Source organism: Mesorhizobium sp. M0833 (assembly GCF_040319905.1).
Classification (GTDB): domain Bacteria; phylum Pseudomonadota; class Alphaproteobacteria; order Rhizobiales; family Rhizobiaceae; genus Mesorhizobium.
Genome location: NZ_JAMYOQ010000039.1, coordinates 1 through 54,079, shown reverse-complemented (window position 1 = coordinate 54,079; position 54,079 = coordinate 1). Strand labels below are relative to the sequence as shown.

Annotated in this window: 52 protein-coding genes and 3 pseudogenes; 22 read left to right on the top strand and 33 right to left on the bottom strand. The window is 61.4% G+C overall.

Annotation, left to right across the window (positions count from 1 at the left end; genetic code table 11):
• Positions 1 to 195 precede the first annotated feature (195 nt).
• From NKH98_RS28985 to NKH98_RS28950, 8 genes are all read right to left on the bottom strand, one after another.
• On the bottom strand, positions 196 to 1,824 hold the full coding sequence (locus tag NKH98_RS28985) for an alpha-D-glucose phosphate-specific phosphoglucomutase (RefSeq protein ID WP_352903633.1): 1,629 nt from the start codon (positions 1,822 to 1,824) through the stop codon (positions 196 to 198).
• A gap of 3 nt (positions 1,825 to 1,827) precedes the next feature.
• A complete protein-coding gene (glgA, locus tag NKH98_RS28980) occupies positions 1,828 to 3,273 on the bottom strand; it encodes a glycogen synthase GlgA (RefSeq protein WP_352903631.1) in 1,446 nt (481 codons plus the stop codon).
• A gap of 3 nt (positions 3,274 to 3,276) precedes the next feature.
• Positions 3,277 to 4,542, bottom strand: a complete 1,266-nt coding sequence (gene glgC, locus NKH98_RS28975; RefSeq protein WP_352903629.1) for a glucose-1-phosphate adenylyltransferase — start codon at positions 4,540 to 4,542, stop codon at positions 3,277 to 3,279.
• A 35-nt stretch (positions 4,543 to 4,577) separates the two neighbouring features.
• Positions 4,578 to 6,794, bottom strand: coding sequence for a 1,4-alpha-glucan branching protein GlgB (gene glgB, locus NKH98_RS28970; RefSeq protein WP_352903627.1), 2,217 nt, complete (start codon positions 6,792 to 6,794; stop codon positions 4,578 to 4,580).
• A gap of 146 nt (positions 6,795 to 6,940) precedes the next feature.
• A complete protein-coding gene (locus NKH98_RS28965; protein ID WP_352903625.1) occupies positions 6,941 to 9,409 on the bottom strand; it encodes a glycogen/starch/alpha-glucan phosphorylase in 2,469 nt (822 codons plus the stop codon).
• 175 nt (positions 9,410 to 9,584) lie between these two features.
• Positions 9,585 to 10,367, bottom strand: coding sequence for an ATP-binding cassette domain-containing protein (locus NKH98_RS28960; RefSeq protein ID WP_254819893.1), 783 nt, complete (start codon positions 10,365 to 10,367; stop codon positions 9,585 to 9,587).
• A gap of 2 nt (positions 10,368 to 10,369) precedes the next feature.
• On the bottom strand, positions 10,370 to 11,431 hold the full coding sequence (locus tag NKH98_RS28955; protein ID WP_352903623.1) for an ABC transporter permease: 1,062 nt from the start codon (positions 11,429 to 11,431) through the stop codon (positions 10,370 to 10,372).
• A gap of 154 nt (positions 11,432 to 11,585) precedes the next feature.
• Complete coding sequence (locus tag NKH98_RS28950) at positions 11,586 to 12,563, bottom strand: sugar ABC transporter substrate-binding protein (protein ID WP_502894341.1); 978 nt, start codon at positions 12,561 to 12,563, stop codon at positions 11,586 to 11,588.
• Between the two features lie 266 nt (positions 12,564 to 12,829).
• Here NKH98_RS28950 and NKH98_RS28945 point away from each other — a divergent pair, with 266 nt between their 5' ends.
• The 6 genes from NKH98_RS28945 (at position 12,830) to NKH98_RS28920 (ending at position 18,223) form a co-directional block, all read left to right on the top strand.
• The gene (locus tag NKH98_RS28945) at positions 12,830 to 14,059 is read left to right on the top strand and encodes an ROK family transcriptional regulator (RefSeq protein WP_352479481.1); all 1,230 of its coding nucleotides are present in this window, start codon (positions 12,830 to 12,832) and stop codon (positions 14,057 to 14,059) included.
• A 2-nt stretch (positions 14,060 to 14,061) separates the two neighbouring features.
• Complete coding sequence (locus NKH98_RS28940) at positions 14,062 to 14,508, top strand: RbsD/FucU family protein (RefSeq protein ID WP_352647146.1); 447 nt, start codon at positions 14,062 to 14,064, stop codon at positions 14,506 to 14,508.
• Complete coding sequence (locus tag NKH98_RS28935; protein WP_352903620.1) at positions 14,505 to 15,428, top strand: carbohydrate kinase family protein; 924 nt, start codon at positions 14,505 to 14,507, stop codon at positions 15,426 to 15,428. Before NKH98_RS28940 ends, NKH98_RS28935 begins: the two co-directional genes overlap by 4 nt.
• Positions 15,429 to 15,681: 253 nt before the next feature.
• Positions 15,682 to 16,824, top strand: a complete 1,143-nt coding sequence (locus tag NKH98_RS28930; RefSeq protein ID WP_352802280.1) for a DegT/DnrJ/EryC1/StrS family aminotransferase — start codon at positions 15,682 to 15,684, stop codon at positions 16,822 to 16,824.
• Positions 16,825 to 16,841: 17 nt separating this feature from the next.
• Positions 16,842 to 17,048, top strand: coding sequence for a hypothetical protein (locus NKH98_RS28925; protein ID WP_352903618.1), 207 nt, complete (start codon positions 16,842 to 16,844; stop codon positions 17,046 to 17,048).
• A gap of 155 nt (positions 17,049 to 17,203) precedes the next feature.
• The gene (locus tag NKH98_RS28920) at positions 17,204 to 18,223 is read left to right on the top strand and encodes an LLM class flavin-dependent oxidoreductase (protein ID WP_352903616.1); all 1,020 of its coding nucleotides are present in this window, start codon (positions 17,204 to 17,206) and stop codon (positions 18,221 to 18,223) included.
• 52 nt (positions 18,224 to 18,275) lie between these two features.
• Here the strand turns inward: NKH98_RS28920 and NKH98_RS28915 are convergent, their stop codons facing one another.
• The 3 genes from NKH98_RS28915 to NKH98_RS28905 form a co-directional block, all read right to left on the bottom strand.
• Positions 18,276 to 18,758, bottom strand: a complete 483-nt coding sequence (locus NKH98_RS28915) for an RES family NAD+ phosphorylase (RefSeq protein WP_352507567.1) — start codon at positions 18,756 to 18,758, stop codon at positions 18,276 to 18,278.
• The gene (locus tag NKH98_RS28910; RefSeq protein ID WP_254819913.1) at positions 18,755 to 19,189 is read right to left on the bottom strand and encodes an Xre family toxin-antitoxin system antitoxin; all 435 of its coding nucleotides are present in this window, start codon (positions 19,187 to 19,189) and stop codon (positions 18,755 to 18,757) included. Before NKH98_RS28910 ends, NKH98_RS28915 begins: the two co-directional genes overlap by 4 nt.
• Positions 19,190 to 19,257: 68 nt before the next feature.
• Positions 19,258 to 19,884 (bottom strand): CDP-alcohol phosphatidyltransferase family protein, encoded by a 627-nt coding sequence (locus NKH98_RS28905; protein ID WP_352647135.1) that lies wholly within the window; start codon positions 19,882 to 19,884, stop codon positions 19,258 to 19,260.
• A gap of 272 nt (positions 19,885 to 20,156) precedes the next feature.
• Here NKH98_RS28905 and NKH98_RS28900 point away from each other — a divergent pair, with 272 nt between their 5' ends.
• The gene (locus tag NKH98_RS28900; protein ID WP_352903615.1) at positions 20,157 to 20,630 is read left to right on the top strand and encodes a phosphatidylglycerophosphatase A family protein; all 474 of its coding nucleotides are present in this window, start codon (positions 20,157 to 20,159) and stop codon (positions 20,628 to 20,630) included.
• Between the two features lie 43 nt (positions 20,631 to 20,673).
• Here the strand turns inward: NKH98_RS28900 and NKH98_RS28895 are convergent, their stop codons facing one another.
• Both NKH98_RS28895 and NKH98_RS28890 read right to left on the bottom strand, forming a co-directional pair.
• The gene (locus tag NKH98_RS28895; protein WP_352903614.1) at positions 20,674 to 20,901 is read right to left on the bottom strand and encodes a hypothetical protein; all 228 of its coding nucleotides are present in this window, start codon (positions 20,899 to 20,901) and stop codon (positions 20,674 to 20,676) included.
• Between the two features lie 9 nt (positions 20,902 to 20,910).
• On the bottom strand, positions 20,911 to 21,018 hold the full coding sequence (locus NKH98_RS28890; protein ID WP_352805276.1) for an aromatic-ring hydroxylase C-terminal domain-containing protein: 108 nt from the start codon (positions 21,016 to 21,018) through the stop codon (positions 20,911 to 20,913).
• 2 nt (positions 21,019 to 21,020) lie between these two features.
• On the opposite strand from NKH98_RS28890, the gene NKH98_RS28885 reads away from it, so the two are divergent.
• Positions 21,021 to 21,209 carry a hypothetical protein gene (locus NKH98_RS28885; RefSeq protein ID WP_352903637.1) on the top strand — a complete coding sequence of 63 codons (189 nt, stop codon included), beginning with the start codon at positions 21,021 to 21,023 and terminating at the stop codon, positions 21,207 to 21,209.
• A 200-nt stretch (positions 21,210 to 21,409) separates the two neighbouring features.
• Here NKH98_RS28885 and NKH98_RS28880 read toward each other — a convergent pair.
• Both NKH98_RS28880 and NKH98_RS28875 read right to left on the bottom strand, forming a co-directional pair.
• Positions 21,410 to 21,625, bottom strand: a pseudogene (locus NKH98_RS28880) (FAD-dependent monooxygenase); the annotation flags it as partial.
• 36 nt (positions 21,626 to 21,661) lie between these two features.
• Positions 21,662 to 23,056, bottom strand: coding sequence for a Do family serine endopeptidase (locus NKH98_RS28875; RefSeq protein ID WP_352805273.1), 1,395 nt, complete (start codon positions 23,054 to 23,056; stop codon positions 21,662 to 21,664).
• A 246-nt stretch (positions 23,057 to 23,302) separates the two neighbouring features.
• Here NKH98_RS28875 and NKH98_RS28870 point away from each other — a divergent pair, with 246 nt between their 5' ends.
• From NKH98_RS28870 to NKH98_RS28845, 6 genes are all read left to right on the top strand, one after another.
• Entirely contained in the window at positions 23,303 to 23,665 is a 363-nt protein-coding gene (locus tag NKH98_RS28870; protein WP_352903613.1) for a hypothetical protein, read from the top strand.
• A gap of 250 nt (positions 23,666 to 23,915) precedes the next feature.
• Positions 23,916 to 24,386, top strand: coding sequence for an Hsp20 family protein (locus NKH98_RS28865; RefSeq protein WP_352903612.1), 471 nt, complete (start codon positions 23,916 to 23,918; stop codon positions 24,384 to 24,386).
• Between the two features lie 75 nt (positions 24,387 to 24,461).
• Positions 24,462 to 24,956: an Hsp20/alpha crystallin family protein gene (locus tag NKH98_RS28860; RefSeq protein WP_254819880.1), complete on the top strand. Its 495-nt coding sequence runs from the start codon at positions 24,462 to 24,464 to the stop codon at positions 24,954 to 24,956.
• Between the two features lie 74 nt (positions 24,957 to 25,030).
• A complete protein-coding gene (locus NKH98_RS28855; protein ID WP_352903610.1) occupies positions 25,031 to 25,777 on the top strand; it encodes an NADH dehydrogenase ubiquinone Fe-S protein 4 in 747 nt (248 codons plus the stop codon).
• 9 nt (positions 25,778 to 25,786) lie between these two features.
• Entirely contained in the window at positions 25,787 to 26,128 is a 342-nt protein-coding gene (gene rpoZ, locus NKH98_RS28850) for a DNA-directed RNA polymerase subunit omega (RefSeq protein WP_352903608.1), read from the top strand.
• A 3-nt stretch (positions 26,129 to 26,131) separates the two neighbouring features.
• Positions 26,132 to 26,497: an SPW repeat protein gene (locus tag NKH98_RS28845; protein ID WP_352903606.1), complete on the top strand. Its 366-nt coding sequence runs from the start codon at positions 26,132 to 26,134 to the stop codon at positions 26,495 to 26,497.
• Positions 26,498 to 26,614: 117 nt separating this feature from the next.
• Here NKH98_RS28845 and NKH98_RS28840 read toward each other — a convergent pair whose 3' ends face one another.
• From NKH98_RS28840 to NKH98_RS28830, 3 genes and pseudogenes are all read right to left on the bottom strand, one after another.
• Positions 26,615 to 27,757: a two-component system sensor histidine kinase NtrB gene (locus NKH98_RS28840; protein WP_352903604.1), complete on the bottom strand. Its 1,143-nt coding sequence runs from the start codon at positions 27,755 to 27,757 to the stop codon at positions 26,615 to 26,617.
• Positions 27,758 to 27,768: 11 nt separating this feature from the next.
• A pseudogene (gene kaiC / locus NKH98_RS28835) lies at positions 27,769 to 29,174 on the bottom strand (circadian clock protein KaiC).
• Positions 29,175 to 29,241: 67 nt separating this feature from the next.
• Positions 29,242 to 29,562 (bottom strand): circadian clock KaiB family protein, encoded by a 321-nt coding sequence (locus NKH98_RS28830; RefSeq protein WP_352903603.1) that lies wholly within the window; start codon positions 29,560 to 29,562, stop codon positions 29,242 to 29,244.
• Positions 29,563 to 29,820: 258 nt separating this feature from the next.
• Here NKH98_RS28830 and NKH98_RS28825 point away from each other — a divergent pair, with 258 nt between their 5' ends.
• Entirely contained in the window at positions 29,821 to 30,603 is a 783-nt protein-coding gene (locus NKH98_RS28825) for a Crp/Fnr family transcriptional regulator (protein ID WP_352479464.1), read from the top strand.
• 116 nt (positions 30,604 to 30,719) lie between these two features.
• Complete coding sequence (ftsH, locus tag NKH98_RS28820) at positions 30,720 to 32,651, top strand: ATP-dependent zinc metalloprotease FtsH (protein WP_352903600.1); 1,932 nt, start codon at positions 30,720 to 30,722, stop codon at positions 32,649 to 32,651.
• 90 nt (positions 32,652 to 32,741) lie between these two features.
• Here the strand turns inward: ftsH and NKH98_RS28815 are convergent, their stop codons facing one another.
• From NKH98_RS28815 to NKH98_RS28785, 7 genes are all read right to left on the bottom strand, one after another.
• Positions 32,742 to 33,599: a protein-L-isoaspartate O-methyltransferase family protein gene (locus NKH98_RS28815; protein ID WP_352903598.1), complete on the bottom strand. Its 858-nt coding sequence runs from the start codon at positions 33,597 to 33,599 to the stop codon at positions 32,742 to 32,744.
• Between the two features lie 185 nt (positions 33,600 to 33,784).
• Positions 33,785 to 35,416, bottom strand: coding sequence for an ABC transporter ATP-binding protein (locus tag NKH98_RS28810; RefSeq protein ID WP_352903596.1), 1,632 nt, complete (start codon positions 35,414 to 35,416; stop codon positions 33,785 to 33,787).
• On the bottom strand, positions 35,406 to 36,290 hold the full coding sequence (locus tag NKH98_RS28805; protein ID WP_352903595.1) for an ABC transporter permease: 885 nt from the start codon (positions 36,288 to 36,290) through the stop codon (positions 35,406 to 35,408). Before NKH98_RS28805 ends, NKH98_RS28810 begins: the two co-directional genes overlap by 11 nt.
• Complete coding sequence (locus NKH98_RS28800; protein WP_352507561.1) at positions 36,287 to 37,333, bottom strand: ABC transporter permease; 1,047 nt, start codon at positions 37,331 to 37,333, stop codon at positions 36,287 to 36,289. Before NKH98_RS28800 ends, NKH98_RS28805 begins: the two co-directional genes overlap by 4 nt.
• Before the next feature lie 100 nt (positions 37,334 to 37,433).
• Positions 37,434 to 39,041, bottom strand: coding sequence for an ABC transporter substrate-binding protein (locus NKH98_RS28795; RefSeq protein WP_352903592.1), 1,608 nt, complete (start codon positions 39,039 to 39,041; stop codon positions 37,434 to 37,436).
• A 113-nt stretch (positions 39,042 to 39,154) separates the two neighbouring features.
• Complete coding sequence (locus NKH98_RS28790) at positions 39,155 to 39,508, bottom strand: Rieske (2Fe-2S) protein (protein WP_292653661.1); 354 nt, start codon at positions 39,506 to 39,508, stop codon at positions 39,155 to 39,157.
• 11 nt (positions 39,509 to 39,519) lie between these two features.
• Positions 39,520 to 40,602, bottom strand: a complete 1,083-nt coding sequence (locus NKH98_RS28785; RefSeq protein ID WP_352903590.1) for an amidohydrolase family protein — start codon at positions 40,600 to 40,602, stop codon at positions 39,520 to 39,522.
• A 133-nt stretch (positions 40,603 to 40,735) separates the two neighbouring features.
• Here NKH98_RS28785 and NKH98_RS28780 point away from each other — a divergent pair, with 133 nt between their 5' ends.
• The gene (locus NKH98_RS28780) at positions 40,736 to 41,593 is read left to right on the top strand and encodes a LysR family transcriptional regulator (RefSeq protein ID WP_352647118.1); all 858 of its coding nucleotides are present in this window, start codon (positions 40,736 to 40,738) and stop codon (positions 41,591 to 41,593) included.
• 211 nt (positions 41,594 to 41,804) lie between these two features.
• On the top strand, positions 41,805 to 42,761 hold the full coding sequence (locus NKH98_RS28775; RefSeq protein ID WP_352903587.1) for an FAD-binding oxidoreductase: 957 nt from the start codon (positions 41,805 to 41,807) through the stop codon (positions 42,759 to 42,761).
• Positions 42,762 to 42,994: 233 nt separating this feature from the next.
• Here NKH98_RS28775 and NKH98_RS28770 read toward each other — a convergent pair whose 3' ends face one another.
• From NKH98_RS28770 to NKH98_RS28755, 4 genes are all read right to left on the bottom strand, one after another.
• Positions 42,995 to 44,119, bottom strand: coding sequence for a LacI family DNA-binding transcriptional regulator (locus NKH98_RS28770; protein WP_352903585.1), 1,125 nt, complete (start codon positions 44,117 to 44,119; stop codon positions 42,995 to 42,997).
• Between the two features lie 110 nt (positions 44,120 to 44,229).
• Entirely contained in the window at positions 44,230 to 45,759 is a 1,530-nt protein-coding gene (locus NKH98_RS28765; protein WP_352479454.1) for an amino acid ABC transporter permease/ATP-binding protein, read from the bottom strand.
• Between the two features lie 77 nt (positions 45,760 to 45,836).
• Entirely contained in the window at positions 45,837 to 46,643 is an 807-nt protein-coding gene (locus NKH98_RS28760) for an ABC transporter substrate-binding protein (protein ID WP_352903583.1), read from the bottom strand.
• A gap of 187 nt (positions 46,644 to 46,830) precedes the next feature.
• Positions 46,831 to 47,697, bottom strand: coding sequence for a PfkB family carbohydrate kinase (locus NKH98_RS28755; RefSeq protein WP_352903581.1), 867 nt, complete (start codon positions 47,695 to 47,697; stop codon positions 46,831 to 46,833).
• Positions 47,698 to 47,796: 99 nt separating this feature from the next.
• Here NKH98_RS28755 and NKH98_RS28750 point away from each other — a divergent pair, with 99 nt between their 5' ends.
• From NKH98_RS28750 to NKH98_RS28735, 4 genes are all read left to right on the top strand, one after another.
• Complete coding sequence (locus NKH98_RS28750) at positions 47,797 to 48,798, top strand: SIS domain-containing protein (RefSeq protein ID WP_352479451.1); 1,002 nt, start codon at positions 47,797 to 47,799, stop codon at positions 48,796 to 48,798.
• Positions 48,799 to 48,862: 64 nt separating this feature from the next.
• A complete protein-coding gene (locus NKH98_RS28745) occupies positions 48,863 to 49,990 on the top strand; it encodes an NAD(P)/FAD-dependent oxidoreductase (protein ID WP_352903579.1) in 1,128 nt (375 codons plus the stop codon).
• A gap of 508 nt (positions 49,991 to 50,498) precedes the next feature.
• On the top strand, positions 50,499 to 50,741 hold the full coding sequence (locus tag NKH98_RS28740; RefSeq protein WP_292653697.1) for a type II toxin-antitoxin system Phd/YefM family antitoxin: 243 nt from the start codon (positions 50,499 to 50,501) through the stop codon (positions 50,739 to 50,741).
• Positions 50,722 to 51,177, top strand: a complete 456-nt coding sequence (locus NKH98_RS28735; protein ID WP_352903577.1) for a type II toxin-antitoxin system VapC family toxin — start codon at positions 50,722 to 50,724, stop codon at positions 51,175 to 51,177. Before NKH98_RS28740 ends, NKH98_RS28735 begins: the two co-directional genes overlap by 20 nt.
• A gap of 703 nt (positions 51,178 to 51,880) precedes the next feature.
• Here NKH98_RS28735 and NKH98_RS28730 read toward each other — a convergent pair.
• The 4 genes and pseudogenes from NKH98_RS28730 to NKH98_RS28715 form a co-directional block, all read right to left on the bottom strand.
• The gene (locus NKH98_RS28730) at positions 51,881 to 52,318 is read right to left on the bottom strand and encodes a TA system VapC family ribonuclease toxin (RefSeq protein WP_352805236.1); all 438 of its coding nucleotides are present in this window, start codon (positions 52,316 to 52,318) and stop codon (positions 51,881 to 51,883) included.
• The gene (locus NKH98_RS28725) at positions 52,315 to 52,542 is read right to left on the bottom strand and encodes a CopG family transcriptional regulator (RefSeq protein ID WP_352479447.1); all 228 of its coding nucleotides are present in this window, start codon (positions 52,540 to 52,542) and stop codon (positions 52,315 to 52,317) included. The genes NKH98_RS28730 and NKH98_RS28725 overlap by 4 nt, the downstream gene beginning before the upstream one ends.
• Before the next feature lie 133 nt (positions 52,543 to 52,675).
• Positions 52,676 to 52,801: pseudogene (locus NKH98_RS28720) on the bottom strand (EamA family transporter); the annotation flags it as partial.
• Positions 52,802 to 52,876: 75 nt separating this feature from the next.
• Positions 52,877 to 53,902, bottom strand: a complete 1,026-nt coding sequence (locus NKH98_RS28715) for a zinc-binding alcohol dehydrogenase family protein (RefSeq protein ID WP_352903635.1) — start codon at positions 53,900 to 53,902, stop codon at positions 52,877 to 52,879.
• Positions 53,903 to 54,079: the final 177 nt, after the last annotated feature.

Sequence of the window (54,079 nt, the reverse complement as noted above, 5' to 3'; positions counted from 1 at the left end):
GAACCGCCAGCCAACTTGCCGCCCAGAAAAGCCTCCGCCAAGCTCAACTGGCCCATCTGCTTCACTGCCATCGCGATTCCCTCCGACCTTCGTCTAAGAGAATCACAATCAGCGAATTACGCAACAGGCCCACAAGGGGAGAAGGGGGAGCCTCGCAACGCAGGCCGAACTCAGACGGCCGGCTGTCAACCAAAGTCACGTAATCACGCTCGGCTTGGCGCGGCCGGTATGGCTGCGAATCCCGGCGATATCGTCGGCCGCCGCAATCAGGTCGGCAAGCGCCTCCTGGGTGTCGAGATCGTGGCGGCTGTTGTCCGGCTCGTAGCGCTCGACATAAAGCCGCAGTGTCGCGCCCGAGGTGCCGGTGCCGGACAGGCGGAAGACGACGCGCGAGCCACCTTCGAACAACACCCTGATGCCCTGGTTCTTGCTGACCGAGCCGTCGACCGGATCGTGATAGGCGAAATCATCGGCGCTGGCGATCGTCATGCCGCGCACGCTGGTGCCAGGCAGCGAGCCGAGCTTGGCGCGCAGTTCGTCGACGAGCGCATTGGCACGGTCGGTCTCGACCTCCTCGTAATCGTGCCGCGAATAGTAGTTACGGCCGTAGGCTGCCCAATGCTGGGTGACGATCTGCTTGGCGCTTTCGCCGCGCACGGCAAGGATGTTGAGCCACAAAAGCACCGCCCACAGGCCGTCCTTTTCGCGTACATGGTTGGAGCCGGTCCCCGCACTCTCCTCGCCGCAGATCGTCGCCATGCCGGCGTCGAGCAGATTGCCGAAAAACTTCCAGCCGGTCGGCGTTTCATAGATGCCGATGCCGAGCTTTTCGGCGACGCGGTCGGCAGCACCGCTGGTCGGCATCGAACGGGCTATGCCTTTCAGCCCGGCCTTGTAGCCCGGCGCCAGATGGGCGTTGGCAGCCAGCATGGCCAGCGAATCCGACGGGGTGATGAAAATGCCCTTGCCGATGATCAGGTTGCGGTCGCCATCGCCATCAGAGGCAGCGCCAAAGTCGGGCGCATTCGGGCCCATCATCTCGTCGTAGAGGTGTTTTGCATGCACCAGATTGGGATCGGGATGGTGGCCGCCGAAATCCGGCAGCGGAATGAAATTGCGGGCGGTGCCGTTCGGCGCGCCGAGCCGGTTTTCGAGGATCTCCTTGGCGTAGGGGCCTGTCACCGCATGCATGGCGTCGAAGCGCATGCGGAAGCCCGATTTGAACAGCGCCCGCAAGGCCTTGAAATCGAACAGGCTTTCCATCAGATCGGCATAGTCGGCAACCGGATCGATGATTTCGACGGTCATGTCAGCCGCCTTGACCGTGCCGATCGTGTCGATGTCGACCGGCCCGATATCGGCGATCTTGAAGCTTGAAATCGCCTTGGTTTTTTCGAAGATTGCGTCGGTCAGCTTTTCCGGCGCCGGGCCGCCGTTGCCGGCATTGTACTTGATCCCGAAATCCTCATGTGGGCCACCCGGATTGTGGCTGGCCGACAGGATGATGCCGCCGAAGGTCTTGTATTTGCGGATTACATGCGAAGCGGCCGGCGTCGACAAGATGCCGCCCTGCCCGACCATCACCTTACCGAAGCCGTTTGCCGCGGCCATGGCGATGGCCTTCTGGATGACCTCGCGGTTATAAAAGCGGCCGTCGCCGCCGATCACCAGGGTTTTGCCATCGAATCCATCCAGCGCGTCGAAGATCGACTGGATGAAGTTCTCGGCATAGTGCTCCTGCTGGAACACCGGGACTTTCTTGCGCAGCCCGGAGGTGCCGGGTTTCTGGTCGGGATAGGGTTTGGTGGCGACGGTGCGGATCATCAGTCAGGCAGCCCTTTTCGAAAGCAGCAAGCGATAGAGTTGAACATATTTTTCGGCGCTTTTGTCCCACGAAACGTCGGCCTTCATGCCTTGCCGCTGCATCGACGTCCACACCGCGGGATTGGCATGCGCCTCGACAAGGCGGCGGACGGCGTGCAGCAAGGCGCCGGCATTGGCGGGCGCGAATTGGAAGCCGGTCGCCACGCCGGCAGAGATGGCGGCTTCGTTGGCATCGATGACCGTGTCGGCAAGGCCGCCGGTGCGCGCGACGACCGGCACGCACCCATAGCGCAGGCCGTAAAGTTGCGTCAGCCCGCAAGGTTCGAAGCGCGACGGGATGATGATGGCGTCGCAGCCGCCCTGCATGGTGTGGGAGAGCCCCTCGTCATAGCCGACGACGACGCCGATGCGGCCACGATGGCGGGCTGCGGCGGCAAGCAACGTGCCTTCCAGCCCAGCGTCGCCAGACCCAAGGATTGCCAGCCGTGCCCCTGCCGCGACGATGCCGTCGACGGCCGCAGCCAATATGTCCATGCCCTTTTGCCAGGTCAGCCGGCTGACGACGCAGACGATCGGGCTGTCATCGCGATCGAGGCTGAACCGGTCCTCGACCGCGGCCTTGTTGGGCATTCGCGCCTTAAGCGTCTTTGCCGTGTAGTTGGAGACCAGATGCTTGTCGGTTTCCGGGTTCCATATCTCGGTATCGATGCCGTTGACGATGCCATGGAGATCGACGGAGCGCATGTTGATCAGGCCGTCGAGGCCCATGCCGAATTCGGGCAAACGGATTTCCTGCGCATAGGTCGGGCTGACCGTGGTGATCGCCCAGGCGGCCTGCAGGCCGGCCTTGAGGAAGCCGACGCCGCCGTAATATTCGACGCCGTCGAGCGCCATCGCCGCCGCCGGCAGGCCAAGCTCGCCAAAGATGCTGGCGCCGAACTGGCCCTGGAAGGCGAGGTTGTGCACGGTGATCATCGACGGCGTGCCGACCGCCTTGCCGTAGCGCATGTAGGCGAGCGTCATTGCCGACTGCCAGTCATGGGCATGGACGATATCGGGCAGGTAGCCCGAGATGGAGCCCCCAGCGATGTCGCCGCCTACCTGGCTCAAGGCAGCGAACCGCCGCCAATTGTCCGGCCAGTCGGCGCCGGTCGCGTTGCCGTATGGACCGCCGGGGCGGTCGAAAAGATGCGGCGCGTCGAGCACGAACAGGTCGAGGCCGGCGATCTGGACGGCGTGCACCGACGCCTTGCCGCCCTGCAGCAACGGATATTGCTGAACCGCCTTCTTTTTCTTGAAGGCGCCCATCACCTGCGGGTAGCCGGGGACGAGCGTGCGCATGGTGACGCCCTTGCCGGCCAATGCCATGGGCAAGGCGCCGGTTACGTCGGCGAGCCCTCCGGTCTTGACCAGCGGAAAGATCTCGGGCGCCACCGACAGAACCTGCATGCACTACGATCCCAGCCTGTTGATCATGTCCTGCGTGACCAGGCAGATGCCTTTTTCCGAAACGCGGAAACGCTTGGCGTCGAGGACGGGATCCTCGCCGACCACCAGCCCCTCCGGAATCCTGACGCCGTGATCGATGACTACGCGCTTCAGCCTGGCGTTGCGGCCGACATGGACGTCGGGCAGCATGACGACCTCCTCCAGTGTCGAATAGGAATTGATGCGCGCGCCGGTGAAGATCAGGCTTCGCTTCAGCGAAGCGCCCGAAACGATGCAATCGCCCGACACGAGAGACGACACGGCCGACCCGCGGCGGCCATCCTCGTCATGCACGAACTTTGCCGGCGGCTTCAACTCGGCGTAAGTCCAGATCGGCCAGTCGCGGTCGTAGAGGTCGAGTTCCGGCGTGATGTCGGTCAGGTCGATATTGGCCTCCCAATAGGCGTCGACCGTGCCGACGTCGCGCCAATAGGCCTCGTTCTCGGCGGTCGAGCGCACGCAGGATTTGGCGAAGCGATGGGCGATCGCCTTTCCGTGCTCGACGATGTAGGGGATGATGTCCTTGCCGAAGTCGCGGCTCGAGCCGGGCTCTGCCGCATCGCGACGCAACTGCTCCATCAGGAACTTGGTCTTGAACACATAGATGCCCATCGAGGCCAGCGCAAAATCCGGTTTGTCGGGAATGCCCGGCGGATCGGCTGGCTTTTCGATGAAGGAGATGATGGTGTCCTTGGGGTCGACATGCATGACGCCGAAGCCGGTGGCTTCCATGCGCGGCACTTCGAGGCAGCCGACGGTGACGTCGGCGCCGGCGTCGACATGCTGGCGCAGCATCATTTCGTAGTCCATCTTGTAGACATGGTCGCCGGCCAGGATGACCATGTATTCCGGCCCATAGGCCTCGATGATATCGATGTTCTGGTAAACGGCGTCGGCGGTGCCCTCGTACCATTGCGTTTCCGACACACGCTGGCTGGCCGGCAGGATGTCGAAACTCTCGTTGCGCTCGGGCCGCAGGAAGTTCCACCCGCGCTGCAGGTGGCGGATCAGCGAATGCGCCTTGTACTGGGTGGCGACGCCGAGGCGGCGGATACCGGAATTGAGCGCATTGGAGAGCGCGAAATCGATGATGCGGGTCTTGCCGCCGAAATAGACCGCCGGCTTGGCACGGCGGTCGGTCAGTTCCTTGAGCCGGCTGCCACGGCCGCCGGCCAGCACGTAAGCCATGGCGTCGCGTGCCAGCGGCTGGGCTCGTTTTATTTCAGCCATTCCTATCCTCCCAGGTTAGATGCTCCAGACATAGCTCAGTCCGGGACGAATTCGAGCATGATCGTCGACAATGGCGGCAAAAGCATCGTCGCCGAGATGCCTCCTCCCGCTTCCGCTCGAGCCTCGACCGCGCCGCTGTTGCCCTTGCCGGAACCGCCATAGTCCGTGGCGTCGGTGTTGATGATCTCGCGCCATTTTCCGGCCTGCGGCAACGGCACGCGGTAATTGTCGCGCGGCACCGGCGTGAAGTTGGAAATGACGGCGACCGGGTTGCCGCCCGGCGCGCTGCGCAGCCAGGCAAAGACCGAGTTCGCGCTGTCGTCGACGATCAGCCAGGAAAAGCCCTCCGGCTCGCAGTCGCGGGCATGCAGCGCCGGGCGCGAGCGGTAGAGATAGTTGAGGTCGCGCACCGTCTGCCAGACGCCACGGTGGAGCCGGAAATCGAGCAGGTTCCAGTCGAGCGCGCGCGCCTCGCTCCACTCGCGGCGCTGCGCGAACTCCTGGCCCATGAACAACAGCTTCTTGCCGGGATAACCCCACATGAAGGCGTAATAGGCGCGCAGCGTCGCGAATTTCTGCCAGTCGTCGCCGGCCATCTTGTTGAGCAGCGTGCCCTTGCCGTGCACCACCTCGTCATGGGACAGCGGCAGCACGAAATTCTCGCTGAAGGCGTAGACCAGGCCGAAGGTGATGTCGTTGTGGTGATGCTTGCGGAAGATCGGCTCCTTGGAAAAATACTCCAGAGTGTCGTGCATGAAGCCCATGTTCCACTTGAAGCCGAAGCCCAGCCCGCCTTCATGCACCGGCTGCGAGACTTTCGGCCACGAGGTCGATTCCTCGGCGATGGTCATCACGCCCGGATGGTGGCCGTAGACCTCCTTGTTCATACGCTGCAGGAAGCTGACCGCCTCGAGGTTTTCGCGCCCGCCCTTCTCGTTGGGGATCCATTCGCCGGCCTTGCGCGAATAATCGAGATAAAGCATCGAGGCGACCGCATCGACGCGCAGTCCGTCGACGTGATATTTCTCGGCCCAGAACAGCGCATTGTTGACCAGAAACGAAATCACTTCGCGGCGCCCAAAATTATAGATCGCTGTGTTCCAGTCGGGATGGAAGCCCTTGCGCGGATCGGCATGTTCGTAGAGCGCGGTACCGTCGAACTTTGCCAGACCGTGTTCGTCAACAGGGAAATGCGCCGGCACCCAGTCGAGGATGACGCCGATGCCTGCACGGTGGGCGCCGTCGACGAAGCGGGCAAAACCGTCCGGATCGCCAAAGCGGGCGCTCGGCGCATAAAGACCCGTCGTCTGGTAGCCCCAGGACGGGTCATAAGGGTGTTCGGAGATCGGCATGAATTCGATGTGGGTAAAACCGGTCTCGACCACGTACGGGATCAGCCTGTCGGCGAGCTCATCCCAAGACAGGAAGCTGCCGTCGTCGTGAAGCCGCCATGACCCGGCATGGACCTCGTAGATCGATACGGCTTCGCGCCTGTGGTCGGCATTGCGCCAGTAGTTCCGGTGCGCCTCGTCACCCCATTCATGCGCCGGCGGTAAAGCCGTCACCGAGGCGGTGGCCGGGCGCAGTTCGGACTTGAAGGCGAACGGATCGGCTTTGAGCGGCAATCTCACGCCATCCGGCCCGATGATTTCATACTTATAAGGGCGGCCAGCGCCGATGTCGGGAATGAACAGCTCCCAGATGCCGGTGTCGCGGCGGACGCGCATGGTATGCCTGCGGCCGTCCCACTCGTTGAAGTCGCCGACCACCGAGACGCGCCTTGCATTGGGCGCCCACACCGCAAAATGTACGCCCGATGCACCTTCATGGTCTATGAGATGGGCGCCGAGCTTGTCGAACAGCCTGAGATGCGATCCTTCGGCGATGTAATAATCGTCTAGCGGACCGAGCACGGGGCCGAAGGAATATGGATCGGTCAGCCACCAGTCACCGCCGGCGTTCCTGGCGTGGTAGCGCAGCGGCTGGCGTTTGCGCAGCGACAGTTTGCCTTCAAAGAAGCCGCGATCGTCACGCCTCGACAGCTCGCCGGCCTTCTTGCCGGTCAGCGTGTAGGCAGTGACGGACTCGGCATGAGGAACAAAGCAACGGGCGACAAATCCCTTCCCTGCCTCATGCACGCCGAGCACGGCAAACGGGTCGCCGTGCGTGCCCGCGACAATCGCCGCGACATCGCTGGTTTGCGCCAGTCCGTCCGGCCCGCTTGTCGCAACGGTCTCGCGCGGCTTGCTCATCAGGCAGTGATCCTCCCCGGGCACCAAGTGTATGTTTCTAGTGGAGTTTTGAATTCGACATTCGCATGCCGCCTGACCCTCCAAAGGATGCGAGGGTCAAATCCACTCCACCAGGGCCACATTGTCCGTGGTCTCATGCAATCATATCAGGCGGGCACGTGCCATATGTCTTTCGCATATTGGCGGATCGTGCGGTCGGACGAGAACCAGCCGACGCGGGCCACATTGCGGATGGCTCTGGCGTACCAGTCCGGGCTGTTGCGCCAGACGGCATCGACGTCGCGCTGGGTTGCGGCGTAGGCATCGAAATCCGCGGCGACCATGAACCAGTCGCTCTGGTAAAGACCGTTGATCAGGTCGCGATAACGGTCCGGGTCGTCAGGTGAGAAGACGCCCGATGAAATCGCCGACAGGGCCTGCGCCAATTCGGGCGAGCCCTCGATCACGGCGCGCGGATCGTAACCATTGTTGCGCCGCTCGGCGACTTCCTCTGTGGTCAGGCCGAAGATGAAGAGGTTGTCGTCGCCGACGCATTCCTTGATCTCGACATTGGCGCCGTCGAGCGTGCCAATGGTCAGCGCGCCGTTCAGCGCGAACTTCATGTTGCCGGTGCCGGAGGCTTCCATGCCGGCGGTCGATATCTGCTCCGAAAGATCGGCGGCCGGCATCATGATCTCGGCCAGGCTGACATTGTAGTTCGGCACGAACACCACTTTCAGCAAGCCGCGCACCGCGGGGTCGCGGTTGATGACACGGGCGACGTCGTTGGCAAGTTTGATGATCAGCTTGGCATTGTGATAGCTGGGCGCCGCCTTGCCGCCGAAGAATTTGACGCGGGGCATCCAGTCGCGCTCTGGATGTGAGCGGATCTGGTCGTAAAGCGCGACCGCTTCGAGAATGTTCAAGAGCTGGCGCTTGTATTCGTGGATGCGCTTGACCTGGATGTCGAACAGCGCCGAGGGGTCCACCTTGATGCCGAGCCGGTCGGCAACAAGATTGGCAAGCCTCGTCTTGTTCGCCCGTTTGACGGCGGCGAACTTGTCTCGGAACGCGGCGTCCCCGGCGAAAGGATCAAGCCGCTTTATCTCGTCGATGTCGTCGAGGAAGCCGTCGCCAATCGCCTCTCGGGTGAGTGTCGTGAGGCCGGGATTGCACTGGATCAGCCAGCGCCGCGGCGTGATCCCGTTGGTCTTGTTGTTGATGCGGTCCGGGTAGAGCCTGTGGAGATCGGCAAACACCGTCTCCTTCATCAATTCCGTGTGCAAGGCCGAGACGCCGTTGATCGAGTGCGAGCCGACAAAGGCCAGATTGCCCATGCGCACGCGGCGATCGCCATTTTCCTGGATCAGCGAAATGCGGCTGATCTGCTCGTCCGAGAACTGGTCGGAGGCGCGCGCCTCGAGCAGCACTTCGGCGTTGATCGCATAGACGATCTGCATGTGGCGCGGCAACAGCCGCTCGAACAGCGGCACCGGCCAGCTTTCCAGCGCTTCGGGAAGCAGCGTGTGGTTGGTGTAGCCGAAGGTGCGCTTGGTGATGCTCCAGGCCTGGTCGAAATCCATGCCGTGGACATCCATCAACAGGCGCATCAGCTCAGCTACGGCGATCGCCGGATGGGTGTCGTTGAGATGGATCGCCGCCTTGTCGGGCAGCGATTGCAAGTCGCCATACTGGCTGAGATGACGCTGGACGATGTCCTGCAGCGAGGCGGTGGAGAAGAAATACTCCTGCCTCAGTCGCAGCTCCTGGCCGGCCTTGTGGGAATCGGCCGGGTAAAGGACGCGCGACAATGCATCGGCCTTGTTGCTTTCGGCGAGCGCGCCGATGTGATCGCCGGCGTTGAACTTGTCGAGCAGGATCGGGTCGACCGGCATGCCGGACCACAGACGCAGCGTATTGACGCGATTGGCCCGCCAGCCGACCACTGGCGTATCGTAAGCAACGGCCAGAACATGTTCGGTCGGCTTCCAGACGTGGCGCTCGAGCCTGCCGTCCTTCGAGGTGATCGATTCCACCGAGCCGCCGAAGCCGACCTCGAAAGAGCGCTCGCGGCGTTCGAACTCCCAGGGATTGCCGTGATCGAGCCATGTCTCGGGCAGTTCCACCTGCCAGCCGTCATGAATCTCCTGCCGAAACATGCCGTTGGCATAGCGAATGCCGTAGCCATGCGCGGGGATATCGACGGTAGCCATGCTTTCCATGAAACAGGCGGCGAGCCGGCCAAGACCGCCATTGCCAAGGGCAGCGTCCGGTTCGAGCGCTGCAATGATGTCGAGGTCGACGCCAAGCGACGACAGCGCCTCGCGCATATTGTCCATCAGGCCGAGATTGGAGAAGGCATCGCGCATCAGGCGGCCGATGAGGAATTCCAGCGACAGGTAATAGACGCGCTTTTCCTGCTGGGCGTAGGCCTCTTGGGTCGCCTGCATCCAGTGATCGACGATGCGGTCGCGCACAACCTTGATCGAGGCGGTGAGCCAGTCGTACTGGGTTGCAACGTTGGTGCCCTTGCCGACCCTGTATTTGAGGGCCTGCAAGACTTCGTCGGCGAGCGTCTTGGGATCCGGGTTTTCGAGTGTGGGCGGAGGAGCTTCGGTTGTCATCGCGCGCGTCATGCTGCCTCTCGTGACGTTGCCAGGATCATGCGGCTTTCACCATCTCTACCAATGCTAGTGTATCCCACCGGATGTTCAATCGATTCAGTCGACCGAAAGCCGGGTTGCCCTGCGGCAATTTGGCATTTGGAAACAGCGCGTTCGGGTTCCTCGGCGATGGGCCTCAAGCTCTTGCTCAAGCTGCCAGCGCCGCTTCCGGCGGCACCTTGGCGCCGGTCATGAAGGCGACGGCGTCGGACATCGTATGCTGCTTGGGATCGATGACACACAGGCGACGGCCAAGCCGGTGAATGTGGATGCGGTCCGCCACCTCGAAGACATGCGGCATGTTGTGTGAAATCAGCACGATCGGCAGGCCTCGCTTCTTCACGTCGAGGATCAGTTCGAGGACGCGGCGGCTCTCCTTGACGCCAAGTGCGGCCGTCGGCTCATCCATGATCACCACCCGGCTGCCAAAGGCGGCGGCGCGCGCCACCGCCACACCCTGACGCTGGCCGCCGGAAAGCGTTTCCACGGCCTGGCTGATGTTCTGGATGGTCATCAGGCCAAGCTCCGTGAGCTTGTCGCGGGCGCGCTTTTCCATCGCCGGGCGATCGAGCATGCGCAGCCATTCGCCGAGGAACCCCGGCTTGCGGATCTCCCGGCCGAGGAACATGTTGTCGGCGATGGACAGCGCCGGCGACAGAGCCAGGTTCTGGTAGACGGTCTCGATGCCGGCCTCGCGGGCCTCCATCGGCGACTTGAAGGCAACGGGCTTGCCTTCAAGCCGGATCTCACCTTCATCGGGCACGACCGCGCCGGAAATCGCCTTGATGAGCGACGATTTGCCGGCGCCATTGTCGCCGATGACGGCAAGGATTTCGCCCGGATAGAGATCGAAATCGGCATTGTCGAGTGCGGTGACGCGACCGTAGCGCTTGACCAGGCTGCGCGCGGTGAGGATGGGTTCCTGGGTCATGGCTATGCCGAAACCTTTCTGATCCATTGATCGATCGCCACGGCGCCGATGATCAGCACGCCGGTGAGCAGCACCTTCCACTGCGGATCGGCGCCCAGCATGTTGAGGCCCATCGAGACGACGCCGACGATCATGGCGCCGAACAGCGTGCCGAGGATCGAGCCGCGGCCGCCGAACAGCGAAATACCGCCGATCACCGTCGCGGTGATGGCCTGAAGATTGTAGTCGGTCACGGCGGCGGAAGGCGAGATCGAGCCATTGCGGCCGATGGAGACCCAGGCTGCGAAGGCGGCAATCAGCCCGGCAAGGGCATAGACAGTCATCAGCACCTTCTTCGTCTGGATGCCCGACAGTTTCGCGGCCTCCTGATCGTCGCCAACCGCGTAGACATGGCGGCCCCACGCGGTGTGGTTGAGCACGTACCAGAGGACCAATACGAGAACGACCATGGCAATGACGCCAAGCGTCAGCACGGCCGTGCCGACCTTGAAGCTCAAGGCAAACAGGTGCAGCAGAGGCGCCTGAACGTCGACGTCGGTGTCGCGGATCGTCTCATTGGCCGAATAGATGAAGTTGGTGGCCATGACGATGTTCCAGGTGCCTAGCGTCACGATGAAGGGCGGCAGCTTCATGTAGGCGACCAGCACCCCGTTGAGCAGGCCGCATGCGCCACCAGCGATAAGCCCGATTGCCACCGCGAGCACGGCCGGCATACCGTAGCTGACCGCGCAATTGCCCATGATCACAGCCGAAATCACCATGATCACGCCAATCGACAGGTCGATGCCGGCGGTCAGGATCACCAGCGTCTGCGCGGCGCCCAGAATGCCGACAATGGCGATCTGCTGAAGGATCAGCGTCAGCGTATAGGATGAAAAAAAACGCCCGCCGATGGTGATGCCAAAGATAATTATCGCGAGAACCAGCACGATCAGCGGCACCGCTGCCGGCGTGGAATGCAGGAAATGCTGGGCGCGCTTGACGGCCGATTTATGCTCGTCGAACGCGGCGACGCTTGTGTCGCTGCTCGATAGAACTTTTTCGAATTCTTGTGCTTGAGACATGTTTCCTCCCCTGGGCTTCAGCCAAGAGCCAACGCCGTCCACGCCTTCCGGTCTGCCGCCGGGACTCTTTGCGTTTAGACCGGCACATCGTCCACCCTGAGCGGCCGGGGATCAAGCCCCGGCCGATCGCGATCTGTTGCCGGTCAGGCCAGCCTCAGCCCCAGCACTTGGCGAGGCCTTCCTTGGTGTCGATGGACTTCACACCGTTGGCGGGCTTGTCGGTGACAAGGTTGACGCCGGTGTCGAAGAAGTTCTTGCCTTCGGTCGGCTTCGGCTTCGTCCCGTCCTTGGCGAAAGTGGCGATCGCCTCGATGCCGAGCGCCGCCATTTGCAGCGGATATTGCTGCGAGGTAGCGCCGATCACGCCTTCGGTGACCGACTTCACCCCGGGGCAACCACCGTCGACCGAGACGATCAGCACCTGGCTTTCGAGACCGACGGCCTTGAGCGCCTGGTAGGCGCCGACAGCTGCCGGCTCGTTGATGGTGTGGATGACGTTGATGGTGTTGTCCTTCTGCAGAAGGTTCTCCATCGCCTTGCGGCCGCCCTCTTCATTGCCGTTCGTCACGTCATGGCCAACGATGCGCGGGTCGTCCTCGTCGCCAATCTTGTTGGGGTCCTTCACGTCGATGCCGAAGCCCATCATGAAGCCCTGGTCGCGCAGCACGTCGACCGTCGGCTGCGACGGCGTCAGGTCGAGGAAGCCGATCTTGGCATCCTTGGCCTTATCGCCGAGCGTCGCAGCGGCCCATGCGCCGATCAGCTTGCCGGCTTCCAGATTGTCCGTCGCGAAGGTCGCGTCAGCCGCATCGATCGGATCAAGCGGCGTGTCGAGCGCGATCACCAACAGCCCGGCGTCCCGCGCTTTCTTCACCGTCGGCACGATGCCCTTGGTATCGGACGCGGTGATGAGGATACCCTTGGCGCCGTCGGCGATACAGCTCTCGATTGCAGCCACCTGGCTCTCGCTGTCGCCGTCGATCTTGCCGGCGTAAGTCTTGAGATCAACGCCAAGCTCCTTGGCCTTGGCCGTCGCACCTTCCTTCATCTTGACGAAGAAGGGATTGGTGTCGGTCTTGGTGATCAAGCAGGCGCCGACCCCGGCGGCCGATGCCGTCGACGCAAAGGCCATCAGGCTCAGTCCGGCCGCGGCGAACACGGTGGATTTCAACAGTTTTGACGTGGTCACGATTTTCCTCCCATGGAACCATTTAGGATGCCGGCCAACCGACATCTGCAGCGCGTCCGACGAAATCTCCCAGCATCGGCGCCGATCCCAAGAGACACCAGTCCGCCAGCACTGTCAATAATTAAATCACTCTTATTTATTATTGACAACGCAGGATTGTTCACCCACTCTAGACCAAAAGCATTGAGGGGAAACGACGGAGGAACAGGGTGGAGACCGGCGTTACGAGGCACGGTTCGCCCAATGCGGCCGAAAGCCGTCTGCACCGCGGCACCAATCAAAGCGGCATGCGGGACCACAATGAGCGGCTGGTGCTGTCGCTGGTGCGCCAGCATGGCAGCCTGGCCAAATCCGACATTGCACGCATGACCGGCCTTTCGGCGCAGACGGTCTCAGTGATCATGCGCGAGCTGGAGGAGGACGACCTGCTCGTCCGCCAGGCGCCGTTGCGCGGCAAGATCGGCCAGCCCTCGATACCCATGGCGCTCAATCCCGATGGTGCCTATTTCATCGGCCTGAAGATCGGCCGCCGCAGCGCCGAATTGGTGCTGATCGATTTCCTCGGCAACGTACGCTCGATGCTGCAGCATTCCTACCGCTACCCTGCCCCGCGCGAGACGGTGGAATTCGTCACAGGCGGCATGAACAAGATGCGCGGCGAGCTCACCCCGGCGCAGGACAAGCGCATTGCCGGGCTTGGCATCGCCATGCCGTTCGAATTGTGGAACTGGGCCGATACCGCCGGCGCACCGCGCGAAATCATGGACGAATGGCGCCATCGCGACATCCGCGCCGACATCCAGGCGCAATGCGAATTTCCAGTCTATCTGCAGAACGACGCCACCTCGGCCTGCGGTGCCGAGCTCGTGTTCGGCCACGCGGCGGGTGCGGCACGCGATTTCGTCTATTTCTACATCGGCGCCTTTGCCGGCGGCGGCATCGTGCTGAACGGCCGGTTGTTTGGCGGCCCAACCGGCAATGCCGGCGCGCTGGGCTCGATGCCGGTGCCCGGGCCGGACGGCAAGCCGACGCAGTTGATCGACGTGGCGTCGATCGCCATGCTGGAAAAGGCGCTCAACGCGCGTGGCATCGAGGCCTCGCATCTGTGGACATCACCGGGGGACTGGGGCGAGATCGGCGCCGAGCTCGACGACTGGATCGCCAGCGCCTCGCAGGCGCTGGCCTATGCCATCGTTTCGGCGTCCTCCGTCATTGATTTCGAAGCCGCAGTGATCGACGGGTGGATGCCGATTGCCGTGCGCAGGCGGCTTGTCGATGCCGTCATCCAGGCCATCGGCCGGATCGACGGCGAGGGCCTGAGGCTGCCGGCCATTCGCGAGGGAACCGTCGGCATCCATGCGCGGGCGCTGGGTGGCGCCAGCCTGCCGCTGTCGGAGCGCTTCCTTATCGGCTCGACCACGATTTCCCGGAGCTTCTGAGCATGCTGATCGGCATCCCGGCGCTGCTCGGCCCGGAGTTTCTGGCGATATTGCGCGCCATGGGCCATGGCGACGAGATCGCCTTGGTCGACGGCAACTACCCGGCCGAGCAGCAGGCACAGCGGCTGATCCGCGCCGACGGTCATCATCTCGTTCCGGTGCTCGATGCGGTATTGAGCGTATTGCCGGTCGACGACGCCGTGCCGCAGGCGCTGTTTCGCGCTTCGGCCAAAGGCGATCCCCTGCTCGCCGATCCGGTTCACCATGAGATGGAAGCGATCTGCGCCAGCCGTGCGCCGGGCCGCAAGGTGGTTGCGCTTGCCGGCGCCGACTTTTATGCACGGGTCAAGGCCGCACACGCGATCGTCGCGACGAGCGAGCCGCGGCTTTATGCCAACATCATCATTCGCAAGGGCGTGATCTATCCGCCGGAAAGCAAGACTTCATGATCCTCTGCTGTGGCGAAGCCCTGATCGATATGCTGCCGCGGACCACGACGGAGGGCGAGTCGGCCTTCGCGCCCTATGTCGGCGGTGCCGTCTTCAACTCGGCAATTGCGCTTGGCCGGCTCGGCGCGCCCGCTGCCTTCTTCTCCGGCCTGTCGTCGGATCTGTTCGGGGGCCAGCTCAGGGAGGCACTGGGAGCCAGCAAGGTCAGTTCCACCTATGCACACACCTCGCCGCGCCCGACTACGCTCGCCTTCGTGCGGCTCAACAACGGCCAGGCGACCTACACCTTCTATGACGAAAACACCGCCGGGCGCATGCTGACCATCGAGGACCTGCCGGAACTCGGCAGCGAGATCGAGGCCATGCTGTTCGGCGCCATCAGCCTGATCTCGGAGCCGGCCGGGTCGGCCTATGAAGAGTTCATGCGACGCGAGCATGAGCGCCGAGTGATGATGCTCGACCCCAACATCCGGCCAAACTTCATTCCCGACAAGGCCAAGCACCTCAGGCGCATCCGCGGCATGATGGCGATGGCCGACATCGTCAAATTGTCGGACGAGGATCTGAACTGGTTCGGCGAAGCCGGCTCGCATGAGGACGTCGTGCGCAACTGGCTGGAGCGCGGCCCGAAGCTGATCGTGGTCACCCACGGCAGCGAGGGCGCAGTCGGCTACAGCAGCCGGCACCGGGTCACGGTCGTGCCGGACAAGGTCGAGGTGGTCGATACGGTCGGCGCCGGCGACACATTCAATGCCGGCATCCTTGCCTCCTTGCACGAACAGGGCCTGTTGTCGAAGACGGCAATCGCCAGCCTGCCGGAAGAAGCCATCCATAAGGCGCTGACGCTCGGCGCGAAAGCCGCGGCTGTGACGGTCTCGCGGGCCGGCGCCAACCCGCCATGGCGGCATGAAATCGCCTGACCGGCTGGCAACACGCTCAAGCACCTGTCTGCCGCGATCACTTTATGTTTCGTCGACCCGGCGGGACGGGCTGTGAAGGTCCATATCGAGCCGGCCGAAGCCCGGATTTCCCCGCGTTTAAGAGGGCAGGTCGGAAGTCAGCGGTAACAGGCTGCGACATTTGAGCAATTCAGGGTTTTGCCCTGCGGCTTTCTCGGCCGTGCCAAGTCTGCTACCAGCGGCCGGTTATCTGACTAAACCGTTTGAGGCCGACATGCAGTTCATCGATCTTGGCGCGCAGCGCGAACGCATCCGCGACAGGCTGAAAGCGGCAATCGACCGGGTCGTCGACGAAGGCCGCTATATCCTCGGACCTCAGGTCACCGAATTCGAAAACAAGCTCTCCGCCTATATCGGCACCAAGCACGTGGTCGCTTGCGCCAACGGCACCGATGCGCTGCTGTTGCCGCTGTTTGCCGCCGGCATCGGCCCGGGCGACGCGGTGTTCGTGCCGAGCTTCACTTTTGCCGCCACGGCCGAAGTGGTGGCGCTGACCAAGGCCGAACCGGTGTTCGTCGATGTCGATGCCGACAGCTACAACATCGACACCGCCAGCCTCGAGGCAGCAATCGCCATGATCAAGGCGGAAGGCCGGCTGAGGCCGAAGGCAATCATTCCCGTCGACCTGTTCGGCCTCGCCGCCGATTACGAGGCGATCATGGCCATCGCCGATCGCGAAGGCCTGATGGTCATCGAGGATGCGGCGCAGGCGACCGGGGGCTCGGCCGATGGCAAGATGTGCGGCTCGTTCGGCACCGTCGGCTCGACCAGCTTCTATCCGGCAAAGCCGCTCGGCTGCTATGGCGACGGCGGTGCGATGTTCACCAATGACGATGCGCTGGCCGAACAGCTGCGCTCGTTCGCCTTTCACGGCAAAGGCGAAACGCAATACGACAATGTCCGCGTCGGCATCAATTCACGGCTCGACACGCTTCAGGCGGCGATCCTGATAGAGAAGCTGGCCATCCTCGAGGACGAGATGGTGGCGCGGCAAGCGGTCGCCAATCGCTATGCCGAAGGTCTCGGCGATATCGTCAAGGCGGCACGCAATCTGGGCGGCGGCCGCTCGGCCTGGGCGCAATACGCCATCGAAACGCCGAAACGCGACGGGCTCAAGGCACATCTCGGTGAAAAGGGCATTCCGTCGGTCATCTACTATGTGAAACCGCTGCACAGCCAGATTGCCTATCGCGACTATCCGCGCACGCCGACCGGCCTTGCCGTTTCGGAAGAGCTGCCGAAGCGCATCCTGTGCCTGCCGATGCATCCCTATCTGAGCGAGGCTGACCAGGACCGGATCATCGAAACGATCCGTAACTATATCGGCTCGAATTCGGCGCATGTAGCAGCGGCATAATTCGAAAGCTTCGAAGCGTGGTCGCGGATTACATCGACGAGTTCATCATGTTCTGCGCCGGGTTGTGGATGGCTGGCGTCGGCTTCGGATTTTTCTCGGACCCCTCTCAAGCTCGCCCGGGCCAACGGCAGGCATGGTGGACCAACTTTGGAACCCATTTTAAATGGATGGGGCCGCTGTTGCTCCTCATCGCGATAGTGCTCGCATTCGCGGCGCCTTCCTAGATGCGCTCGCGCCGGCAACAGGCTCGCCATTGACGGCATCGCTGATCAACAACGGACCGTTCACCTCAAACTGGGCCGTCGGTACCGATTTCGGGATGCTTTGCTCCGCGTCGAAGCATAGTCTGCACCTGTCTTCCCTCTAGGCTGGCTATTTCATGAAGAAGATTGGTTTCCTCTCGTTCGGGCACTGGACGCCCTCGCCGCAATCACAGACGCGGACGGCAGCCGATGCGCTTTTGCAGTCCGTCGAGCTGGCCGTCGCGGCCGAGGAGCTGGGTGCGGACGGCGCGTATTTCCGCGTGCATCACTTCGCGCGCCAGCTCGCCTCGCCCTTCCCGCTGCTGGCAGCGGTTGGGGCGAAGACCAGCCGAATCGAGATCGGCACGGCGGTGATCGACATGCGTTACGAGAACCCGCTCTATATGGCGGAGGACGCCGGCGCCGCCGACCTAATCGCCGGAGGGCGTCTGCAACTGGGCATCAGCCGCGGCTCGCCGGAGCAGGTAATCGAGGGATGGCGCTACTTCGGCTACGCCCCGCAAGAGGGCGAGAGCGATGCCGACATGGCCCGCAGACACACCGGAGTGCTGCTCGAAGTGTTGCTGGGCAAAGGCTTTGCGCAGCCCAACCCGCGGCCGATGTTTCCCAACCCGCCTGGCCTGCTTCGCGTCGAGCCGCACTCGGAGGGCCTGCGCGAGCGCATCTGGTGGGGCGCCGCCACAAACGCCACCGCTGAATGGGCGGCGAAACTGGGGATGAACCTGCAGAGCTCCACGCTCAAATTCGATGAGGGGGGAAAGCCGTTTCACATCCAGCAGGCCGAACAGATCCGGGCTTTTCGTGAGGCCTGGAAGGCGGCCGCACACACGCGCGAGCCGCGGGTGTCGGTCAGCCGGAGCATTTTTGCGCTTGTCGACGATCGCGACCGGGCCTATTTCGGCGGCAACCAAAGCGGAGATCATTTCGGCTATATCGAGGCAGACAGGCTTGCCGTGTTCGGCCGCTCCTATGCCGCCGAGCCGGACGTCCTGATCGAGCAGCTAAAGGGCGACGAAGCCATCGCCGAGGCCGACACGCTGCTGCTCACCGTCCCCAATCAGCTCGGCGTCGACTACAATGCCCACGTCATCGAGGCGATCCTGACCCATGTCGCTCCGGGCTTGGGCTGGCGCTGACGAGTTTGAGCAATCGACCGCAGGAGGCAGGAACCTCCCCTCCCGGCCCCGCTCAGGAACCGAACAGCCGCCTGTCCCAATACACGGGCTGATGCAGGCTGGCGGTGATCAAGGCAAACTCCGGATGGGCCGGATTGATCAACACGTTGTTGTCGAGGCGAGCCACGACGCTTGGCACGATTACGATCGCGCTGCGGCGCTCGATACACCAAGTCTCACCGAATTCCTTGCTCACCTTTGCCGGCATTACGTCCCAACCCGGCAGCGACGGCTGAGAAAAGGTCTCGTAGCTCAGCCCGCGCGGAACCATGATCTGGACGTAGTGCTGGTTGGGCGGCAGTCTGCCGCTGCCGTGCACTAGCTTTTCCAGCAAGGCAGTCGAATAATGCTCGCTGGCGTAGATCACCGGGCTGCCGGGCGTGTTCCAGCGGCCGGGCGCAATCGTCGAGCCCGTCGCGTCAAAGATCGGATAAGTGCCGGCAGGATCGCCGATCCTGAAGCACAGCAGCGTCCGATCGAGTATCTGCGCCGTCAAGCGGCGGTGCCGTACTTCAGGCCTGCAAGGATATCGATCACCAGCTCGGCGCCGATCTCGTTTTGGATGACCATTTCGATCGGGCGCCGGTCTTCCAGCATGGGATGAGGCCGAAATAGAAAGTCACGAGCCTCATCTTCGACCTTCCAGACGTCGAGGGCCAAGTCCCATACACGAGCAACTCGTGCCACCCGCATGCCCTCTTCCGAAGACAGTCGAAGAGCACCCCTCTTGCGACGTTCATAGGTTGCCTTTGGAACGAGGCGATATTTGAACTGGGCATCGGCCGGTGCCAGCAATTGTGAGACGCGTTCGAGCGCGCCGATGGGCAATCCGTCCTCAATTCGAGCCATCAGCCCGAATGGCGACCGTGCAGCCGTTTCCTTGGGCGGCAAGCCCAGCACGTCGGCGACATTTCCGAACGCCAGCATCATCACTGCCTCCTCATGTGAAGCATGATATACCTTCATGTGAGACTACGCGCAAGTGGGCTGCAGTCTCACGGCTGCTTTCCGTCGGCTCGTTTCAGCATCGTGAATGCGCGACTGATCCGTTGCAGCGCTGTGGCGTTGGCCAGCACTGCGTAAAGCGCGAACCCACCCGCCAGAATCCAGGGCGATGCCGCGCCCAGGGCGGCCGCGACTCCGTCGGCGGCGAGCAGCACGCAAATGAAAACCAGACGTTCCATCCGCTCGAAGAAATCCGGCCAACCATGGTTTTCCACAGGGATTTCCAGCGCCGTCCGCGCCTTGGCGTAACTTGTGAGTATCCCGCCGGCGAACGCGAACATTGCGATCGCCCACAGATCGGCGACCCAGCCGATAGCCGCAAAGACGGCCAATTCCTGATAGCGGTCGACGACAGCGTCGAAATAGCCACCGGCCTTGGTGATCATATTTGTTCGGCGGGCGACAGCACCGTCCAGCGCATCGAAGGTGAAGGCAAACGCCAGGCAAAGGCCAAAGGCAAGGCTTGAATGGTGATAGACGTAGGCCGCCGACGACAAAGCGACTAGCACGAGCCCACTGGCCGTAACCTGGTTCGGCGTCATGCCGATCCCGATCAGCGGAGAGGCGGCCTGCTCCCATAGCGGGTCGATGCGACTTTTCATGAGACCGGCGATCATGGCGGCTCCTCTGACGATGTCGTTTCACCGAGCTTTACCAGCAATTTGCGGGTTTGTTCCACCGTCGCTACCGTTCCAATTGGTCAAAGCGGGCCGAGACCGGGCTCAGCAACATTCCAACTCGCCGCAACAGCGATTTCTTTCGGCGAATGCGGCCGGCGGATTAAGGCGCTCGCCAGGCTGACGGAGCAGATCGGCCGACGGTCTGGCGGTCGCACCCGAACGATGTGACTATGATTGTTTGCCATCCTCGGAAAGCCGGCCGAAACTCGATGCATAAATTTCCACCCAAGTTCGCCTACGTGCTCGCGACCTCTCTTGGCGCGGGATTATCTCCAATATGGCCGGGCACGGCCGGCGCAATGGTTGGAGTGGCTGTTGCCGCAGCTCTGATACCGGCATCGCCTTGGCTGACCGTGCTTGCCTATGCGGCCCTGTTCGCCGTCGGCGTATGGGCGTCGTCGCATGTCATCTCCCGTACCGGGACGGAGGACCCGCAGATCGTCGTCATCGATGAGACCTTCGGCGCCGCCGTGACACTTTCCATGCTTCCGATCGACCCACTCTGGTGGGCAGCAGGCTTCCTTGCTTTCCGGTTTTTCGACGTCGTCAAGCCTTGGCCCATCCGTATCATGCATGACAAGGTAAGGGGTGGGGCCGGCATCATGCTGGACGACGCGGCCGCGGCTGTCGTCGCTGGGGCGTTGCTGCTCCTGCTGAACGGTTTGATTGACCATTTGCGGTAATGGCGACATTCGGTCTGCCAAGGCCACGGTGGTCCATCGGAGTTTAGCGCCACAAGGGAAGACCGGACCGATGCGAAGCCATGGGATCGCGGCCATTCCAGGCGATGGGATCGGCAAGGGAGTCGTAGCGGCCGGGCTTTGTGCGCTGGCCGTCTGCGCCCTTGGCATCGCCCGCATTCGCGGCGACGACATCGGCGTGCCAGAACGCAGGAGGCATCCGCCGCTCACCGATGGTGTTCGTGTGCCTGCGTGCGGAAACCAAACCCGTCAATTGTTTCGATCAGCACCTGTACGGATCAGGCACACCGTGCGATGACCGCCACGCGACAAAGCCGTCCGGCCTGACCAAGACAGCACCGCCGCTTTCAACCTCGGGCGCGGAAGGCACCGATGGTCCAAGTCAATCAGATCCCCATTGGCACCCAAGGCGTGGCAGGTCAGCGGCATACGGAGGCGTTGGCTTACGGCGTCAGCAGCCTGACACCATGCTTCGTCGCCGCAGAGGAGAAGAAGGTCGCGATCGCACAAATCGAGACTCGAAATCTGCTGGCCGGCGCGCTCGACCGCGAAATGCGGTAAACGCGTGCCAGGGCGACCTGACAGCTCCGTGGATTTTTGGAACGGTGATCGTCCGGAGTGGATTCCCGAGCCACGATGCCTGCAGTGTAGCGCTGGCCAAATACCACGTCGTAATCCTCGACGATCGCAACCGGAGGAGGCAACCGCTTCGACGGATCGTCGAACCATTTCTGTAGGCGGGCGAGCGCTTGCGCCAACGTAGCCTCGATGACCGGCCGGCGCTCAATGTCATAGCTATCCAGCAACGAGGGATCGGCATGACCGCGTGCTACTACTGCAAGCTTCCGGGCAAGGTTATATGCGTCGTGGATGCCTGAATTGCCACCGAAAGCGCCTGTTGGGGGCGTCACATGTGCGGCATCCCCTATAAGGAACGCGCGGCCTCGCCGGAATTGGCGTGCTGTCAATGCGGCCACTTACCAGGAGCGCGCCTAGCCTGACGCAGCGCCGCGTCAGGAAGGGGCCACTGCAACGAAAAGCGATTGTCCTTGCCTTTCGATGCGGAACAGGATGGGCTTTTTCTGCTGGCGGGATTTCGTCGACTCTTGCTGGACATCCGACGGCTGCGTCACGTTGCGGTTGTTGGCCGAGACGATGACGTCACCAGGCCGAAGGCCGTTCTCGGCGGCGGGGCTATTTGGCGCCACCTCCTGGATAAACACCCCGGTGGTACCCGGCTGGAGACCGAGTTGTTGACGCGCCTCGTCCGGAATGGGGCTGAGCGACAGTCCGAGCCGTTGGCCCGCCGCTTCCGGACTCGGAACGGCACCGGTCTGCACCTCCTCGTCCTTGCGTTGACCGACGGTCAGCTCCACCTCCTGCTCGGAGCCGCCGCGGTTCCTTGTCAACGTCGCTTTCGACCCTGGCTTTTCGTTCGCTGCCGCCAGCGTCAAGTCATGGACGCCCTGGATGTCTTTGCCGTTGAACCGGGTGATTACATCTCCCGATTGTAAGCCGGCCTTCTCCGCCGGACTGCCGGGCTCGACCGAGGCGACCAGCGCCCCCTTGGTGCTCGATATGCCAAGTGCCTGGGCAATCGACGGCGTCACCTCCTGGAGACGCACTCCGATGAACCCGCGCTCGATCCGGCCGGTGCGGATCAGCTGATCGGCAACGCTTCGTGCGGTTCGGGACGGCACGGCGAAACCGATGCCTATGCTGCCGCCAGACGGAGAGACGATGGCTGTATTGACCCCGATCACTTCGCCGCGCGCGTTAAACAGGGGGCCGCCCGAATTGCCTCTATTGATCGAGGCGTCTGTCTGGAGGAAATCGTCGTAAGGGCCGGCTTGGATGTCGCGCGAGCGGGCGGAAAGAACGCCGACGGTCACGGTTCCCCCGAGGCCGAAGGGACTGCCAATCGCGATCGTCCAGGCCCCCGGCTGCATTGCGTCAGAGTCACCCCAGGCGGTGGTCGTCATGTTGGGGCGTGGATCGACCTTCAGCACCGCGATGTCGGTTGCTGGATCGCGGCCCACAAGTCGAGCGGGCGAAGTCTCCTTATCGGAGAATACGACGCGGATTTCGGTGGAGTCGGCCACGACATGATTGTTGGTGACGATGTAGCCCTCGGGACTGACCACGAAGCCGGAGCCAAGGGCTTCTCGCACCTGCGGCTGGGCAGGCCCGCGGCTGTCGAAGGGGTTGAGAAAATCGTCGAGCATCGTTTGGTCCTGGATGATCTGCCTTGTCGTGATCGCGACCACGGCCGGCAGCTTCTGACGCACGATTGCGCTGAAGTCGTTCGGGATTTCCTGTGCTGAAACCGGAGCAAAGCCACCAGCCGAGAGCATCAAAATTCCTGCGACGAAGCCAATGCACAGTCGCTTCCTGGAAATGTAAGACATGATTGGTTCTCCTGCCCGACCGCCCTGGCGCTGCTGCGCGACTTGTCCCAGACGCAAGAACTGACATTCACGGCGATTGTTTCACCGGTTCGAAAAAATGTTGATGGTGGGCTGAACTGCGAAAATGTGGCCTTGCGGGGCCATTGAAATTTGCTCGCAACTCTCCGAAATTTTGGCTGGTGGAAATCGCGAGAGCCACCAAACATGACGTCAACAAAGGAGACTATTCAAAGCGGAGGACCATCGATGGAAGGAGCCATTTCGACGAGTTTTCCCTCAATCGGGCCCGTGGGACCTGATGTTTTTCTTGACCGGTTGCTCCATCCGGCATGGCATTTCGAGCGACCTCAGGACGTGCTGACTGACGTGACGCTGGACGTCCAGGAGAAGCGTGCAATTCTTTCGTCATGGGCATCGGATGCCTGTGCAGTGGAATCGGTGCCGGCGCTGCGCATGCCGCCGGGAGCAACCGAACCGGTCAGCTTCGATGCCATCATGGACGCGTTGCGCCAACTGGATCAATTGGAGAAGCTTCCCGGCGCCGGTCGGGGTCGTGAGATTGACAGCATCGCGGTCACCGGTTTTACAGCATCGGTCGATCGACCTTGAGCGGAGCGCGGCCACGCTCTTCATCCGAGGCATCCGCCCACCGGCGAGGTCCTGCCGGCGGGCGGGATAGACGTGTTCTTCTGCGACCATTCGTCTGGCTGAAAATTTTCCTATAACGCCCTTGAATCCGTAAAGCACTGTTATAAATACCTAATCGCCGGTCGCCAGATGGGGCCGGCGCAAGTCCAGGAGGCGTCAAGGCTCTCTTGGCGTCTCATTGTGTCCATGTTGCTCAAAGGAGGATGTGGCTATGAGGACAAACCTCGATTTTACCCCTCTGTTCCGGTCCAGCATCGGCTTCGACCGCATTTTCAACATGTTGGAAAATGCGAGCCGTGTCACTGCGATAGACAATTGGCCGCCCTATGACATCGCCAAGACTGGTGAGGACGCCTATCGCATCACCATGGCGGTCGCCGGCTTCTCACAGGATCAGCTGACCATCACTCATCAACCTAACCTGCTGGTTGTGAGCGGGTCGCAATCTGGCGACGATGACGGCCAGTATCTCTATCGCGGCATTGCCGGGCGCGACTTCGAGCGTCGGTTCGAACTGGCCGACCATGTGAAAGTCGTCGGCGCCAGCTTGGACAATGGGCTGCTGAACATCGATCTCAAGCGCGAGCTTCCCGAAGAGATGAAGCCGCGCCGCATCGCCATCGCCGGCAGTACGGCAAAGGCGGCGCCTCGGCAGATCGACGCCGCAAAGAACGCAGCCTGAAGTCAGAGTGAATCAGAAGCGACCGGCACCGGCAATCGCCCGGTGCCGCGCGGTTGAACGTGGAGGTGAATGAAGATGAACATGCGTGACCTTATCCCGTGGGGCCGCAACAACAACCAGGCCCCGAGCATCTATAGCGGTGGCGACCCGTTCCTTTCGCTTCACCGCGAGGTAAACAGGCTCTTTGACGATATGTTGAGGAGCTTCGAGACGCGCTTGCCTGCTGCGGGACAGCTTTCGCCTTTCGATAGCGGCTGGCCGAAGGTGGAGATTTCGGAGTCGGATAATGAGCTTCGCGTCACCGCCGAAGTCCCCGGTATGGAGGAGAAGGATATCGAAGTCCTGCTTGAGGAGGACGTGCTGACCCTGCGTGGCGAAAAGCGGTCGGAGACCGACGAGAAGGACTACTCCGAGCGCTTCTACGGTCGCTTCGAGCGGCGCATACCCCTCGGCTACGAGGTCGAGGACGACAAGGTCAAGGCGTCCTTTGCCAACGGCGTCCTGACCCTGACGCTACCGAAGAACCCGAACGCGCAGTCGAAGGTGAAGCGCATCCCGATCACCCACTGACGCATGGAACCAAGTCGGAGGCGGCAGGCCGCTGCCTCCGGGGCATCCTTCGCCAAAAAAGGGAGGGATGAGTGATGCAGAAGCAAGAAAGAGAAGTCACACCTATCTTAGAAAATCTCGGACCGGCAAACGACAAACGCGGGCGAGCGCCGTCGTTCGGCCGATCGGAGTTCCCGCGTGATGCGGTCGCACGAATCTACAAGCCTTGCCGCTCAGTCATGACCTCGGGCCGTGCGCGGCCGAAGGGCTGGCGGCTGGTGTTCGAGCGGCGTACTGCGCCGGTCATTGAACCGCTGATGGGCTACACCGGAAGCGGTGACACGCTGAGCCAGGTGGAGCTCGATTTTCCGACGGCTCAGGCGGCCATCGACTATGCCGAACGCCAGGGGCTTGCCTTCGCGGTTCAAGGAAGCCCGGCGGCCGAAAAGTCCAGTGTCGAATCTTCTGATGCGGACAAGCGCCTGCAGGCCGGCGCAGACGTTGTCTGGAACCCCCTCCAGTTGGCTTTGCTGGAGAGCAGACACGGCGGGGTTTCGCAGGCGCCTCATTATGGACCGGCGCTGACGGACCCGGAGGCGTTTTATGCATCGCCGATGGACGTGGTCGTCGATCCTCTTCTGACAGCCGACGAGAAACGCGCCATCCTGCGAAACTGGGCATGGAACGAGTATCTGGTCGATCTCGCGACGGCCGAGGGGATGCCGGAAAACGCGCGTCCGACACGGCTCGACGAAGTGGAATTGGCCCTGCTCGCACTGGAGCCAGTTACGGCTGCGAACCTGGCCGTTTCCATTCCTCAACAGAAGCAGAAGGCAATGTGAGGTGCCGTCATGGATCCGCTGATCGTGCTCGATTGTGAAAATACCGTGCCGAACCGTTTCGCACTGGCCGTCGCCGCGGCGGGGCGGGCTCGCGCGCTCAGCCGGGGCTCTGAGCCTCGCCTGTCCGACAAAGTGACCGTGCCCGTCGAACTCGCCCTGCGCGAGATCGCCGGCAACCGCTTCCAGCCCGACGAGGTCAAGCCCTTCGTTCTGGCCGGTTCGGTTCCGCGCGATGCCGGGTTCGGCCCGGCCGACGAAGAAAGCTTCGCGGTGGCGAGGGGCAATCCCTGGCTGCCGCACCCGCCTTCGCTCAGAGGGCGGTGCACTGACAATGTCCGGAAAGGAGGATGAACAATGGAGAAATGGCTGAAAAATGAAAAACGTCCGGTGATCGATATCGTCAATGTGATCGCCGGCATAGCACTGGTCCTGTCGCCTTGGTATCTCGGCTTTGCGGCTGAACCCCATGCGGCCTGGAACGCCTGGATCGCCGGTGCGGTGATCGCCCTTATCGCCGTGGGTGCGCTGGTTGCGTTCCATGCCTATGAGGAATGGGCAAACCTGGTGGTTGGGCTGTGGACGCTGATCTCGCCTTGGGCCCTCGGTTTTTCGGCCCTGGCAGCGGCCATGTGGGCTCATGTGATCGTGGGCGTCATCGTGGCAGCCCTGGCTGCCGGAAGCCTCTGGTTCTTCGGCGACCGTCCGCTTTCAACGGCCTGACCAGCATCTCCGGCGGGCCCGGATTTCCGGGCCCTTTTTTCAACCCCCATGGATGCGGCCTGCCGTTGCAGGCGTTGCGGCCAGGCACATCGGTCGCCGAAACACAGAGCCGCCTTTTCACCGACGTGTATTAAGCCGGATCTCGCCCTGCATTTGCGGCTCGTGATTTCCTGTGCTGGGCGCGCGGGGAAGAAAGAGATGAACGCTTGTTCCCTCGCCGACCGCACTCTCGATCCGAACATGGCCCCCAGACTGCTTGATGAAGCCGTAAACCTGGCTAAGCCCAAGTCCGGTTCCGCGGCCATCCGCCTTGGTGGTAAAGAACGGCTCGAACACTTGGGCCAGGACCTCCTTGCTCATCCCGCACCCCGTATCGCTGACCGTGACCCGAACGAAAGAAGCAGCCAGAGCGGCCACGTCTTCGATGTCGTCGGGAGTGTCGCTGGTCTCGATCGCCAGCGTGCCCCTGCCGGCCATCGCGTCCTTGGCATTCACAGCCAGGTTCAGGATGGCGACGTCCAGCTGATTGGCGTCGACGAGGACAGGGCCAAGTGCCGGATCCAGCTCAAGGCTGATGCGGATCCCGTTCCCCAGCGTCCGCTCCAGCAGCATCGTGACGGCTTCGATTCGTCCATTCAGGTCGATCGTCTCCGGATACAGCGACTGTCCGCGAGAGAACGCGAGCAATTGCTGCGTGAGTGCACCGCCGTTTTGCGTTCGTTTGAGCAACTCTTCGATCAAAATCGCGGTGTTCGGATTGGCAGGATCCTCGCGCAGCTGCTTCTGAAGCAGTCGCAGCCCCGATTCGAACACCGCGAGCAGATTGTTGATGTCGTGAACGATGCCGGCAGCGAGCCGGCCGATCGCTTCGAGCTTTTGTGATTGACGTCGACGCTCCTGCTGCGCGCGTTGCGCGGAGACGTCGCGAACACTGGCAAGCAGCGCCGGTCTACCGTCCCAGCTAAGCTCAACCGTCCGCATTTCCACTTCGGCTGGTGCTCGATTGGGCCTGTGGACGGTGATTTCCGTGGTTTCACGCGATATGACCGGCCGCCCGAGGGGAATGTGGACGAGATCGGCAGCCCGATAACCGAAGATCGCGGCGGCCGCCGGATTTGCATAAAGCACCGTTCCCGACAGATCGACGACGAGAACCCCGTCGGCCGTGGTTTCGATCAGCCGTCGGAAGTCAAGCTGGCTGATGCCCGCCAGACTTGCGTCGCTGTATTGGTCCAAGATTTCGGCTGCGCCGCGCGCCATCTCAACGCTCCTCACGCCGAGGACGCGGCGGAGTCGCCGAACACGTCCGGTGCGCCGTCGAAGGGCTGACCGAGATGCATGCCGGCGCCGTCGATTGTGAAGCGCCGAATCTGCTTGTCATGCTCGCTGCCGCGCATTTTCAGCACCATGATCCCCCGATGCATGAAATCCCCTTCCTGGATGTACCGCAGCAGGATGATAGAGTCCGTGAGGGTTGAAATATGCTGTTCGCTGGCACTCTGGCCGCCGACGAGCGATTTGTTGGTGGCCGTGCAAAGGCCAGCGATCTCGTGTTTCTTGATGAAGGAAGTGAGGCTGATCAGGAATTCACGGAAACCGATCTCTGGTGCGATCCGTTCCAATGCCGACAGGCTGTCGATAGCGATCCGGTCAGGGTTGAACTCCTCAACGAGCTCGCGGATCATCAACAGGTGGTCCGGCAAGTTCTGCGCTTCCGGGTAAATGCAAACGACCTTAAGCCGGCCATCCGCCTCCATGGCCTCGAAATCGACGCCCCAGCCGCGCGCATGCGGAACAGCTGGCCGCGGCTCTCTTCGTAGCCGACCAGCAAGGCACGTTCGCCAGCCGCTGCGCCGCCTGCCAGAAAGTTTGTCACCAGCAGCGTCTTTCCGGTGCCCGTCGCACCGCTGACGAGGGTGACGCTGTCGCGGAAAAATCCACCGCCACACATCCTGTCGAGTTCCGGATTGCCGCTCGTCACCCGTTTGGTGCTGGATTGCTGCTCGAGCCGCAACGAAGACAATGGCACCGCCACTATGCCTTGCTTCACCACAAGCGTGATCGGCACCTCGCCCTCGACGTGGCGGCTGCCCCGCATCTTGAGAACTTCGATCGTGCGCCTGCGCCGCTCGCGGTCGAGTGCGTTGCGCAGGATTACCACATTGTCGGCAACGAACTCCTCGATCCGGTGGCGGGAGATCTCGCCATACTCGCTGTTGCGTTCGGCGGTCATCAGCACCGTCAAACCATCCCTCTTTAGCGCCGTCGCGATGCGAAGGAGCTCCCGACGCACCGATGTCTGCTCCGCCACGAAGTGGTCGAACAGCTGCGTGACGGAATCCAGCACGATGCGCTTCGCCGCGGCCTGTCGCGCAGCGTGCAGGACACGCGTCAGCAAACCTGACAAATCGAAATTGCCGATAATCATCTGGTCGTGGTCACGCGGGCTGGCGTCGACGAAGACCAGCTTGTTCATCTCGCGCCAACGGCGGATGTCCCAGCCGAAGCTGGCCATGTTGACCTCGATCTCGACCGGCGATTCCTCGAACGTGACGAAGACGCCGGGCTCGTCGAGCACGGTGATGCCGTGGGCCAAAAACTGCGTCGCAAACACAGTCTTGCCACTGCCCGGCGTGCCTCCGACGATGGTGGTGCGCCCGCGCGGCAGGCCGCCCATCACAAGATCGTCGAATGCCTCGATACCGGTCCTGACGCGTTCGAGCACAGGATCGATGAGGATCTCTTCAGCTGTGGTCATAGCCACTGTCCTTCTTGCGATAACCGAAATAGTCGAGAACCTGAGCGATGTTGCTGATGTCGCCAATCAGCCGGCGCGGAGGAGTGGTTGACTCATCCGAGAGCGTCGGCGTCGCCAGAATGCCGGCCCTTTCCGCCTCTTCAGGATGCGCGAGGACGTCGACGACCTGGATTTCGATATCGCCGGCCAACTCCTCCACGATCCTCAGACGGCTTTCCAGCGCCCGGCGGGCGCCCGGCCCATCGCCGGCGACATAGAGTCGAAGCAGGCCGTTGGCCCCTGGATTGGACCGGTCACCGACGCTCATGTTCACGCCTTGCTGCAGGGAGTTGCAGTTTTTGGCGTGCACGAGGCGCCACGCCGGGGAATCCAGTCGCCGGCATTTTTCTTCCCTCAGCAGCCGTCGGTCTGCCTGGAAGCCGATGCACCACGGCTCGCGCTCGGTGAGGCCTGGATCAGCGCCCCTGTGCAATGTGTAGATAGCCGCGCCCGCCTCGTCTGCGCACTTGTGAACATTTCTCCGCGCCGTCCGTTGTAAACGCCGCCATTTGGAAGGAGGAGCGCGATGGAGAACCCTCGAAAACAACCAGACCCGATCGGAAACAACCTGCTTCGGGCCCTCAGAGCCGACGACTGGGAGATCCTGGAACGGAGGCTCGAACAATGGTCGGCGCCCGCCGGGACCTTGCTGCACGAGCCAGGCGATGCAGTCCGTTACGCCTACTTCCCTCGCGGATCGGCCCTGGTCTCCTACCGCGTCGTGCTGAGCGACGGGCGAGCGATCGAGACGGCGCTCATCGGACGTGAAGGAGCGGTCGGCGGCATCGTCAGTCAAGGGAGACTTCCGGCGTATGCACGGGCCGAAGTTCAACTCGGCGGTTCATTCTTCAGGATCGACCTGCACCATCTCGAAGAAGCCAAATTGCGGTCCTTGACATTGCGTCACCTGTTTGCCCGCTACGCCGATTGCCTGATGGCGCAGGTGTTCCAATCCGTCGCCTGCAGCGCAGCGCATTCGATCGAACAGCGCACGGCAAGATGGCTGTTGGCCGCGACAGAACGGACAGGCGCCGAAAACCTGGCGGTGACGCAGGAACAGCTTGCAACAATGCTGGGGGTCGGCCGCTCCTATCTGAGCCGAGTCATTCGAGACCTGAGGCAGCGCGGCGTCATCGAAACCCGGCGCTCCCGGCTTGCGGTACGCAGTCCAGAAGGGCTGCGCTCGCATGCCTGCGAGTGCAATGCGGCCGTCAGCCATCATTTCAACGACGTCTTGAAGGGGGTCTATCCGGCGGAGGAAAACGGCGTGACAGGGGGGCCGGGCATCCCGCACAGGAAAGGACAATGACCGACCCATTGTCGTCGCCGGCCGGTCTGGGCCTCCCACTTTTTTGCGCCGGACCTGGCCTACACCGATGCCGCGCGGGCTGGGCGACCTATATCCGTTTCCCTGTGGAGGCCGCCATGGACATGAGCAACAGAAAGACCCAGTTCAATATCTGGTACTGGATCGCGGCATTCGTGGGCGTGATGGTCGTCCAGTACATCTATGCCACGACGCAACACGTCGCCCAGATACCGTACAGCCAGTTCGAGGCCCTGCTGAACGCCGGCAAAATCGCCGAGGTGCAGGTTTCGGACCGATTCATCCAGGGCCGCTTCAAGGAGCCGCAAGACGGCAGGCCGCTGTTTATCACCACACGCGTCGAGCCGAACCTCGCCCGTGACCTGCAGGAACACGGCGTCACTGTGACTGGCCAGGTCGAAAGCACCTTCCTGGGCGACCTGCTTTCCTGGGTTGTGCCGGTGGTCGTCTTCTTTGGCCTGTGGATGTTGCTTCTAAGGCGCATGGACGGCGGCGTCGGCGGGTTGATGCAAATTGGCAGGAGCAAGGCCAGAATCTATGTCGAAGCCAATACCGGCGTGACCTTCGACGATGTGGCGGGGGTCGACGAGGCCAAGGCCGAGCTGCAGGAGATTGTGGATTTTCTCAAGAACCCGGGCGAATACGGCCGCCTCGGAGGACGCATGCCCAAGGGCGTGCTGCTGGTCGGGCCGCCGGGGACGGGCAAAACCCTGCTCGCCAAGGCCGTCGCGGGCGAAGCCAAGGTTCCGTTCTTTTCGATCTCCGGTTCGGAGTTCGTCGAGATGTTCGTGGGGGTCGGGGCCGCGCGTGTGCGCGATCTTTTCGAGCAGGCGCGGTCCAAGGCTCCCGCCATCATATTCATCGACGAGCTCGATGCTCTTGGCCGCGCCCGCGGGACCATGGTCGGCGGGCATGACGAAAAGGAGCAGACGCTCAACCAGCTTCTCGTCGAACTCGACGGTTTCGACCCACAGATCGGCGTCGTGCTGCTGGCCGCAACGAACCGTCCTGAAATCCTTGACCCGGCCCTTCTGCGCGCCGGCCGATTCGACCGCCAGGTATTGGTCGACCGGCCCGACAAGCAGGGTCGCATCAAGATCCTGCAGGTCCACATGAGCAAGGCCAAGCTGGCGACGGACGTCGATGCGGAAAAAGTGGCCGCGCTGACGCCCGGTTTCACCGGTGCTGACCTGGCCAATCTTGTGAACGAGGCGACGTTGCTCGCCACGCGCCGCAAGGCGGATGCGGTAACGATGGACGATTTCAACAATGCGGTGGAGCGCATCGTCGCGGGACTGGAGAAGCGCAACCGGCTCCTGAACCCGAAGGAGCGCGAGATCGTCGCCTATCATGAAATGGGTCATGCGCTGGTAGCCATGGCGCTGCCTGGCGTCGACCCGGTGCACAAGGTGTCGATCATACCACGCGGCGTCGGCGCGCTCGGCTACACTATCCAGCGTCCGACCGAGGACCGCTTCCTGATGACACGCGAGGAGCTGGACAACAAGATGGCGGTGCTGCTCGGCGGCAGGGCGGCCGAATGGATCGTATTCGGCCATCTGTCTACCGGAGCCGCCGATGATCTCGCCAAGGTAACCGACATAGCGCGCGCCATGGTGACGCGTTACGGCATGTCGGCAAAACTCGGGCACGTGGCGCTGGAAAAAGACCCACGCTCCTTCCTGAGCCCCAACCCGCTCGCCGGCGGACCGCGCGAGCACGATTACGGCGAAGCCGCCGCCGATGCCATCGACACGGAAGTACGCGACATTGTGGCGGCCGCGTTCGAACGAACCGTCGGCCTGCTCACCGAGCGGCGCGACGTGCTGGAAAGGGCTGCACGCAGGCTGCTCGAGACCGAGACGCTCGACGAGACCGAACTTGCGTCGCTGGTCGGAGACGTCTCGGCGGATCGTGTTGCACGGGATGGGTCTGGTCAGTCGTCGGACAAGAGGAAGCCTGTGCTGCAGCCGGCCAGGACCGCGGCTGCAATCCCCACGCGCGGACCGGGGAAATTTCGGACGCAATGACAATGCCCAGGACTGCTCCCGACGGATGGATCGCCCTTGGAAAGCCGTGCCGCACGCCACGACGGCGTCACCCGACATTGATGTCGATCTCTAGGCCTTCGAAATCCAGTACGTCTCAGTCACCAGCCAAGCGTTCTCGATGCCGTTTGCTGGTCGGCCTCGATGATATTGCGCGAGACCGATGACTTTGCCTCGGGCCCCCTTGAGGGCAGCCTTCAAGGCCTTTTCTTCGTCACTGCGCCTGGCTCCGCTGCAGGGGTAAAACCCGCATGGCGCAAGTGGCCGTACGGGAAAGGTATCGCCAGCCCTTTCCAGAAGCATCATGAAACCTCGATGGTCTTCGCCCGTGAACGGCAGCGCCATGCGGCCAGCGTCGGACAAATTTGAAAGCCACCGTTCCGGCACGTGCGTCACTCCGGCAAAGGCGACAACGACATCGAGGTCCGGCAGATCAACTGCCTGCGTTGCATCACCGGATACCACTTCGACATGGGCATAATGAGCAAGATTGCTTTGCGCGCGCCGGGCGAGTTCTTCGTCGATCTCATATGCAATCACGCGTCCTTCAGAACCCGTCAGTTCAGCGAGGATGGCCGTGAAATAGCCGACACCGGTGCCCACCTGAAGGACGGTCTGGCCGGGAGCGATGTTCACATGGTCGACAACCAGGGCCCAAAGCGACGGCAAACCGCTGTTTAATCCGCGTTTTTCGTCAAGTGAGACCAGAACGTCGTGGTAAATCTCATGAAGTGCGGCTGAAGGGCTGGTATGGACCGCCCCGATCTGCAATCTCGAATGGATACGCCATGGTCCGTTGCCGAGGTAGTGTTCGCGCGGAACCTTTGCGAAGGCCTCGATGACCGCAGGGTTGTGCAAGACTGGGGACGAGACACGCAGGTCTTCGGCAAACCACCGGCGCGCTTCACTAGCATCGATTCTTGTCGGCATGGAATCTCGGCTCCCCGATCGCACGTAGTCCATCATGCTCTCAGAAAACCGGGTGACGGCAAAGGGCCGCTATCCTTGTATTGATGGGCGATGGGCACTGTCCGTTTGCGATCGAGCGCTGCTTCGCCGTGGCCTACCGCGAGACTATATACCTCGGCGATATGGAACAACACTTTGCCCGATGATCACATCCTCCGGCTGGCGAGCAGCCTTGTGAGCCAGTCCGGATCCATTTCCGGCACGGAGGACAAAAGCCGTTCGGTATAGGGGGCATGCGGCGGCGTGAGAATTTCGCTCTTTAGTCCCTGCTCAACGACTTTACCCTGGTGCATGACCACAATTTCGTCGGCTATGGCCCGCACGGTGGCAATGTCATGGGTGATGAAAATGTAGCTCATGCCGAGGTCGCGCTGAAGCCGCATTAACAGCTTTAGAATTTCCTCTTGCACAATCTGGTCGAGCGCGGACGTGATTTCGTCGCAGATAATGAGTTCCGGGTCGGCGGCCAAGGCCCGAGCGATACAAACGCGCTGCTTCTGACCCCCCGATAGTTCGGCCGGCAGACGGTCAAGGTAAGTTTCGCTCATCTCCACCATGTGCATGAGTTCGTCGATCCGCCGGTCCCTCTGCGCACACTGGAGGCCAAGGTAGAACTCAAGCGGCCGAGCTATGACTTCTTCGACCGTCTGGCGCGGATTTAGTGCGTTGTCGGGCATTTGATAAATCATCTGTATGCGGCGCAGGATCTCTTTTGGGCGCGTCTTCAGGGTCTTGGAAAGGGTCTGGCCGGCAAAGGAAATCGACCCCGAAAGCGGTGGCAGCAGGCCAGCAACGACGCGGGCGAGCGTCGATTTCCCGGAACCGGATTCGCCGACCACGGCCACTGTTCTTCCACGTGGAACTTTGATGGACACATCCTGGAGCACCTTGACCGCTCGGCCGTAGGCCGCCGTGACGTTGTCTATCGTAAGCAGATAGTCATCGGCCGGAACTTCGGGCTTTGCGAGCTTGCGCACGGCCCAGAGCGTTCTGGTATACTCCTGGCTGGGCGAGGCGAGCATCTGGCGCGTTTCTGCCTCCTCGACGGTAAGTCCATGGCGCAAAACCATGATGCGGTCCGCCATTTGCGCCACCACCGCCAGGTCATGCGTCACATAGATTGCAGCGGTGTTGAATTCCTCCACGATATTGCGAATGGAGGCGAGAACTTCGACCTGTGTCGTCACATCGAGCGCCGTCGTTGGTTCGTCGAAGACGATGAGGTCCGGATGGCAAGCCATTGCCATCGCGGTCATTGCCCGTTGCAACTGTCCGCCGGAAACCTGATGAGGATAGCGAAAGCCGATGGTCTCCGGATCTGGAAGCTGAAGACGGCGATAGAGATCGACCGCACTCCGGTTCGCTTTTTCTCGGCTGGCAATCCCATGAGCCACCACAGTTTCGACAGTCTGATCGAGGAGTCGGTGGGCTGGATTGAAAGAGGCTGCGGCGCTTTGCGCGACATAGGCGATGCGCGAGCCTCGGAGGCGGCGACGTCCTGTTTCGCTGATTGCCAGAAGATCGATACCGTCGAACAGGATAGAGCCCTTTGTGATCCGACAGCCCGGCTTGGCGTAACCCATCGCGGCGAGGCCGATGGTGGATTTTCCGGCGCCTGACTCGCCGATCAGGCCAAGAACCTCCCCCCGCTTCAGCGCCAGATCGACCCCGCGGACAATGGGATGCCACCGCTCCTCCGAGAAACCCTCCACATGCAAATTGCGGATCTGAAGCAGATGCTTGCCTTTTTCGCGCAATCCGGGGGCGCTATTTTTCATCCCGCAACCCACTTGTTGCGTGGAGGAACCAGTCGACGACGAAATTCACGGAGACCGTGAGGAGGGCAATCGCGCCGGCCGGCAGCAGCGGGGTGACATCGCCGTAGGTGATCAGGGTCGCATTCTCGCGCACCATCGATCCCCAATCGGCGGTCGGTGGCTGGATACCGACGCCCAGGAAGGACAGTGCCGCGATCGTGAGGAATACGAAGCAAAATCGCAAGCCGAATTCCGCGACCAGCGGGGGCATCACGTTGGGAAGGATTTCCTTGGCGATGATCCATTTCGGGCCTTCGCCGCGCAATCGCGCCACTTCGACGTATTCCATCACTGCCACGTTAAGCCCGACAGCGCGTGCGAGCCGAAAGACACGGGTAGAATCGAGCAGCGCAATGATGATTATCAGGCTGGTGATCGACGAGCCGAAGATCGAAAGCAGCACCAGGGCGAAGATCAGGCTTGGGATCGACATCAACACGTCCACCGCACGCGACAGTATCTGGTCGAGCCATCCTCTGTACAATGCGGCGAGAAGGCCTAGCGAGACGCCGACTGCGAAGGACAGCAGCGTGGTCGCGGCGGCGATACCGATGGTGTTGCGCGCACCGTAAATCAAGCGTGTGAGCATATCGCGGCCGAGCTGGTCGGTTCCCAATTTGAACTGCTGGCTCCACGGTGCGAAGGCTTCGCTGAAGACCTGCGTTTCGCCGTATGGGGCGATCCAGTGCGCGAAGATCGCAACGATGACATAGCCGATGATCACGAGGATGCCGAACCAGGCACTGAAGGGGGCCTTCTTCAGTGCCGTTTTGGCCCGGGTGACGCGCGAGCGCCTCAGCCTGTGAACCTGAGCGATGGGTTCGTAGCTGGTCATCGTGGATGCAGGAGCCTGGGATTGGTGGCGATGGAAATGATGTCGGCTGTTAGATTGAGGAGGATATAGGTCGCGGCGAAAATCAGGGCGCAGGCCTGGACAACCGGAACATCCCTGGATTTGACCGCATCAACCATCAGCTGACCAATGCCGGGATAGACGAACACCACTTCGACCACGACCACTCCGACGACGAGATAAGCCAGATTGAACGCCACCACAGTGACGATCGGAGCCCATGCGTTGGGCAACGCATGCCTGAGTACGATTGTCATGGGCGACATTCCCTTGAGACGCGCCATGTCGATATAGGGGCTTGCCAGCATGTTGATGATCGCCGCTCGTGTCATGCGCATCATATGGGCGACGATGACGAGCGTAAGCGTGATCGCCGGCAAGGCTACTCTCCAAACGTGCTCCCAGAACGGCGTCTGGTCGTTCACATTCGACAATGTCGGGAACTTGGGAACTGCATTGAGTATCCAGTTCAATGAGACCGCAAGCCAGTGTGGCAGTGATTGTGCGAACTCGGATCCGATGAACGTGTCGCGCGAGATGACGAGGTAGGCAAGCATATAGGCGACGAAAAACTCCGGGAACGAAATCGTGGTCAGCGTCACTGCGTTCACCAGCCGGTCGAACCAGCCATTGCGGTAGAGCGCAGCGAGGATGCCCAGTCCCAGGGCCAGCGGAACTGCAATCAGCGCGGTCATCGATGCAAGGAACATCGTATTGTAGAGGCGTGGCGCGATGATCTCCGCGACGGTACGCCGGTACCCGGTGCGACTGGCGAATGAAGAGCCGAAATCACCGTGGAGCATCTGCCCGACCCAGACGAAGTAGCGCTCGACAGGCGGACGGTCGATGCCGATTTCTCGCTGGAAGGCGGCGACCGTTTCGGGTGTCGCGGATTGCCCGAGCATCGCCTTGGCGAAATCGCCCGGCAGCATTGCAATCGCAGAGAAGATAATGATGGACACGATGAACAGCGTGACCAGGCCGAGGCCAAGGCGTTGCAGGACCGTTCTTGCGACGGGGTTCATTTGCACGCGTTTCCCGTTGCCGTCGCTGCCCTGCCACACCCGGCAGGGCACGCGGCTGTAAGCCGGAGCCCAGTAGCCATCGCGGGTCCGGCCCGCACTCTCACGCAGTGGCGATCCACCAGCGTTCGGCCATCTTCAATCCATCATTCTCCCAGTTCGGCGCCACTTCGCCATGTGCGAGCTTGTTGGATTTGGCGCTGACGAAATTGTTGAAGACCAGCACGATGCTACCGCCATCATCATGGGTCAGTTGCTGCATCTCGGCATACATTGCCGCCCGCTTGGCCTCGTCCGTTTCGGCGCGCGCCTGGACAAGCAATTCGTTGAAGCGGGGATTCTTCCAGAACGACTCGTTCCAGCTGGAGTCTGCGGCAAAGGCTTGCGTGAACATCCAGTCGGCTGTCGCGCGACCGCTCCAATACGAAGCGCACCAAGGTTTCTTGAGCCAGACGTTGTCCCAGTAGGCGTCCTCGGCCTCACGCACGACGTTTACGTCGATGCCGCACTGGGCTGCAGTCTCGCGGATGAGCGCAGCCGCATCCACCGCGCCTGCAAAAGCGGCATCGGCGACCGAGAGGTCCACCTTCAGTTTTTCCATTCCAGCCTTTTTCAGGTAATGCTTGGCTTTTTCCGGATCGAAACTGTGCTGCGGCTGCGGATTTGTGGCGAATTTGATCGCCGGCGCGATCGGGTTGTCGTTGGCCACGGTGGCGTGACCGAGAAAGATTTTGTCGACGATCTCCTGACGGTTGATCGCCCATTTCAAAGCCATTCGGACGTCCGGATTGTCGAACGGCGCCATCGTGACATTCATCGGTAAGGTATAGTGCCCATAGCCGGTGACCTCGACGATCTCCACCTTGGGGTTGCGTTTCAGCATGCCGAGTGTCTTGAGGTCGGCGCGGCCAATATAATCCACCTCCCCTGTCGATAGCGCGGCCATGCGGGCGGCGAGATCGGTGATGGCGATGAACTCCACCTCATCGAGGTAGGGTTTGCCGTTCTTGAAATAGTTCGGATTGCGCTTGAGTTTGGCCGAAACGCCGGGCTGGAAATTCTCGAGCACGAAAGCGCCGGTGCGAACGCCCGATCCCCAATCCGCCTTGCCGTCCTTGGCCGGCATGATGACCAGATGGTAGTCACTCATGATGTAGGGGAAATCGGCGTTGCCGCTCTTCAACGTGAAGACAACCGTCTCCGGGCCATCCGCCTTGATGCTCGCCACGGGCTCAAGCAGCGGCTTCGCCGCCGATTTGGTTTCGTCGCCCATATGATAGCGCAGCGAAGCCACGACGTCGTCCGCCGTGACATTCTTGCCATTGTGGAAGGTTGCGCCCTTGCGTAGCTTGAAGACCCAGGTTTTGGCCCCGTCCGACGATTCAAAGCTCTCGGCAAGGTCCGGTTGGACGTTGCCTTTCGCGTCGACCTCGGTGAGGCTGTTGGACATCGAGCCAGAGAACGCGGTCTGTGTGAACGTATCCAGGTAGCCGGCCGGATCGATCGAATCTGTCGTTGCGCCATGTGCCATGCCGAGCTTGGCGAAGCCGCCCTGCAGCGGTTCGGCCCGCGCCGTGCTGACGAAGAGCTTGTCCGCAGCGGTGAGCGTCAGCCCAGCGGCCAGCCCAAGATGAATGAAGTCGCGACGGGAAATCTTGCCGCGACCAATCAGGCTTTGAGCGATACCAAGCTTGTATTCAGATTCTGACATTTGACTCTCCCATTGCGGATTTTCCGCGTTATTGTTCGTCACGCACGCTGTGTAGAAATCTGCTTGTTAGCTGCGATCACCCTTTCTTCTGACTGCTCAAATCAGCACCTCAATCAGGCCGTCACATAGATGCTGCCCGCCTCGACAGTGACTGGAAATGTGCGCGCGCGAACGGACGGATCGACCAGGGCCGCGCCTGATTTGATGTCGAATTCCCAGCCATGCCAGGCGCAGCGCACGATCTCGTTTTCGCGGTGATAGATGAATTGCGCCTCTTCGACCGGTGCAGTTGTTCCGCATTGCGGCCCCTCGCAAAGCGGAGCTCCACGGTGCGGACAAACATTCAGCAGCGCGTGGAATGAATCTCCGATGCGAAAAACGCCGACCGAAAGGCTGCGGATCTTGGCGATGAAGGGAGATCCGGTTTCGATCTCGTCGACTCTGCAGATGTATGTCTTCTCAGGCATCGTGTGCTTCCTCAGGCGGCATTCGCCGCTTGCGCGCCGGGGATGCGCTTGTAGACCTCCAGCGCGTTCAGCCCCATGATCTTGTTCTTCCAGGCAGGAGGGATTTGTAGCGTGTTGGCATCGTCGTAGTCCCAATGCGGATAATCAGAGGCAAACATCAGCGTGTTTTCACCGTCCATCGCCTCGAGAGTGGACCAGAGATGCTGAATATTTGCGGGCTGCTCCAGCGGCTGTGTGGAAAAGCGGATGTTGCGCCGGCAATATTCGGAAGGCAGCATCTTCAGCCATGGCGTCTCTTTGCGTAGGGCTTTGTAATCTGCGTCCAGGCGCCACAATACCGACGGCACCCAGGCGACGCCGCATTCGATGACCACGAAGTAGAGGTCCGGCCATTTTTCGAAGACGCCATGCGCAATCATGCTTGCGACATGCGAAATTGCCGACATGTGCAGGATGGCATGGGTCTCCCAGAAGAATGTCGTCGGCGCAGGAGCAATCGCAGTCGAATTCACGCCGCCATGGCCGCCCAGATGTATGGCAAAGGGCAGCCCCACCTCGGCGCATGCTTCGTAGATCGGATGGTAAAACGGATCGCCATAGGGCTTGACGGAGCCTTGCGAGGCAAGAACCTGAACCATGCGCGGATGATTGCCCAGGCGGCGTATCTCGGCGGCCGCGAGCTTCGGATCCTGTGGCGCGATGATGATCGAGCCCATGAAGCGGTCGTCCTTCGGCAGCCATTGGTCGATCTGGTAGTCATTATAGGCGCTGACGAGGGCGCTGGCATAATAGGGATTGGCGAGAGTGGAAGCCTCGATCGGCTCATCGCCAGTCAGGATCGCCACATCGACCTTGTACTTGTCGAGGTGCTTCTCCTTCATGATGAGATAGTTGTCGGCTTCCGTCTTCGGACGGACGTCCTTGCGGGAGAAGTCCTGCGGATGAAACCAGGGACGATGGCCATGCGGGAAGGCGCCAACGGGACCTGTCTTCTCGCCTTCAACGAACATGTCCTTCCATAGGCCGGAAAGGTAAGGCTCCAGCACGGTCGCGCTTGACCAGTAATTGTGACAATCGCAGTCGACTATGAACACGTTGCTCAGCTCCGTAGCTTCAGCCTGGTCGATCTGCCGGCCGATTTCACCGAGTGCAGCTTCGGCCTTGAGTATTGTTTGATCAAGCTTATGATCCTGCGCAATATGATCGACTTTTTCGATCGGAGGTCGCGTGCAGCTAGATCACATCGAAACCTTTCTCGACATCATCGAGTCGCGAAACTTCAACCGCACCGCCGATCGGTTGGGACTGACCCAGTCGACGATCAGCACCCGCATCAAGAATCTGGAGAGTGCGATCGGGTCGGAGCTCTTTCAGCGCGGGCGCGCCGGTGCTGAGCCGACAGCCGCAGGGCGGCGGTTCGAGGCCTACGCCAGGTCCTTGCTGTCGACCTGGTCGCAAGCTCGACACGACGTACGAGCGTTCAACCGCTTCGAGGGCACCTTGCGCATCGCCGCACAGGTGGGCATGACCCGCTCGGTCCTGCCCGGATGGGTCGAGACATTGTGCCAGGCGCTTCCAAAATCCTCGATCCATGTCGAGTCAGATTATTCGAACCAGATGGTCAGCGACCTAAGCATGGGAAATCTGGATATCGCCGTCCTTTATGCGCCTCGCTACCTGCCTGAGATCGCCTACGAACATCTGATGGTGGAGGAATATGTGATGGTTTCGACGGCTGCCAGAACGCTGTCCGACGTCGACCCTGAAACCTACATTCGCCCGGGCTACACCGCCGTGCTGGAAAAGACGCACGCAGAACTGCTGGCCCAACTGGCGATCTGCCGGCTTTCGACGGGATCGGAAACTCTTGCGGAGATCATGCTGCGGCGAACGGGCGGCACCTGCTACATGCGCAGCGATGATGCGCGCAGGTTCACAGCTGAACTCCCATCGTTCCTCGTCGAGGGAGCGCCGACGCTGCACCAGCCAGTCCATACCGCGATACTTGCGCGCCGCAAACACGAACCCATTATTCGCAAAGGCATCCGAGCTCTCCAGGTGGCTGTCATGTCACTGGAAGTTTAATCGAAATTGCCGATCATAAAGGTAGGATTGCGCGGCTGTTCAGCGGGTTTTGAAATGGCATCTTGGCTCGACTTCAAACCCGAGTTGAATGATGAACGCACACGCCGCCTTTGGGCCTTCCGGCTTCGTCCCGACGAAGCGTCATCGGCATTGGGCCCAGAGCACGCCGCAACTTGTGCTCTGCCGGCGCGTGATCGACGAAACGCACGATGTGAAAACATTCGTTCTCACAGCCGTTTCAGATCGGATGTTCTGCTTCAGCGCTGGCCAGTATGTTCTGGTGCACCTTACGATCGACGGTGCCGCAGTGACGCGCTCCTACTCTGTTTCGTCACCGCCGACGCGACCGCTCGACCTGCAGATTACCGTGAAACGAACGCCGGGCGGGCTCGTTTCGAATTGGCTGCATGACAATTTGAAGCCCGGCGATGGGATCGAGATCGAAGGGCCGCTCGGCTCGTTCAATCTCGACGATCTGCCGCACGGAAAGTCCCTTTTCCTTTCGGGTGGCAGCGGGATAACGCCCGTCATGTCGATGCTGCGCGCATTTACCGACCGCGCAGCCGACCAGGATATCCGCTTCATTCACAGTGCGAGAACGCCGGGCGACATCATCTTTCGGCTAGAACTGGACGCACTTGCCGCTCGCTTTCCCAATGTTCAAGTGACTTGCATTTGCAGTCAGGAAGACCCGGCATGGACGGGTCCAACCGGGCGAATGAATAGTGAGATGCTCCTGACCTTGGTTCCCGATCTCCACAGCCGCACGGTGTTTGCCTGTGGGCCGGAATCCTACATGAAGGCGGCGCGCAGCTGCCTCGGCGCAATCGGCCTCGCTCCTTCCCAGTATCATGAAGAGAGCTTCGGAGGCGGCAACGTTTCGCGCTCGGCGTTGGCTCCAAAGATTTCGTCTTCGGTCCGCTTCGCCCTCTCCGGCATTGCGCATCACTGCGCGCCCGGAGAGACCTTGCTGGAAGCGGCGCGCCAATGTGGGGTCTACGTTCCCACCGCTTGCCAGCAAGGGATTTGCGGTACGTGCCGGATTGCCAAGCTGTCCGGCGAAGTCGTCATGGACGACCTAGGCGGGCTGACATTGGAACAAAAATCGGCAGGCTACGTCCTGGCGTGCTGCAGCCGCCCGCAAGGCGACGTTTTGCTTGATCTCTGATTCTACCCGTCGCGAAACCAAATCGGGGCAGCCTTTGCGTTCAACGACCAAGCCGTAGCGCTGCGACTGCAAGTGATTTGCATTTCCGACCCGGATGCGCTCGCCGATTTCTGGCGCAGCTCACGCTGCGCATCGCAAGCAACAAAAGTCCTACCCAGCAGTAGGTTCGAGCTCTCATTCAGCCGTTGCATGGGATCGACCTGGACAAAAGAGGCGCTGCAGTTCCGCTCCAGCTACACCGTCGCGGCCGGATCAGGGGCCTTGCGGTTGAGATGAACCGCAATCGAATTACGGTTCACCAAGCGGGCCGCGAGGACATGGTGTTCAAAAGATGCGGTGTCTCCTGCGAGCCTCTTCAAGAGAAGCTCGGCCGCCGTCGCGCCGACCAGATGCGCCGGCTGTGCGATGGCTGTGATACCTTGGGCCACGAACTGCATCCAGTCGAGATCGTCGAAGCAAAGCAGCGAAACGTCTCCCGGAATCGCAAGCTTCAGTGCGGATGTCGCCTCCAGAACGCCTGTCGACATCACACCGTCGGCGGTAAACAGGGCGGACGGCGCATTGCGCATTGTCAGCAGATCGAGTGCCTCCTTGCGGGCTGCCTCGCTGGAATAGACCGCTACACGGCGGATCAACTGCGGATCCGGCGAAATGCCCGCGGCGCGATGGGCTTCGAGATAACCCAACAACCGTTGCCAGCTTGGATGATGGTAGCGAACGTCCGAGCTGGAGAGATCAGCGTTTGCCACAAAGGAGTCAACATCATCGCGTTGGTCCGGCCCAAGTTCCGCCAGTATTCCAATGCGGCTGTGTCCGGCCGCGATCATCGCCGCGACGCTGTTACGCGTTATAGAAACGTTGTCGACCACGACCGAATCGGTTTCCAAGCCCGCCACAATGCGGTCGAACTGCACGACGGGACAGCGGGCTGCGACTGCCTCACGAAGATGATCCGGCTCGTTCACGAAGGTCGACGAAACGACCAAACCATCTACCTGCTTTTCCAGCAGCAGCTGCACCGCCTCTCGCTCGAGTTCGGCATTTTCGTCACTATTCGTAACGATAACCCCGAAACCGCCGCAGCGCGCGACGTCCCCTATTCCGCGCAGCACGCTTGCATAGAATGGGCTTTCGATGTCGCCCACGACCACCCCGATAGTCTGCGTCTTACCGGTGATCAGACCTTTGGCGAGGCGATTGGGGCGATAACCCAGCGCAGCTGCTGCGGCGCGCACCTTCTCCTGGACCTCAGGGCTGCTGTAGCCGTAGCCACCAAGAACACGCCCAGCCGTGGCAGAGCTCACTCCAGCCCGGCGAGCGACTTCGATGATAGTTGCGTTCTTGGATCTTTGAGTCACTCAGCAAGTCCCGCCGACCATGCAACGTCGTGGCGACGAACTAGCGGCAGTTAGGCACACCCGCAAGACCGAACACTGCAGCACCCGCCGTTGCGCACAAACCATTTAGATCACAGCACCTCCGACAGAAAGCGCCGAAGACGCGGGCTCTGCGGATTGTCGAAAAGGTCCTCAGGTCGCCCTGCCTCGACGATCCGCCCCTCGTCCATGAATACGACCTGGTTCGCGGCCTTGCGGGCGAAATTCATCTCGTGTGTTACGACCACCATCGTCATCCCGCCCCGACCGAGATCGGCCATCAAGTTCAGGACGCCTTTGACCAATTCCGGATCGAGGGCGCTGGTGACTTCGTCGAACAGCATAATTTCGGGTTCGAGGGCGAGCGCACGCGCGATGGCCACCCGCTGCTGTTGCCCGCCCGAGAGATTGGCGGGCCGATGATCTTTGCGCTCCAGCAGTCCGACTTCATGCAGCCTGGCTAGGGCGGCGCCCTCAGCCTCCTCCCGCGACATGCGTTTAACTTTGCGCAGCGCCAGAGTGATGTTGGCGAGCGCGCTGCGGTCGGGAAACAGATTGAACTGCTGGAAAACCATGCCGACGCGCCGCCGGAGTTGGTCAGGGGTCTGTTTGTAGATGCTTTCGCCATCGAGTAGAATGTCACCGGCTCGACACTCTACGAGGCGGTTGAGGCAACGCAGCAAGGTCGACTTGCCCGAGCCGGACGGCCCGATGAGGCACGTCACAGTCCCGGGCTCCACTTTCAGACTGACGTCATGGAGCACCTGGACGGCGCCATAGGCCATGTCGATATTCTTGACCTCGATGCCGCCGCCCTTGAAGCGCGTGGGCGCCGCTGCGGGCAACTTCGCTGAGCCCGGCACGACGGCTTCGGCAAGCTCGGCGACTTCCTTGAGGCCGCTCTGCACAGCGGTGATACGTTTGCCGACGCGCATGCGCGCGTCGATGTAATTGACGAGGTGGGTCAGCGGCACCGTGATCACGAGATAGAACACGCCGGCCAGCAAGAGCGGTGACAAGTTGCCGGTCAGCACGGCCTGGTCTTGGCCGACGCGGAACAGTTCGCGTTCGGAGGCGAGAAGGCCAAGGAAATAGACCAGGCTGGAGTCCTTGACGTTACCGATGAACTGGTTGACCAGTGCAGGCAGGACGCGGCGGATGCCTTGCGGGATCACCACCAGGCGCATGCCTTGGCCGTACGTCATACCGAGAGTGCGCGTTGCGTCGATCTGACCACGCTCGACGCTCTGAATGCCGGCGCGAAAAATCTCTCCGATGTAGGCGCCGGCAATCAGGCTGAGTGCCAGAATGCCCAGCGGATAAGGCGATGGACCGAACAGATCTCGGCCCAACCGCGCGAAGCCTTGGCCAATAATCAGGATCGTGACAATGGCGGGAAGCCCGCGGAAGATATCGGTGTAGACTCGGGCAAGGAGTTTCAGCGGCCGATTTTCGGAAATCCCCATGACGGCGAGGACGATACCGATCAGCGTCCCGAAAAACGTCGAGGCAAGGGCCAGGATCAGGGTGTTCTTGAGGCCCACCATAACCATGTTTGGCAGAACTTCTGCCATCGCCTGGAAATCTAGGAAGCTGCGCGAGAAGGTATCGAACCAGCTCATATCAAGTCCATCTATAACTCGGCCGGGCACCGTTGCTCACGGGCCCGGCCGGAAAATTGTAACGAAGTCGCGCGAATTTACTTCTTGGGCAGATATTGATCCGGCATCGGGGTGCCAGGGAACCATTTTTCGTGCAGCCGCTTCCAGGTGCCGTCGTCCATGGCCTCTCGCAGCGCCTTATTCAGCGCCTCGCGGAAGGCGTCGTTGCCCTTCTTGACGACGAAGCCGGCGGGCGCATCGAAGGACGGCACGTTCATTGTTATCTTCAGGTTCTTATAGCGCTCCACATACTGCTTGGCCGACTCATAGTCAGTGAAATGGGCATCAATCGTTCCGTTGTTCAGCGCCGCCACCGCAGTGTTGTTGTCGGGGAATTTGACGATGTCGCCCTTGAGATTCTTCTCTGCATAGATCTCCTGCAGCGTCCCCTGGATGACGCCGATGCGCTTTCCCGCTGTGCTCTCATTGCTCGTCAGAGCCGGATCGGCCGAAATAATCGACAGGTAGCCGGCGAGATAGCCGTCGCCAAAATCCACGGTCTTCTTGCGCTCCGCGGTCGTGCCAATGGCTGCGACAGCGACGTCGAAGCGACCGTTGGCGACAGACGGAAGTAGCGCCGAGAATTCCTGGCCGGTGAAAACGACCTGCTCCTCCTTGAACCCGAGCCGGCGCGCCACGTCGCGGAAGAGTTCAGCATCAAAGCCGGTGAAGTTGCCGTTGGCGTCGGTGAAGACATAGGGTTTCGCATCGCCCATGGTTCCGACGCTGATCACCGCCGGGTCGATGAGGTTGTAGGGGTTGTCGGCCGCTTTTGCCTGTGTTGACGAGGCCAACGTGCCAAGTCCTGTCACCAGCGCGATAGTCAGCGCCAGACCGGATTTCATCAGTTGGCGCCTGCTCGAACTCGTTTGCATGTCTTCTCCTCTTACGATTGGCCAAACTGGCCTGCGACCCCACTCGACGTCTCATTCATCAAAGCGCTCTTAGGCGGCGCTCAGTATGAATGAGAACGTTATCACTTCCTTTAGCATTGTCCATTTCTCGCGTCAATTGTTCCGGAGAATTTCGCGCCTAAACGGTTTTTCCGTCTTGCACGTGCAGAGTTCCGCGGAGGATCTCCGGCGTCATCTTCCCTATGTCGATTGCTGTCGCATGGCCAATCGCCCCGTAGTATCGGCAGGTCGCGGCCGCTGCCTCCGCGGCATGACCGAGGATGTCCTGAGGCGCCTCTTCCCTGAGCAGGCCGAATAGCGTTCTGGCGATGAAGGTGTCGCCCGCGCCCAAGGTGTCGACGGGTTCGACCAGCCGCGCCGGGGTGCTGTAGGAGACGGTGTCGCTGTAAAGCACCGCGCCAGCTCGACCTCGAGTCACCAGAACCCATTTTGAACCACATGCAAGCAGTTCGGATGCGATCGCAGCCAATTCATTGTCGTCGAGACCGTCACCCGAGACGGAGGCCAGATAGCAATGAGGCCCAATCTCGAGTCGATGTCCCGCGTCCCGCCGCGTAGAAAAATCGTAAGATAACAGGGATTTACTCGATACCGCGGCAACCCACGGATCTAACCCGCTGGATTGGCCGATGTGGACGGCCTGAAAGCCCGAGAGAAAATCCAGATCTTCTTGCGTTGGCGTGAACATCGAGACGCCGAGGTCGAAGGCCAGGAAGATCCGATCAGCGTTTCGGTGACCTATGAGGCAGTAGGCAGTCGACCCCTCGAGGCGACGCAATCGGGTGACGTCCACGCGTTCCGACGCTAGTGCGGCGTGGATCAAGTCCCCTGCCCGGTCCTTGCCGATCGCTCCAACATAGGCCGACTGCCCGCCGAAGCGGCTGACATAGACCGAGACATTGAGACAGTTTCCTCCGGGGAACATCTCGCCGCGAGCAAGATAACAATCGACCACGTTATCGCCCATCGCGGCAATCTTGACCATTGCATGACTTTCAGTTTAAAGGATATGAGAACGTTCGCACAATCAGCACTACCTGTCAATTGTGCCCCGGCCAAGCTTGTCAACGAGACGAGGAAGCTCATGATTTCCGCCCTGCCTGCCGACGTAGAACGCGCCCTGACCGCGACGGCGGGGAGGCAGTTTTCGCATCTATTCCTCGTGGCGTGCGGCGGCTCGCTCTCGATCATGATGGCAGGCAAATACTTCGTCGACCGTCACAGCGGCACATTCGCCTGCGACATCTACAACGCGGATGAGTTCGTCTGCCGAGACCCACGACGGTTGGGGCCTGACACGCTCGTTGTCCTTTGCTCGCAGACCGGAACCACCAAGGAGACCGTGCGAGCGGCAAATCACGCAAGAAATCGAGGCGCAACGACAATCGGTATGACGCTCGACCAGATGTCGCCCCTCGCGCGCGCCGTCGACCACGCAGTCGCCTATCAGGCCTCCTACACGACGGGCAAAGCAATCAATTCAGCCTGCAGCAATTACGGCGTGCTCTATATGTTGCTCGCCGGCTTGATAGATGCTCGGGAAAATGCCGGGCTAACCGCCGATCTGCTGATGAGCCTGAGCCATCTTCAGCCGGCGATCGAACGTGCGCACCGGACCTATGCCGCCCGGTTTCAGGCCTTCGCACCCCGTTTCGCGCCGCGCAAAGCGATCTACACACTGGCCGGCGGTGCCAGCTATGGTGCGGCTTATTCGTACGCCATCTGCGTGTTGATGGAGATGCAGTGGTACGACTCGCAAGCCATACACGCCAACGAATTCTTTCACGGCCCATTTGAGGTGGTGGACCGGGACGCTTGCTTCGTGGTCTTGCTGGGTTTGGACGAAACGCGGAGCCTTTCCGAACGCGCCCGCGATTTCCTTTTCAAGTACGGCAGCCGGGAAAACATCCTGGTGCTCGATGGAGCGGAACTCGACCTCAGCGGTATGTACGAACATATCAAACCCTATCTCGTGCCCTTGGTCTTCTTCGACAGTCTATGGCGTTTTGCCTACGAGCTGGCCAGTTTGCGCGGCCGACCAATGCTTGAGGGCCGGCGCTACATGAAGAAGCTCACCGATTACTAGTTCCGCCGCACTCTGCAGCGATCCAACAACCCCCAGCCCGTCTTCTGCAAAGAAGGATTTCTCTATGACTGCATTCCCAAAGCCCCGCCATGTCGTTGTTATCGGCGCGGGCATCTTCGGCATCTCTTCCGCCTTGCACCTTGCTCGTCTTGGCGTTGATGTAACCATTGTCAACGACGGCGCGCCCGCCAATGGCGCATCCGGCCGTTCACTTTCCTGGCTGAACTCAGCGCGACGTACCGACACTGCCTACCACCGCTTGAGGCTTGCAGGCATCGACCGTTATCGGACCCTGGCCGCCACAAGGCCGGAAACGGGATCGTGGCTTCGCTTTGACGGAGGCCTCACCTGGGATGCGGATGATGAGACGAACCAGATCGCGTCCATCTGCCAGCTGGAGCAGGATATTGGCTATCACGCGCTTCTGATCGGCCCTGCCGAAGTCGGTGCAGTGGTGCCCGGCGTCAACGCCAGCGCCATCACCCCGCAGGGTGCCATTTTCAATCCTGGCGAAGGATGGGTTGACCTGCCCTGCCTGATCGATCTGCTGCTCAATGAGTTCCGCTCCCGCGGCGGCAAACTCGTTCAGAACGCTGGACGCGTGCGGATAGATACCACAGATGGTCGCGCGTGTGGCGTCGTCACTGCCGACGGTATGCCGTTAGAGGCGGATGCAGTGGTGCTTGCCGTTGGGCCAGCGACGCCCGCCATGCTTGCGAAGATCGGAGTTCATGTCCCCGACGCCACCCCGATTTCACTTCTCTTGAAGACCAAGCCGATCAAGACCGAGCTCCGTGCCGTGCTGAATACGCCCCGCGTGGCGGTGCGCCCGACGCCGGATGGCGCACTTGTTTTGGATTCGGCGTGGTCGGAGGAAGAAGTCGTGGTCAACTGGGACGGCACCTACACCGTGCACGACAAGACCGTCAAAGGACTGCTCGAGGAGGCCAGCGCCGTGCTCGAGGGCAATCCGCGGCTCCAACTCGCTACCTATGCAGTTGGCCCGAAGCCCATCCCTGGCGACGGCGAGCCAGTGCTTGGCTCCGTCGAGACCGTTGCCGGGCTTCACGTCGCCTTTAGCCACAGCGGCGCCACGCTTGGACTGATCGTCGGCGAATTGCTTGCCAAAGAAATCGCCTCAGGCAATCCGCATCCCATGCTTGCAACGTTCCGCCCTAATCGTTTCAGCTGAAAGGGCAATTGGGGCAAGGCCGAACCGTCCAGATGGGCCGCGGGCCTGGGGAATCTTGCCCTTACCGAGAGAGGGGTGACAGGATCGCGTGATCAGGACGTCGTCTTACGGCAACAGAGACGGCGAGGAATGTCGGCGCTTCGCGTCCAAGCGCGACACGCCCAAAGATGAATGCCCCGCAAATTATGGTCAGATAGCCACTCGCGATCCACTGGAGTGCGCTGACCGCGACAAGTTGCAAGCCTCCGCATCCGCGAAAACCAGATAACCCCGCACGATCATGAGCCCCGTTCCACCAGAACGAACAAATTTCACCTTGTTGAGAGAGGGCCCGCCTTGCGGCGTGCGAGGGGTCGCCAGTGTCCAGGCCAGTGACTTGACCAAGCCTTGACCAAGTGTCAGCATTGCGCCTATTGTCGTGTACAGCGATTGTCGGGCAATCCACACTCAGCTCAACGGTAATGAACACGGCTCGCCACGAGGGCCCCGACGCGTACAAGGACAGGAAATGCCCATCACGGTGAAAGTTGGCGAGGCCAAGACGCATCTCTCGGAACTGCTTTCAAGGGTCGAAGCAGGCGAGGAGGTGATTATTTCGCGCGGCAACGATCCCATCGCTAAACTGTCGCGGATTCAACGGCGCAACGACGTCGAAGCCGTGATCGAAGAGATCAGCGCTGCCCGCGCCCGCGCCAAGCCCGTGACGCAGGACGAAATTCGGGCCTGGCGCGATGAAGGGCGCCGCGCTTGATGGCGATCATCGTCTGATGCCTTTCGTTGTCGACCGTTCCATGGCGGCTGCCTGGATTCTTCCTGATGAAGACAGCGAGGCGGCGGCCGCCCTGATGCGACAATTGCCGGGAACAACAGCGCCTGTCCCTTCCCTGTTCTGGCACGAGGCGCGGAACGTCGTACTGATTGCCGAGCGGCGTGGCCGCATCGCGGCGGGCGAAGCTGCCACCACCATGGCACGGCTGCGCCGATTGCCGCTGGAGGATGCGGGCGGCGGGTCGGACGGCGCGGTGCTGACGCTAGCGGCTTCGCACGGGCTCAGCGCCTATGACGCCGCCTATCTTGCGCTGGCAATCGAAACCGAGTTGCCGCTGGCCACCCTCGATCGCAAGCTCGCACTTGCCGCGCGCCGCCAGGGAGTCCGAATTCTCGGGCCGCTCGCGAATGGAAACTGACCTCTTCGCTCGACCACCTGCCTATGTTGTTCGACGTGCCGAAGCCTTCGACCCTCTCGATTCCGAGCTGCCCTTGGACGCCGCGATTTTCTCGCCGAACTTTGACCGACAACGACCTGGCAACCTGCGCATCTGGCCAGGAAGGCTTTTTGTGCCCAGAGGGGCCTGCCCCGCCGGTCGGCCGGCAACACGGAAAATCCTGTTTGCGCAAAAAAGGGCACAAGGGGCCTTGGCATTCAATAACGCGCCGATATGCGGAAGGGTGGCTGCAATGCTTGTGGCCAGATTTTCCTGGCATGCCGCCTCATCCCTTCGACGAGGCCGGAGTGGTATAGCCGACCCATTGAACCATCGCCGACAAGGCAGCCGCGCGCCAGACACAAGCCGCGTCGGGACGATCCACACGTATCCAACTGTCGGCGAGCGCAGCATCGAAACGGCCGGCGCCGGAAAAGCGGCCGGAACAGAAAGAAGCGCGAGCCGGCCAACGACGCTGAGGCGACCTTGGATCGTGGCCGCGGTGTAGAATCCGAGCCGGGCTTTCTGGAGCCCAAGAACAACCGCTTTCGATGAGAGGCGGTATATCGAGACAATCGGGCCTTCGAGCAACGGTCGCGCGTTTGCGCCTGAGCGCAACGGCCTGATGGTGCTGCGCGGCTAGGCCTACCTCAACTGCGGGAACAGACACTAAGACCCCGGTGGTCTACCTTGTGGGAATCAGGTGGAGTGCAGACTTCCCGCCCTTCACGGCCGCCGTCGACAGCTTGCGGTCAAAGCTTGCAAGCTGGCCGCCACGCGCCTTGGCGAGCGCGAGAAGGTAGGTATCGGTGACCTGTGCCGAGGTCAGGATTTTCGCTGCATCGATATCGCCAGAGCCAACCAGGCTCACATCGTCGGGCCAGAAGCTGTGCCCGTGCAGAGTCCGCAACTTGCTAACGATTTGCGCAACGACGGCGGGCGAGCCGGGACAATTGGGATATCTTTGGTTGCCGACGATGCGCAGGACGCCGTTTTCGGTGATGGGACACGTAGCCCATGCGCCGTTACCGGTCACTTCGAACCAGCCATGGGCGTCGTCATGGGCGACGTGGCCAGGATCGATCAGCGCGACCAGTACATTGACATCGAGCAGGAACGTCAAGGCAGTTCGTCTCGCAAGGCGTTGACCGTCTCAAGCGTGACAGGAGGTGCATCCGGCCGAGGCGACAGAAGAGGAATCCCGTTACGCTCGCCGCCGGCTTGAGGCCGGCGCAGCGAGCGCCGTGCGAGATCGGTGATGACCTCGCCGAGGCTGCGATCCTGCTGCTGGGCGATGGCCTTGGCCGCGACCAGGACATCGTCATCGATCGCCAGTGTGGTTCTCATATCGCCCTCCTTGGGGCGCATCAAACATCACGCATCATATAGATTACCGACGTCGGATACTCAAGCGGTGCGAAAAGCCGGCAGACTTTGCGGGGAACACGTTTTGCGCCGGAAGCATCGTCGCTCCGCGGCTTCAACCTTTGTATGCGACGAGAACTGCGCCCGCTGCAATCAGTGAAACGCCAAGCCAGTTCGGCAGGGAGAATTGCTTACTGAGGAAAACCACGCCGAATACCGTGTCAAGCGCGACACTTAGCTTGGCGTCACCAAGCAACCCCCCTCCCATAATGGAGCACCAGGGCTGCGATGAAGTATCTTGATTGTGTTGCTGACGTCAGCCAGATCCCGCTACGTCGACAATGGCCTTGATCAAACCGGGCTTCTGCTGCGCCCAGATCGCAATATCGCGTGGGCTGTCGCGCAGGGTGGTGCGGTGGGTGACGAGCTGGTCGATTGGTATTTTCCCAGCGCGGATCGAGGCAATGACGTGCTGGAAATCCCCGCGCGTGGCGTTGCGACTGCCGATCAGCATCATTTCCCGCTTGTGGAACTCTGGATCGGAGAAGGTTATGTCGTCCGGCACGACGCTGACCATCACCATGACACCGCCATGGGCAACATAGGCAAAGGCAGACTGCATCGAACGGCTGTTTCCCGTTGGGTCGAAGACGACGTCGAAACCTGCTCCCGCAGTTCGCTCGGCTATCGTTTCGATGATCGATCCCTTCGACCCGTCGATCACCAGGAAACCCAATTGCCTTGCGGCGAAGGCGAGCCGCTGGGCATCGACGTCCATGACGGTCACGTTGAGTTGCGCCATACGCGCAAAGAGCGCGGTGCCGAGGCCGATCGGCCCGGCGCCGATAACCAAGGTGCGATTGCCCGGCCCCGCCATGGATCTGCGGACCGCGTGAGCACCAACGGCCAGAAACTCGACCGCGGCAGCCTCGACCGGTGACAGGCCGGCCGCTGGAATCAAATTCTGCGCCGGCACGAGAATCTGCTCACTCATGGCACCGTCACGGTGCACGCCAAGCACCTCGATCGACATGCAGCAGTTCGGCTTGCCCTGGCGGCAGGCGGCACAATTTCTGCAGGTAAGATAGGGATTGACGAGGATTTGCTCTCCGACCGACAGGTCCACAGGCGCGTTGATTGCGGCGATCGTTCCCGAAACCTCATGGCCCATGACGCGCGGATAGGCGAGATAAGGATGCCTGCCCTCGAAAATGTGGTAGTCGGTTCCGCATATCCCGACAAAGGCGACATCGACCAGTGCCCAGCCTTCGGGCGGAGTGCCTGGTGCCTGCTGCTCCTCAAACACCAGCCTGCCCGGCTCAGCGCATCGCACGACTTTGATGGTGGGGTCCATGACTGCAGTTCACGCCCTTGCTAAGCTGGAGTCCGGCAACAGGAAGTGGGGGGGGGGGGGGAGTCAGCCGCGCCCCGGGGGAGGACGGGCAGGGATGGGTGGAGGTGCGGGGGCCCCCCACAGAGCCGGCGAAGCCACACATCGGGGACGCAGATCGAACCGAGG

Coding starts and splice junctions, on each gene's coding strand:
- glgC (WP_352903629.1), bottom strand. CDS start 4,542: ATGGCTGAAATAAAACGAGCCCAGCCGCTGGCACGCGACGCCATGGCT.
- ftsH (WP_352903600.1), top strand. CDS start 30,720: ATGGACATGAGCAACAGAAAGACCCAGTTCAATATCTGGTACTGGATC.
- NKH98_RS28955 (WP_352903623.1), bottom strand. CDS start 11,431: ATGTCTCAAGCACAAGAATTCGAAAAAGTTCTATCGAGCAGCGACACA.
- NKH98_RS28815 (WP_352903598.1), bottom strand. CDS start 33,599: ATGCCGACAAGAATCGATGCTAGTGAAGCGCGCCGGTGGTTTGCCGAA.
- NKH98_RS28840 (WP_352903604.1), bottom strand. CDS start 27,757: ATGGCGCGCGGCGCAGCCGAAATCTTGGACCAATACAGCGACGCAAGT.
- NKH98_RS28865 (WP_352903612.1), top strand. CDS start 23,916: ATGAGGACAAACCTCGATTTTACCCCTCTGTTCCGGTCCAGCATCGGC.
- NKH98_RS28800 (WP_352507561.1), bottom strand. CDS start 37,333: ATGAACCCCGTCGCAAGAACGGTCCTGCAACGCCTTGGCCTCGGCCTG.
- NKH98_RS28765 (WP_352479454.1), bottom strand. CDS start 45,759: ATGAGCTGGTTCGATACCTTCTCGCGCAGCTTCCTAGATTTCCAGGCG.
- NKH98_RS28735 (WP_352903577.1), top strand. CDS start 50,722: ATGAAGGGCGCCGCGCTTGATGGCGATCATCGTCTGATGCCTTTCGTT.
- rpoZ (WP_352903608.1), top strand. CDS start 25,787: ATGGATCCGCTGATCGTGCTCGATTGTGAAAATACCGTGCCGAACCGT.
- NKH98_RS28920 (WP_352903616.1), top strand. CDS start 17,204: ATGAAGAAGATTGGTTTCCTCTCGTTCGGGCACTGGACGCCCTCGCCG.
- NKH98_RS28810 (WP_352903596.1), bottom strand. CDS start 35,416: ATGAAAAATAGCGCCCCCGGATTGCGCGAAAAAGGCAAGCATCTGCTT.
- NKH98_RS28950 (WP_502894341.1), bottom strand. CDS start 12,563: ATGGCCTTTGCGTCGACGGCATCGGCCGCCGGGGTCGGCGCCTGCTTG.
- NKH98_RS28745 (WP_352903579.1), top strand. CDS start 48,863: ATGACTGCATTCCCAAAGCCCCGCCATGTCGTTGTTATCGGCGCGGGC.
- NKH98_RS28965 (WP_352903625.1), bottom strand. CDS start 9,409: ATGACGCGCGCGATGACAACCGAAGCTCCTCCGCCCACACTCGAAAAC.
- NKH98_RS28855 (WP_352903610.1), top strand. CDS start 25,031: ATGCAGAAGCAAGAAAGAGAAGTCACACCTATCTTAGAAAATCTCGGA.
- NKH98_RS28860 (WP_254819880.1), top strand. CDS start 24,462: ATGAACATGCGTGACCTTATCCCGTGGGGCCGCAACAACAACCAGGCC.
- NKH98_RS28910 (WP_254819913.1), bottom strand. CDS start 19,189: ATGCTGGCGTTCGGAAATGTCGCCGACGTGCTGGGCTTGCCGCCCAAG.
- NKH98_RS28940 (WP_352647146.1), top strand. CDS start 14,062: ATGCTGATCGGCATCCCGGCGCTGCTCGGCCCGGAGTTTCTGGCGATA.
- NKH98_RS28985 (WP_352903633.1), bottom strand. CDS start 1,824: ATGATCCGCACCGTCGCCACCAAACCCTATCCCGACCAGAAACCCGGC.
- NKH98_RS28930 (WP_352802280.1), top strand. CDS start 15,682: ATGCAGTTCATCGATCTTGGCGCGCAGCGCGAACGCATCCGCGACAGG.
- NKH98_RS28805 (WP_352903595.1), bottom strand. CDS start 36,290: ATGACCAGCTACGAACCCATCGCTCAGGTTCACAGGCTGAGGCGCTCG.
- NKH98_RS28905 (WP_352647135.1), bottom strand. CDS start 19,884: ATGATCGCCGGTCTCATGAAAAGTCGCATCGACCCGCTATGGGAGCAG.
- glgA (WP_352903631.1), bottom strand. CDS start 3,273: ATGCAGGTTCTGTCGGTGGCGCCCGAGATCTTTCCGCTGGTCAAGACC.
- NKH98_RS28885 (WP_352903637.1), top strand. CDS start 21,021: ATGGTCCAAGTCAATCAGATCCCCATTGGCACCCAAGGCGTGGCAGGT.
- NKH98_RS28760 (WP_352903583.1), bottom strand. CDS start 46,643: ATGAAATCCGGTCTGGCGCTGACTATCGCGCTGGTGACAGGACTTGGC.
- NKH98_RS28845 (WP_352903606.1), top strand. CDS start 26,132: ATGGAGAAATGGCTGAAAAATGAAAAACGTCCGGTGATCGATATCGTC.
- glgB (WP_352903627.1), bottom strand. CDS start 6,794: ATGAGCAAGCCGCGCGAGACCGTTGCGACAAGCGGGCCGGACGGACTG.
- NKH98_RS28960 (WP_254819893.1), bottom strand. CDS start 10,367: ATGACCCAGGAACCCATCCTCACCGCGCGCAGCCTGGTCAAGCGCTAC.
- NKH98_RS28870 (WP_352903613.1), top strand. CDS start 23,303: ATGGAAGGAGCCATTTCGACGAGTTTTCCCTCAATCGGGCCCGTGGGA.
- NKH98_RS28790 (WP_292653661.1), bottom strand. CDS start 39,508: ATGCCTGAGAAGACATACATCTGCAGAGTCGACGAGATCGAAACCGGA.
- NKH98_RS28740 (WP_292653697.1), top strand. CDS start 50,499: ATGCCCATCACGGTGAAAGTTGGCGAGGCCAAGACGCATCTCTCGGAA.
- NKH98_RS28830 (WP_352903603.1), bottom strand. CDS start 29,562: ATGAGCGTCGGTGACCGGTCCAATCCAGGGGCCAACGGCCTGCTTCGA.
- NKH98_RS28875 (WP_352805273.1), bottom strand. CDS start 23,056: ATGTCTTACATTTCCAGGAAGCGACTGTGCATTGGCTTCGTCGCAGGA.
- NKH98_RS28935 (WP_352903620.1), top strand. CDS start 14,505: ATGATCCTCTGCTGTGGCGAAGCCCTGATCGATATGCTGCCGCGGACC.
- NKH98_RS28900 (WP_352903615.1), top strand. CDS start 20,157: ATGCATAAATTTCCACCCAAGTTCGCCTACGTGCTCGCGACCTCTCTT.
- NKH98_RS28725 (WP_352479447.1), bottom strand. CDS start 52,542: ATGAGAACCACACTGGCGATCGATGACGATGTCCTGGTCGCGGCCAAG.
- NKH98_RS28755 (WP_352903581.1), bottom strand. CDS start 47,697: ATGGTCAAGATTGCCGCGATGGGCGATAACGTGGTCGATTGTTATCTT.
- NKH98_RS28825 (WP_352479464.1), top strand. CDS start 29,821: ATGGAGAACCCTCGAAAACAACCAGACCCGATCGGAAACAACCTGCTT.
- NKH98_RS28795 (WP_352903592.1), bottom strand. CDS start 39,041: ATGTCAGAATCTGAATACAAGCTTGGTATCGCTCAAAGCCTGATTGGT.
- NKH98_RS28750 (WP_352479451.1), top strand. CDS start 47,797: ATGATTTCCGCCCTGCCTGCCGACGTAGAACGCGCCCTGACCGCGACG.